Origin of the sequence: Pseudomonas neuropathica (genome assembly GCF_051174785.1) — a bacterium.
Taxonomy (GTDB): domain Bacteria; phylum Pseudomonadota; class Gammaproteobacteria; order Pseudomonadales; family Pseudomonadaceae; genus Aquipseudomonas; species Aquipseudomonas neuropathica_A.
In genome coordinates this window covers 6,254,703-6,312,373 of record NZ_CP195111.1, presented here as the reverse complement: position 1 = coordinate 6,312,373, position 57,671 = coordinate 6,254,703, and the positions used below count along the sequence as shown (strand labels likewise).

General features: G+C 57.7%; 41 protein-coding genes and 3 pseudogenes (1 of these 44 only partly in view). 26 read left to right on the top strand and 18 right to left on the bottom strand.

The features are described from left to right. Positions 1 to 207 precede the first annotated feature (207 nt). The 4 genes and pseudogenes from ACRRSD_RS28320 to ACRRSD_RS28305 form a co-directional block, all read right to left on the bottom strand. A pseudogene (locus ACRRSD_RS28320) lies at positions 208 to 744 on the bottom strand (methyl-accepting chemotaxis protein); the annotation flags it as partial. A gap of 327 nt (positions 745 to 1,071) precedes the next feature. Beyond that, a pseudogene (locus ACRRSD_RS28315) lies at positions 1,072 to 2,151 on the bottom strand (HAMP domain-containing protein); the annotation flags it as partial. Between the two features lie 168 nt (positions 2,152 to 2,319). Then, positions 2,320 to 2,529, bottom strand: a pseudogene (locus ACRRSD_RS28310) (hypothetical protein); the annotation flags it as partial. A 39-nt stretch (positions 2,530 to 2,568) separates the two neighbouring features. Next, entirely contained in the window at positions 2,569 to 3,819 is a 1,251-nt protein-coding gene (locus ACRRSD_RS28305) for an MFS transporter (protein WP_435036505.1), read from the bottom strand. A 102-nt stretch (positions 3,820 to 3,921) separates the two neighbouring features. Between ACRRSD_RS28305 and ACRRSD_RS28300 the strand changes: the two genes are divergently transcribed. Beyond that, the gene (locus ACRRSD_RS28300) at positions 3,922 to 4,890 is read left to right on the top strand and encodes an AraC family transcriptional regulator (protein WP_435036504.1); all 969 of its coding nucleotides are present in this window, start codon (positions 3,922 to 3,924) and stop codon (positions 4,888 to 4,890) included. A gap of 21 nt (positions 4,891 to 4,911) precedes the next feature. Here ACRRSD_RS28300 and ACRRSD_RS28295 read toward each other — a convergent pair whose 3' ends face one another. From ACRRSD_RS28295 to ACRRSD_RS28275, 5 genes are all read right to left on the bottom strand, one after another. After that, entirely contained in the window at positions 4,912 to 5,673 is a 762-nt protein-coding gene (locus ACRRSD_RS28295) for an SDR family oxidoreductase (RefSeq protein ID WP_435036503.1), read from the bottom strand. A gap of 29 nt (positions 5,674 to 5,702) precedes the next feature. Next, complete coding sequence (locus tag ACRRSD_RS28290; protein ID WP_435036502.1) at positions 5,703 to 6,530, bottom strand: EamA family transporter; 828 nt, start codon at positions 6,528 to 6,530, stop codon at positions 5,703 to 5,705. A gap of 74 nt (positions 6,531 to 6,604) precedes the next feature. After that, positions 6,605 to 7,510: a transcriptional regulator GcvA gene (gene gcvA / locus ACRRSD_RS28285; protein ID WP_435036501.1), complete on the bottom strand. Its 906-nt coding sequence runs from the start codon at positions 7,508 to 7,510 to the stop codon at positions 6,605 to 6,607. Between the two features lie 82 nt (positions 7,511 to 7,592). Next, positions 7,593 to 8,969, bottom strand: a complete 1,377-nt coding sequence (locus ACRRSD_RS28280; RefSeq protein WP_435036500.1) for an McrC family protein — start codon at positions 8,967 to 8,969, stop codon at positions 7,593 to 7,595. Next, complete coding sequence (locus tag ACRRSD_RS28275; protein ID WP_435036499.1) at positions 8,969 to 10,990, bottom strand: McrB family protein; 2,022 nt, start codon at positions 10,988 to 10,990, stop codon at positions 8,969 to 8,971. The genes ACRRSD_RS28280 and ACRRSD_RS28275 overlap by 1 nt, the downstream gene beginning before the upstream one ends. A 227-nt stretch (positions 10,991 to 11,217) precedes the next feature. Here ACRRSD_RS28275 and ACRRSD_RS28270 point away from each other — a divergent pair, with 227 nt between their 5' ends. From ACRRSD_RS28270 to ACRRSD_RS28255, 4 genes are all read left to right on the top strand, one after another. After that, the gene (locus tag ACRRSD_RS28270; RefSeq protein ID WP_435036498.1) at positions 11,218 to 12,957 is read left to right on the top strand and encodes a dipeptidase; all 1,740 of its coding nucleotides are present in this window, start codon (positions 11,218 to 11,220) and stop codon (positions 12,955 to 12,957) included. 272 nt (positions 12,958 to 13,229) lie between these two features. Further along, entirely contained in the window at positions 13,230 to 14,483 is a 1,254-nt protein-coding gene (gene mexE, locus ACRRSD_RS28265; RefSeq protein ID WP_435036497.1) for a multidrug efflux RND transporter periplasmic adaptor subunit MexE, read from the top strand. 15 nt (positions 14,484 to 14,498) lie between these two features. Next, a complete protein-coding gene (locus ACRRSD_RS28260) occupies positions 14,499 to 17,678 on the top strand; it encodes an efflux RND transporter permease subunit (RefSeq protein WP_122660530.1) in 3,180 nt (1,059 codons plus the stop codon). Further along, the gene (locus ACRRSD_RS28255) at positions 17,675 to 19,096 is read left to right on the top strand and encodes an efflux transporter outer membrane subunit (protein ID WP_435036496.1); all 1,422 of its coding nucleotides are present in this window, start codon (positions 17,675 to 17,677) and stop codon (positions 19,094 to 19,096) included. Before ACRRSD_RS28260 ends, ACRRSD_RS28255 begins: the two co-directional genes overlap by 4 nt. Positions 19,097 to 19,292: 196 nt before the next feature. Here the strand turns inward: ACRRSD_RS28255 and ACRRSD_RS28250 are convergent, their stop codons facing one another. From ACRRSD_RS28250 to ACRRSD_RS28240, 3 genes are read right to left on the bottom strand one after another with little or no spacing between them, the layout of a single operon-like run. Beyond that, positions 19,293 to 20,258 carry a biotin/lipoyl-binding protein gene (locus tag ACRRSD_RS28250; RefSeq protein WP_435036495.1) on the bottom strand — a complete coding sequence of 322 codons (966 nt, stop codon included), beginning with the start codon at positions 20,256 to 20,258 and terminating at the stop codon, positions 19,293 to 19,295. A 4-nt stretch (positions 20,259 to 20,262) separates the two neighbouring features. After that, positions 20,263 to 20,463 carry a DUF1656 domain-containing protein gene (locus ACRRSD_RS28245; RefSeq protein ID WP_435036494.1) on the bottom strand — a complete coding sequence of 67 codons (201 nt, stop codon included), beginning with the start codon at positions 20,461 to 20,463 and terminating at the stop codon, positions 20,263 to 20,265. Then, positions 20,453 to 22,588: an FUSC family protein gene (locus tag ACRRSD_RS28240; RefSeq protein WP_435036493.1), complete on the bottom strand. Its 2,136-nt coding sequence runs from the start codon at positions 22,586 to 22,588 to the stop codon at positions 20,453 to 20,455. Before ACRRSD_RS28240 ends, ACRRSD_RS28245 begins: the two co-directional genes overlap by 11 nt. Positions 22,589 to 22,759: 171 nt before the next feature. Here ACRRSD_RS28240 and ACRRSD_RS28235 point away from each other — a divergent pair, with 171 nt between their 5' ends. The 3 genes from ACRRSD_RS28235 (at position 22,760) to ACRRSD_RS28225 (ending at position 27,115) form a co-directional block, all read left to right on the top strand. Next, the gene (locus ACRRSD_RS28235) at positions 22,760 to 23,815 is read left to right on the top strand and encodes a tetratricopeptide repeat protein (protein WP_435036492.1); all 1,056 of its coding nucleotides are present in this window, start codon (positions 22,760 to 22,762) and stop codon (positions 23,813 to 23,815) included. A 130-nt stretch (positions 23,816 to 23,945) separates the two neighbouring features. Continuing rightward, on the top strand, positions 23,946 to 25,448 hold the full coding sequence (locus ACRRSD_RS28230; protein ID WP_435036491.1) for an ATPase domain-containing protein: 1,503 nt from the start codon (positions 23,946 to 23,948) through the stop codon (positions 25,446 to 25,448). Continuing rightward, positions 25,445 to 27,115 carry an ATP-binding protein gene (locus ACRRSD_RS28225; RefSeq protein WP_435036490.1) on the top strand — a complete coding sequence of 557 codons (1,671 nt, stop codon included), beginning with the start codon at positions 25,445 to 25,447 and terminating at the stop codon, positions 27,113 to 27,115. The genes ACRRSD_RS28230 and ACRRSD_RS28225 overlap by 4 nt, the downstream gene beginning before the upstream one ends. Positions 27,116 to 27,151: 36 nt before the next feature. On the opposite strand, the gene ACRRSD_RS28220 is transcribed toward ACRRSD_RS28225, so the two are convergent. The 5 genes from ACRRSD_RS28220 to ACRRSD_RS28200 are packed head-to-tail and all read right to left on the bottom strand — an operon-like array spanning position 27,152 to position 33,696. Further along, the gene (locus tag ACRRSD_RS28220) at positions 27,152 to 27,529 is read right to left on the bottom strand and encodes a response regulator (RefSeq protein ID WP_003225116.1); all 378 of its coding nucleotides are present in this window, start codon (positions 27,527 to 27,529) and stop codon (positions 27,152 to 27,154) included. A gap of 44 nt (positions 27,530 to 27,573) precedes the next feature. Next, positions 27,574 to 28,788, bottom strand: a complete 1,215-nt coding sequence (locus ACRRSD_RS28215; protein WP_435036489.1) for a hybrid sensor histidine kinase/response regulator — start codon at positions 28,786 to 28,788, stop codon at positions 27,574 to 27,576. Further along, the gene (locus ACRRSD_RS28210) at positions 28,782 to 29,375 is read right to left on the bottom strand and encodes a chemotaxis protein CheB (RefSeq protein WP_435036488.1); all 594 of its coding nucleotides are present in this window, start codon (positions 29,373 to 29,375) and stop codon (positions 28,782 to 28,784) included. The genes ACRRSD_RS28215 and ACRRSD_RS28210 overlap by 7 nt, the downstream gene beginning before the upstream one ends. Then, positions 29,372 to 30,205 carry a CheR family methyltransferase gene (locus ACRRSD_RS28205; protein WP_122600440.1) on the bottom strand — a complete coding sequence of 278 codons (834 nt, stop codon included), beginning with the start codon at positions 30,203 to 30,205 and terminating at the stop codon, positions 29,372 to 29,374. Before ACRRSD_RS28205 ends, ACRRSD_RS28210 begins: the two co-directional genes overlap by 4 nt. Further along, positions 30,205 to 33,696 (bottom strand): response regulator, encoded by a 3,492-nt coding sequence (locus ACRRSD_RS28200; protein WP_435036487.1) that lies wholly within the window; start codon positions 33,694 to 33,696, stop codon positions 30,205 to 30,207. The genes ACRRSD_RS28205 and ACRRSD_RS28200 overlap by 1 nt, the downstream gene beginning before the upstream one ends. Before the next feature lie 263 nt (positions 33,697 to 33,959). Between ACRRSD_RS28200 and ACRRSD_RS28195 the strand changes: the two genes are divergently transcribed. The 12 genes from ACRRSD_RS28195 (at position 33,960) to ACRRSD_RS28140 (ending at position 47,559) form a co-directional block, all read left to right on the top strand. Continuing rightward, positions 33,960 to 34,322, top strand: coding sequence for a response regulator (locus tag ACRRSD_RS28195; RefSeq protein ID WP_435036486.1), 363 nt, complete (start codon positions 33,960 to 33,962; stop codon positions 34,320 to 34,322). 303 nt (positions 34,323 to 34,625) lie between these two features. Continuing rightward, a complete protein-coding gene (locus ACRRSD_RS28190; protein ID WP_435036485.1) occupies positions 34,626 to 35,936 on the top strand; it encodes a glycosyltransferase in 1,311 nt (436 codons plus the stop codon). A 117-nt stretch (positions 35,937 to 36,053) separates the two neighbouring features. Then, positions 36,054 to 36,941 (top strand): phospholipase, encoded by an 888-nt coding sequence (locus tag ACRRSD_RS28185; protein WP_435036484.1) that lies wholly within the window; start codon positions 36,054 to 36,056, stop codon positions 36,939 to 36,941. A 67-nt stretch (positions 36,942 to 37,008) separates the two neighbouring features. After that, the gene (locus ACRRSD_RS28180) at positions 37,009 to 37,914 is read left to right on the top strand and encodes an AraC family transcriptional regulator (protein ID WP_077573033.1); all 906 of its coding nucleotides are present in this window, start codon (positions 37,009 to 37,011) and stop codon (positions 37,912 to 37,914) included. Between the two features lie 342 nt (positions 37,915 to 38,256). After that, complete coding sequence (locus tag ACRRSD_RS28175; RefSeq protein ID WP_435036483.1) at positions 38,257 to 39,567, top strand: ABC transporter substrate-binding protein; 1,311 nt, start codon at positions 38,257 to 38,259, stop codon at positions 39,565 to 39,567. 150 nt (positions 39,568 to 39,717) lie between these two features. Continuing rightward, entirely contained in the window at positions 39,718 to 40,644 is a 927-nt protein-coding gene (locus tag ACRRSD_RS28170; protein ID WP_038367588.1) for a carbohydrate ABC transporter permease, read from the top strand. An 8-nt stretch (positions 40,645 to 40,652) separates the two neighbouring features. Next, complete coding sequence (locus tag ACRRSD_RS28165; RefSeq protein WP_034154211.1) at positions 40,653 to 41,483, top strand: carbohydrate ABC transporter permease; 831 nt, start codon at positions 40,653 to 40,655, stop codon at positions 41,481 to 41,483. Between the two features lie 165 nt (positions 41,484 to 41,648). Next, positions 41,649 to 42,752: an ABC transporter ATP-binding protein gene (locus ACRRSD_RS28160; RefSeq protein WP_435036482.1), complete on the top strand. Its 1,104-nt coding sequence runs from the start codon at positions 41,649 to 41,651 to the stop codon at positions 42,750 to 42,752. 15 nt (positions 42,753 to 42,767) lie between these two features. Continuing rightward, positions 42,768 to 44,240 carry a mannitol dehydrogenase family protein gene (locus tag ACRRSD_RS28155; RefSeq protein WP_435036481.1) on the top strand — a complete coding sequence of 491 codons (1,473 nt, stop codon included), beginning with the start codon at positions 42,768 to 42,770 and terminating at the stop codon, positions 44,238 to 44,240. A 204-nt stretch (positions 44,241 to 44,444) separates the two neighbouring features. Then, positions 44,445 to 45,941: a xylulokinase gene (xylB, locus tag ACRRSD_RS28150; protein WP_435036480.1), complete on the top strand. Its 1,497-nt coding sequence runs from the start codon at positions 44,445 to 44,447 to the stop codon at positions 45,939 to 45,941. A 13-nt stretch (positions 45,942 to 45,954) separates the two neighbouring features. After that, positions 45,955 to 46,893: a carbohydrate kinase family protein gene (locus ACRRSD_RS28145; protein WP_435036479.1), complete on the top strand. Its 939-nt coding sequence runs from the start codon at positions 45,955 to 45,957 to the stop codon at positions 46,891 to 46,893. A 45-nt stretch (positions 46,894 to 46,938) separates the two neighbouring features. Continuing rightward, positions 46,939 to 47,559, top strand: coding sequence for a hypothetical protein (locus tag ACRRSD_RS28140; RefSeq protein WP_007912129.1), 621 nt, complete (start codon positions 46,939 to 46,941; stop codon positions 47,557 to 47,559). A 131-nt stretch (positions 47,560 to 47,690) separates the two neighbouring features. Here the strand turns inward: ACRRSD_RS28140 and ACRRSD_RS28135 are convergent, their stop codons facing one another. Then, a complete protein-coding gene (locus ACRRSD_RS28135) occupies positions 47,691 to 48,992 on the bottom strand; it encodes an OprD family porin (RefSeq protein WP_435036478.1) in 1,302 nt (433 codons plus the stop codon). A gap of 373 nt (positions 48,993 to 49,365) precedes the next feature. Between ACRRSD_RS28135 and ACRRSD_RS28130 the strand changes: the two genes are divergently transcribed. The 6 genes in view from ACRRSD_RS28130 to ACRRSD_RS28105 are tightly spaced (at most 32 nt apart) and all read left to right on the top strand, a layout consistent with a single transcriptional unit that may run on beyond the window. Then, the gene (locus tag ACRRSD_RS28130) at positions 49,366 to 51,420 is read left to right on the top strand and encodes a type VI secretion system tip protein VgrG (protein ID WP_435036477.1); all 2,055 of its coding nucleotides are present in this window, start codon (positions 49,366 to 49,368) and stop codon (positions 51,418 to 51,420) included. Next, positions 51,411 to 52,274, top strand: coding sequence for a DUF4123 domain-containing protein (locus ACRRSD_RS28125; RefSeq protein WP_110719225.1), 864 nt, complete (start codon positions 51,411 to 51,413; stop codon positions 52,272 to 52,274). Before ACRRSD_RS28130 ends, ACRRSD_RS28125 begins: the two co-directional genes overlap by 10 nt. 32 nt (positions 52,275 to 52,306) lie before the next feature. After that, positions 52,307 to 55,597 carry a hypothetical protein gene (locus tag ACRRSD_RS28120; protein ID WP_435036476.1) on the top strand — a complete coding sequence of 1,097 codons (3,291 nt, stop codon included), beginning with the start codon at positions 52,307 to 52,309 and terminating at the stop codon, positions 55,595 to 55,597. A 17-nt stretch (positions 55,598 to 55,614) separates the two neighbouring features. Further along, on the top strand, positions 55,615 to 56,583 hold the full coding sequence (locus ACRRSD_RS28115; RefSeq protein ID WP_435036475.1) for a tetratricopeptide repeat protein: 969 nt from the start codon (positions 55,615 to 55,617) through the stop codon (positions 56,581 to 56,583). A gap of 2 nt (positions 56,584 to 56,585) precedes the next feature. Continuing rightward, positions 56,586 to 57,617: a tetratricopeptide repeat protein gene (locus ACRRSD_RS28110; protein WP_435036474.1), complete on the top strand. Its 1,032-nt coding sequence runs from the start codon at positions 56,586 to 56,588 to the stop codon at positions 57,615 to 57,617. Positions 57,618 to 57,619: 2 nt separating this feature from the next. Then, on the top strand, positions 57,620 to 57,671 hold the 5' portion of the coding sequence (locus tag ACRRSD_RS28105; RefSeq protein WP_435036473.1) for a tetratricopeptide repeat protein. Its footprint extends 986 nt past the window's final position; 52 of the gene's 1,038 nt are visible here — the first part of the coding sequence; the start codon lies at positions 57,620 to 57,622; its stop codon lies off the right edge, out of view.

Sequence of the window (57,671 nt, the reverse complement as noted above, 5' to 3'; positions counted from 1 at the left end):
CGGCGCTTTTCGTTCAAATTAGCCATGCGCATGACAACCCTGCTGACAGATGCACCGGCTGGTACTGGGCAGGATTCCAGGTTGCGCGTGACGTCTCAAGGTGAGCCAGATGTTGCCACTGACCTAAACAGCACTCCGCATGCTGCAGGGTGAACGTAGCGCAGTCGGCAACTGCCGTAGATGCGGTCCGGCTTCCGGCTCGGGATACTAATATTTGAAACGACCCACCAGGCCTTTGAGCTGACCGGAAATGTCTATCAATCGACCCGAGCCAGCCTGTGACGACTGAGCAAAGCCTTCGACCAGTTGGGCATCGGCATGGATCTGCGCGATGTGGCGATTGATCTCTTCGGCCACTTGGTGCTGCTCCTCGGCGGCTGTGGCGATCTGGGTATTCTGGTCGCGAATCGAGTCCACCGAGCCTCGGATCTTGTCGAAGCTGTCACGCGCCTGCTGAATGCGTTCCACACTGGCGTGGGACACTTGCAGGCTGCCTTGCATCTGCTGCGTGACCTCCTGGGTGCGGCGGGCGAGATTTCCTAGCAAGCTGTCGATCTCGCCGGTGGAGTCGGCTGTCCTGCGAGCCAGGGCGCGGACTTCGTCGGCGACTACGGCGAAACCTCGGCCTTGATCACCGGCGCGCGCGGCTTCAATCGCCGCATTGAGCGCTAGCAAGTTGGTTTGCTCGGCAATCGAGCGGATGGTATCGAGAATGGTGTTGATGTTCTGGCTGTCCTGCTCCAGCAACTGCATGGTCTGGGTCGACTTTTGCAGGTCTTCGCTGAGCTTGAGCACGCTGCCGGTGGCTTCGCCGATGTGCTGCTGGCCGTCATGTACGTCGCGGTAGCCTTCGTCGGCACTCGACGCGGCAGCACTGCACGAACGTGCAACTTCGTTGGCAGTAGCGACCATTTCGTTGAACGCGGTGCTCACCAACTCCACGGCCTCACGCTGGCGACCTGCAGCCTGGTTCATATTGTTGGCCACTTCGCTAGTCTCGGCGGCCGCGGTCTGCAGGTCAGATGAGGCGCTGCCTATGCGTTGCACTAATTGTGCAATCATGCTCAGGAACTGGTTGAACCAGCCCGCCAGGCTGGCGGTTTCGTCCTTGCCCTGCACCTGGAGTTGGCGCGTCAGGTCGCCTTCTCCTTCGGCGATTTCTTGCAGGCCGTCGGCCACGCCGCGAATCGGACGCACGATGACGCTGGCAAAGCTGGCGCCTACTATCGCGAACACCAACGCCAATGCCGCTGCAATGGCGGCGATCAACCAGGTCAGCCGGCTGACGTCGGCCATCACTTCATCACGCTTGATCAGGCCGATAAAGCGCCAGCCCAGGTCTTTGGAACTGACCACGTTGGCCATGTAGGCTACGCCATCAATCTGGATTTGGGTCACGCCGTCGCCTCCCTTGGCTAGTTCGGCGTAGTTGGGACCCAGGTCGGCCAGAGGTTTGAAGTTATGCTTCGCGTCGCTGGCGTCTACCAGCACGTTACCGTTGTCTTCCACCAGCATCAGGTAGCCGCTATCGCCCAGCTTGATGTTGCGCACCAGTTCAGTCAGCTGTTTAAGCGACACGTCAAGGCCAACCACTCCCCGGATATTCCCGGCGGCGTCGGCGACAGTACGCACGGTGCCGATCAGCGTCACATCGTCCGGCGCCCAATAGTAGGCACCCGTGCGCACAGTGGCGCCTGGCGTGGCGATGGCCGCTTTATACCAGGGACGGACGCGCGGATCGTAGTTGTTCAGCTTGGTGTCGTCCGGCCAACTGGCGTATCCGCCGTCGCTCAGACCCAGGGACAGGTAAGCAGTACTCGGATGACTTTTGGCGAATTGCTCAAATATCGCCAGCAGCTCTTTGTTGGCCTGAGTAAGTGGAATTTGCGCGGCTTCGGCACCCGCGTAGCTCTTGAGGTCTTTCGCCGCGACAACGCGCGGGTCCTTGGCTATATAGTCGACGTTTTGGCTTATGCCGTCGAAAAACTGCTTCATGCCATTGTCGATCTGGCGGATCTCACGACCGCTGCTGTCGAGAAAATTGGCCTGAGCCCCCTCTCGCAAATTCAGCACTACCAAAACGGCGACCAAGATGACCGGGACGCACGCGATAGCTGCGAACGCCCAAGTCAGCTTCTGCTTGATATTCATGACTTCACCTGCGGATATTTATAGTTTTGGCAAGGGGAAACGCTAGCAGTGAACGTCGCATGTGTTGTTATGAGGAGATAGAGCCCATGCGTACTCTGAGTTATCGACCGCGACGGTGCGCACTTTAGAACGGCGAACATCGGCAAACTCAGCGCAATCTATCTGCGATTAAAGAAAGGCGTCCCTGCCTTGGAAAACCTTCCAAAACGTCGCATCGATTTTCCTGGCCGCCGCTTCACTGACCCAACCCTGCCAGATTTCGGGATCCGGCTTCTGCGCCAGTTGGACCCAGTCCAACTGGCGCAGAAGCGGTGTGGGTGTTCAGTAACAGAGCAGGATCGGTTCGCCCCGCCTGCAGCTCGATAACACGGTTGCGTCCCTGGTTACGGACGGATCGAGGCGGTTTGGCAAACCGGATCAAAGGTGTAACGCGGGTTTGGACTGGCGAACGCCATGGCGAGAAGGAACGCGGACACGCAGGGCAATCAGCAACGCGGCCAGCAGCATCAGCACGGCAGCCGCTACGAATACGCCTGCGCTGCCACCGAGACTGAACATTGCACCGCCGGCGGCAGCGCCAGTGGCGATGGCTGACTGCACAGAGGCCACTACCATGCCTCCGGCGCTTTCCGCCTGATCAGGTACCGCGCTGGCGACCCAGTTCGACCACGCCACCGGCACACCACCAAAGGCCATGCCCCAGACCGCCAGCAGTACCGCCTGCCCCGGCACCGAGGCCGGCAACAGCACCAACGCCAGCGCTGCAACGCCGACCAGCGCGGGCATCAGCACCAGAGTGGCCAGCGGGTGGCGCTCCAGCAGCCTGCCGGCCAACAGCGTGCCGACAAAGTTCGCCACACCGAACCCCAGCAGCATCAGTGACAGACCTTGCGCGCCGATGCCGGTAGTCCCTTCAAGGAATGGCCGAACATAGGTAAACATCGCGAAGTGCCCGCTGTGCACCAGCACACAACCGAACATCCCCATGGCGATGCCTGGGCGCTGCAACACCTCGAGTACAGTGCGCAGGCGTGCCGGCCGGCGCGGCGCAAGACGCGGCAGAGTGAACGACTGGAACGCCAGGGTCACCATGCCTACCGCCGCCGCGGCAAAGAACGCGCTGCGCCAGCCATACAACCCGCCCAGATAGCTCCCCAGCGGCACGGCAACGACCGTGCCGATGGCAATGCCGCTGAAAATGATCGACAGCGCTCGGGGCAACAAAGCACTCGGCACCAAGCGCATCGCAACCGCCGCCGCCATGCTCCAAAACCCGCCAAGGGCAATGCCCAGCAAGATGCGCATCAATAACAGCACCGCGAAGCTGGAGGAAACGGCGACCAACAGATTGGAGGCGACCATCAACGTGGAAAAACCCAACAACACCCAACGTCGGTCGATGCTTCGGGTCAGGCCTGGCACCAGCAAGCCTGCGAACAGCGCCACCACGGCTGTCACCGTTACCGCTTGGCCAGCCAGCGCTTCGGACACTCCCAGGTCGGTAGACATCAGGGTCAACAAACTGGCCGGAAGGTACTCAGCGGTCAGTAACCCGAACACACCCATTGCCAACGAAAATACTGCCATCCACGCGGGGGTTGCAGGTTCTACGTCCGCGCCGACGCCGCAATGGCGGTCGGACACGGTGTTACATACACATTCAGTCATTGCACGGATCTCCCGATCTTCATTTAGCGCCGAAGTCTAGGCGCCGAAATCCGGATGATCTATGATCCAAAGTCTCTACTTTTTGACCAAAACACCTGAACGATGCCTGCAGATCAATTTGCCCTTTCCTCGGACCTCATCAACGAACTGTTGCGCGGCATGCGTCTGCGTGGCGTTGAATACCGGCGTATTCAGGCGGGTCCTGCCTTTGGTTTGGGTTTCGCGGAAAAACCTGGGCATGCCTGGTTCCACTTCATGGCCGTCGGCAATGCGGTACTGCGAATGGAGGACGGCAGCACCTACGCGCTGTCTGCCGGCAACGCCGTGTTCATATCCCATGGCGCGGCCCATCAACTGACTTCCCATCAGGGCGCGCCTGTCCAGGACATCGATCGTCTAGACGGTGCGCCCTTGGGTGAGACCGTCAGTGCGGTGGATACCGGAACGGATGCCAGCGCCACTCCGAGCACTATTCTGTTCAGTGGTTGTATGGAGTTTGAGCTGGGCAGTATCCATGGCCTTGGCCGACTGATGCCGGGCCTGATGCTGATTGATGCCGGCGGCCAGCGTTACCCTGGGCTGGTGCCGATCCTGACCACCATGGAACGCGAGGTAAGCGCCGCACGCGTCGGTTACGCCGGCATCCTTGCGCGTTTGGCCGACGTGGTGGCTGCGATGGTCGTTCGCGGCTGGGTGGAGTGCGCCTGCGGCAATGCTTCTGGCCTGGTCGCCGCCTTGCGCGATCCACGCTTGGCCGGTGCACTGCTTGCGCTCCATCAACAACCGGGCCGCGACTGGACTGTTGCGCAGTTGGCAGAGCACTGCAACACCTCACGCTCGGTCTTCGCGGACCGCTTCCAGGCGACGATTGGCATGGCTCCGCTACGCTATGTCACCGAACTGCGAATGCGGCTTGCAAGCCAGTGGCTGACCCTCGAAAGGCTACCGATTGAAGAGGTAGCGCAGCGTTTGGGCTATACATCCCAGGCCGCGTTCAGTCGTGCATTCAAGCGCATTACGGGCAAGACGCCTGGATTGAGCCGCAAGGTGAGGCAAGCCGAATGCAGCTAGTCGATTATCCCTGCCACTGAATCATTTACCTCCCGTTACATCGAGGAATGTACCGGTAACGAATGATGCCTCCGCGCTCGCCAACCATAGAATCCCGCGAGCCACTTCCTCAGGCTGTCCGCCCCGCCCCATCGGGATCGAGTCCTTGACACGATCGACCCGCCCCGGCTCACCGCCACTGGCGTGCATTTCGGTATAGATATGTCCGGGGCGAATACAGTTAACGCGTATACCTTCCCGTGCGACCTCCTTTGCAAAGCCAATGGTGAACGTCTCCAAGGCTCCCTTTGACGCCGCATAGTCGACATATTCATTGGGGCTGCCAAGGCGCGCCGAGGCCGATGAGACATTGATCACCACGCCGCCCAGGCCGTTGTAGCGGTAAGACATGCGCTTCACCGCCTGTTGGGCACAGAGAATTGGGCCAATGGCATTGACCGCAAAGATGCGCTGCATTCGCTCGAAGCCGAGGTCCTCCAGGCGTGACTGCGGCGCCAGCATCCCGGCGTTATTGACCAGGACGTCGATGCGTCCGAACGAGTGGTCGATCGCCGCGAACAAATCGACCACCTGTTGGGGATCCGCACTGTCCGCGCGCACCGCCAACGCCCGCTGCCCCAATGCTTGCACATCCGCAACCACAGCCAGCGCTGCGGGTTCGTTGGCAACGTAGCTGATCGCCACGTCATAACCTCTTGCGGCGGCCAGCCGGGCAGTTGCTGCCCCTACTCCACGACTTCCGCCCGTAATCAGAATCAGCGGTGCCTGCGATACGTTGACCATGAAACTTAACTCCTGAGCCGTTGGCTGTATCAGCCGATGATGAGAGTGCCGCTGGCGATCACTACGCATGCCAGTATCCGGCGCGCGGTGAGCGTCTCGCCGAGAAACACATAGCCGATCAACGCCGCAAACAGCACGCTGGTTTCGCGCAATGCGGATACCGCGCCCAAGGGCGCTTCGTTCATGGCGTAGATGACCATTGCATAGGCGAGCAAAGAGACCAGCCCGCCGACCAGCGCGGTCACTGTTCCGGGCCGGACGGAGAACAAGCTGCGGGTATCGCGCAGGCCGATATAGACCATTGGCATCAGTACGCCCCACAGGGCACACATCCACACCGTGTAGGCTAGCGGCGCGCCCGAGAGCCTGGCGCCGATGCCGTCAACCACGCTGTAGGCCGCGATAAAGCCGCCCGTTCCCAGCGCATAAGGCAGGCTGGGAACCGACAGACTGCGCCCTCTGAAAGCCAGCGACATAATCCCGCCTGACACCAGCGCAATACCGAGTAACAAGTCAGGCGTGATGCTTTCTCCGGCAAACACGGCGGCCCCCAGAGTGATCAACACCGGCGATGATCCACGGGAAATCGGATAGATCTGCCCCAGGTCGCCGACCCGGTAACTGCGCACCAGAAACAGGTTGTAGCCGACATGCAGCAACCCTGAAAGCACCGCGTAGCGCCAGCTCTCAATCGCGGGGGGCACCATGAACGCTGCGGCGACGACACTGGTGATGGCGATGGCAATGCACATCACTGTCATCGACCACAACCGATCGGCACCGCTACGCAGCAGCGCATTCCAGCTGGCATGCAGGAGCGCGGCGAAAAGTACGAGGAAGATGAGATGGATAGGCATGCGCCACTTTAGGCAATGCGGCACCGGGACTAAAGCGAAGCCTCCTCATCACAACATGAGCAAATGCTCATGACTCACTCATCCGGCCGTTGGACTTTCAGTGCCTCGCCGACGAGCCATTGGCGAAAGCTGGCGATGTGCGGTTGCGATTCAATGCCCTTGGGGCAGACGAAGTAGTAAGCCAGCGGTGATGGGAATGGCACATCAAACAGCCGCACCAAACGGCCATCGCTGATTTCGTTCTCGACATGCCCGCTGCGCACTAATGCAACGCCCTGACCGAGCAAGGCTGCCTCGACCGTCATGTTGGTATCACCAAATCTGACGCTCTCCTTGAGCGGCAAATAGGCCAGCCCGACGGCTTGAAACCATACCGCCCATTTTGGTACCAGTTCGGCACCATCCCGCGTCAGCAGCGGAAACTGCAACAGTTCTGCGGGGTTCTGCGGAGTTCCGACGCGCCGCAACAGTTCGGGGCTGGCCACAGGAAATACCTGCTCCCCAAACAGGAACTCAGAATGCAGACCGGGGTAATCGCCCTTGCCGAGTCTGATCGCAACATCAGCCTGGCCGTGAGAGAAGTGGATTATTTTATCCGTGGTGTCCAGCGAGACCAGCAGCTCGGGGTGTTGACGAGCGAGACGCGGCAAGCGTGGCAGCAGCCATTTGAGCGCGAAGGAATAGGTGGTGCTGACGCTGAGTCGAACTCTGTCTTTTTGCTCGCGCAAATCACCCAAAGTGGCCTCCAGGCTGATGAAAAACTCCCGCACGATAGGCGCCAGCGCAGCCCCCGCTGCTGTGAGGCGTAACGCCTTGCCACGTTCAAACAACTGCACTCCCCAAAGGGCTTCAAGATGTTTGAGCTGATGACTGACCGCGCTTTGAGTCACGTGTAGCTCTTGTGCGGCCGACGTAAAGGTCAAGTGCCGGGTGGCAACTTCAAATGCGCGCAAGGTCGCGGTGGGCGGCAGGTCTCTCATGGGGCAGTATCCGGCGAATGATCAGAAAGGTGCGTGCATGAACGCTAGCTCATGATAATGCCGAACTCACTAGTGACGTCACTCAGGGAGCCATCAAATCCGCTTGAGCGGCCTCCACTCTTTCAGTTCCGCCTGGAATCGGTTCCCGCTCCAGGATTTCGCGAGTTTCACTGCCATAGAGACAACGACCCAAAGGTGATGTCTCGGGGAGTAACAACTTGCGGCTTTTAATACAAAACGGCACAACCCAAAGCTTCAATTCTTTCGAACTCGTGAAGTCGAATACAGGCAAAGGTTGAGTAAATGACTCCGTCCACGGGTAGATCAACACGACACTCCCCGAGCTCTTCAAATAGAGGTGTGCGTAGGCGTGCAATTGGTAGAAATCGCTCTGGCTGAGTTGATATTTCTCAACACTGTTTCCCTTGGCACTATCCAGAAGCTTCCATTTCGTATCGAGCACCAGGCAAGTTTGGCCGCCCTGTTCTATCAACAAATCCGGTATGAGGCGGAACCAGCCTTGCTGCTTGTGGCTCACTAAATGGTGCTTGCTGGTCTGGGTCCGCAGATTGAAACCCTGCCGGACCTGAGCGTCGAGGTGCTTCGCCACATAAGCTTCGAACACCGCCTCCATGGGAAACAACATGGAAGGTGCGTTGTGCTTGCCTGCACCTGTCACCGGGCTGTCGCCTTGCAGGATCAACCGCGCCCAGGCAAGCGCTGGTTCGTAATAGCTCATATCCCGATCCAGCCGGATACGCTTGAGGTCCTGAGCTACATCAGTGCACACAGGCACGTCGGCGAACACGAAACACAACTCGCGCGCCAGGCGCTGGTTACCCGGTACTTTGCACATACCCAGCGCTTTGCGCAGTGCTGCATGAATGAGCCTGTTTTCAGCGCGGTCCTGAATAAACTCGCCGTATTCGGTGAAAAACCGGTCACGACGCACCACATTCTGCGACAGATGAGCCGCTATCAACAATTTGCCACGCAGGCTCGACAGATTAGCCTGCCGAGTGCTGTAGTCACTTCGAACTCCTCGCTTTACCACATCCATTGCTGACGCTAGAAACTGCTGAAGAAATACCTCGAACAACGGCATCTGTTCCTTTTGAAGATCAGCATTGGATGTCTTGATATGACGAAAGCCTCGCAGACACTTGAGCATCTGTATCAACGTTTTGCGTGCGTCTTCCACAGTCGTATTGCGACCGATCTTGGGCAGAATCTCTATTTGATAACCACAGGGAGCACAGAGCACGCCCACATAGTTGGAGAACTGAATGGCGCGCCGCCCCCGACGACTTGTCAATTTCATCCGGACCGGCGCAAGTACGTCAGGGGTCAGGCATTGCTCTTCAAGCCAGGCAAATACTTTCGCGGGGACAGTGTTGCCAATTGCACCGTCAGCCTTGGGTACCAGCGTATCGAACTCGAAAATCTGTATGGACGTCATTAAGCAAGCGTCGCGTAGATTTCGATAAAGGCTTGCGGGTGATGCAGCGCATCCGCATTCAAACGGTACTGAGGCCGCAGCGAGTATTCATCCAGACCGTGATTGGCGCCAAACAGGTCCTTGGGCAGACTGTCGGTTTTCAACTCCTGGACAAACTGAAGCATGTCCGCCGATTTCTGGTTATCGCCCAGTACCAGTCGAATTTTTTGCCAATCCTCGAAAAAATACTCTTCCAGCAGCGGAATAATGCGTGTCTTGAAAATGCCGCCGAGAGCCTTGAAACGCTCCTCGGACGCGAGATTTTTTAATGACGTGAAATACGCGTGCCCAATGGCATGTTCACGGTCGTACAACGCCTCGATACGTCTGTTGAGTGCAGTCAGCAATTTATCGAGAAAGATCGTATGGCCGCCTTCGGAAACCGCGATTTCGGCCAACATAGACGGTTCTGGCATCAACTCGATGAATTCGAAACGGCGACGCAACGCCGTATCTACCAATGCCAGTGAGCGGTCAGCCGTGTTCATCGTCCCAATCACGTCAACATTTGAGGGAACGCTGAATGGATTGCTCGAGTAGGGCAACGTCAGGGTTACCTCATATTCGCCGCCCTTGCGCTTGTCGACTTCAATCAGTGTGATCAACTCGCCAAAAATCTTGCTGATGTTGCCGCGGTTGATTTCGTCAATCACCATCGCGTATTGCTGATCAGGATATTTCTGCGCCTCTTCGCACAGCCGTAAGAATGCACCTTTTTTGATCTCGTACCGGACATCCTTTGAAGAGTCTGCTTGTGTCTTTTCCAGAGTCAGGTCTTCGGGATCGACAAGCACCGGACGCAGACCTTCGACGAACTCTTCGTAGCCATACGATTGGTGGAAGGTGACAAATTCATAGCGTTTTATCCCATCGCCGGAGGTGTAGTCGTCGCGAAGCAACTCTTGCAGCTTGCGGGTTTTGCCAGTGCCCGGCGGGCCAAAATAAATTCGATTCCGTGGAGCGGTCGCTCCCTTGATCGATCCAAGGCTATCGGGATGTTCACCCTCCTCTGCGCCCACTTCCTCCTCGCTGCCGTAATCATCGGGCCATAAACCTCTGCGCCTGAAGGTCCGCCCTTGCTGGGGCCAGATACCGTTATTACGGGCATCTATCGCTTCGACCGATGCCACGAGTGCCTCACTCAGATCCTGGTTTTCCGAAATTGTATTCACACCGCCGAACGATACCCACCTGACCGACACACGATGCGTTTGCACGAACAATATGCCCGTGGATGATCCCCTCGTCGCACCCGGCTGCTTTCTGCCGAAGACCAACTGAGCGTTAGTCGACTTGGTAGACCACCAATCAAAACCCAGTTCATGTATTGCAACGGCCAGCCGGGTAAACAACTGTCTCGTCTCACGGCTCCATTTCGGCTGTCGCTCTCTAAAGTCTTTGCTGACCTGAAAATGGTTCAATATTTCCATCACATCAGTCGAGGTGGTCAAGCCAAGCTGTTTAGCCATGTCGTCGTATCCAATCACAAATTTTGAAATGGCCTCGACACTCCAGTCGACAATCCCCTGAAAGCCACGCGCCATGCCCTCTTCAGCCGGCAAGGTCGCAACAATAGGTGAGTACTGATAAGGGCCGCGCAGTTTGTCATAGCGGTCGCGCAACGCTTTATCGGCGTTTTTTGTATCGACCAGATCAAGTTTGACGACAAAGCCCCAAGTAGCATCAATACCTACGGTGTAGGCCAGACCTTGGGGAGCGTCAGCACGAGGATAGATTCGTGCCCAGTTGTAGCCCAAAAACGTCTTCTGCCATTGGCCAATTGGCCTGCGAATGACTCGAGGAGCAATGCTGTCTGGGAATACACGCCGTTGCAGTTCAATTGCCCACTGCTTGGTGATGTCGTAGGCCTCGCGCAACTGACTGTAGGCTTGCCGGTGTGCAATGTCGGTCTTGTCAAAGACCCTTTTCTGCCATGTACTCAAACAGTCGAATTGGTCGCGGGTAAAGAAGTTTGCCGCCACGTTTGTAGTCCCATCCTTGAAAGTAATTTCATAGTGCCACCACTCAGAAAGAACGGATAGAGCGACGTAAAATAGTTATTCATATCTGCGCCTCTTTTGCATTTTTGTGCGACAGATCCCCTTTCAGGACTCCCGCAAGGCTCTGGCACGGTGTTAGTTTGTAAGTGTATGTGTCTCAGCGTTGAGATACGCCTTACTCACTGCCCTGCAAAGGAATGCCCTTCGTAATGAATGTCCCTTTCAAAAAACTGGCTGCCACCACCTTGATGCTGGCTGGTCTTTCCGCGTTCGCTGCACCTGCGCAAGCCAATATCACCCCGCAACAGAGCGCTGAAATCCTCAAGACCTACAGCGCCGACAAAGCCACGGACTTCCGCCAGTTCCTCGGCAATCTGGGCAAGAGCGATCTGGCGAAAACTGCCGACATCGGTCCGGCCATTGCTGCTTACCTCGACAACAAGACGTTGAATGCCGATCAGCAGAATGAAATCTATCGTCTGCTGGGTATCTACACGCGCGCGAAGTACAGCGCAGCCGCCACCGAAACCCTGCGCGAACTGGTCGAGATCCCGACCTATCGCAAGGACGGCGTCGAACAGCACGCCAACCCGGAATTCATCAAGATCGCGGCGAAGATCAAGAGCCTTGCCGAGTCGTTCAATCTGAAATTCCGCAATATCGACAATCGCGTCTACGAGATTTCCCTCGACGGTAGCGGCGATGAAGTGGTCGGCATTCATGCGCACGCCGACGTGGTACCGGTGACGCCGGAAAACTGGGTGCTCAAGGATGGCACCCGCCTCGACCCGTTCAAGATCACCCTGATCGGCGATCGCATGTATGGTCGCGGCACCGAGGATGACAAGAACGGCATCGTGGTCACGCTGTATGCCATGAAAGTCATCAAGGAAGAAAAGCTGCCGTTGGTGCGCAACTTCAAGCTGTTGGTCGACACCACTGAAGAAACCACGGGCGATGCGATCCCTTACTACTTCGAACGCAATCCGACGCCGAACTACAACCTCGCGCTGGACGGCGGTTATCCGGTGGTGATTGCCGAGAAAGGCTACGGCACCGTCATGGCTAACTTTGCCAAGCGCAAAGGTGAAGGCAAAGGGGCGGAAATCATCTCGATGACCGGCGGCCTGGCGACCAACCAGATTCCGTCGGCGTCGGTCGCTACGCTGGTCACCGATAAACCTGCGGAACTGGCTGCCAGTCTGCAGAAGGCCGGTGACGAGTTTGCCAAGCGCAATGGCGGCGATTTTCAGGTGAGCGCCAAGGTCGACGGCAAAGACGTCAAACTCACCGTGACCGGCGTATCTGCGCACTCCTCCGAGCCAGAGTCTGGGGTCAACCCGGTCGCGCGGTTGCTGGTCTTCATCAATAGCCTTGATGGCAAAGTCGCGTTCAAGCACAACCACATCACCGATGCCGCGCGTTACGCTGCCGATAACTGGGGTCTGGATTACCTGGGCAACAAGCTGAGTGTCGGCTTCTCCGATGCCTTCATGGGGCCGCTGACAACGTCGCTGACCTACGTCGGAATGGATGACAAAGCCTTCAAACTCGCGGTCAACCTGCGCGTGCCGAAGGGCAAGTCGCCGGAGAAGCTCAAGGCTGAAATCGCTGAGAAACTGGCTGCCTGGAGCAAGAAAAGCCACGTAGCCGTTGCCTTCGACTATTCGATTGCCGAGCCGATGTACCGCAATCCTGAGGGTGAGTGGGTCAAGGCGCTGTTGGCAGTGTCGACTGAAAACCTCGGCATGAAACATGAGTTCGGCACCTCCGCTGGCGCCACCTCGGTGCATGAACTGCCGAATGGCGTGCAATTCGGTCTGGCCATGCCGAACGTGAAGTACACCGGTCACACAGATGGCGAGTTCAAAACCGTCGAGCAATTCCAGCTGGACCTGCAGGTCGTGACGGAAATGATCGGCCGCATCGGCCAGTTACCGAAACTCTGACCGTGTCGCCGAACCCGCCACCATGGCGGGTTCGGCATTTTTAATCCCCGCGTAATCCTCGCCGCGCAGCCTCGGCCCTGATTTTTGCACGACCGGCAACAGAGAATTGCCATCAACCCGATTGATAGCCACCTAACGAAAGGTGCATGCTAGAGGGCTCGTTCGGCTCTTATATCATTCCGAATGATAGTTACCTTTGCTTCATTCGATTCGTGCCATCACACCTCGCCGAGCATCATCCGCCCATCTTCAATACATTGGCGGATGCATCCATGGAACAGTCACTCAAACATTTGCGCTTCCCGTTGGCCATGTTGGCCGTACTGGTGATGAGCGCCTGCGGCAAGACTCCGGAGACTGCCGCCACTATGCCCGCAGCGAAAGTCAGCGTGGCCAAGGTGCTGGAACAACCGGTCAACGAGTGGGACGAATTCACCGGGCGCCTCGAAGCACCGGAAACCGTTGAAATACGTCCACGGGTCTCCGGCCAGATCGACGACGTCGCTTTCACTGAGGGCGCGCTGGTCAAGAAAGGCGACCTGCTGTTCCAGATCGACCCGCGTCCGTTCCAGGCTGAGGTGCGCCGCCTCGAAGCACTGGTCGCCCAGTCCCGCGCCAATGCCACCCGCAGTGAAAACGAAGCCGGTCGTGGTGAACGCCTGCGTGCCAGCAACGCCATTTCCGCCGAACTGGCCGACTCGCGCACCAGCGCTGCACAAGAAGCCCGCGCCGCCGTCGGTGCCCTGCAAGCGCAACTGGACCTGGCCAAACTGAACCTCAGCTTCACCCGCGTCACCGCGCCGATCAGTGGCCGCGTCAGCCGTGCCGAGATCACCGCCGGCAACCTGGTGACCGCCGACACCACGCCGCTGACCAGTGTGGTCTCTACTGACCGCGTTTATGCCTACTTCGACGCCGACGAGCGTGTATTCCTCAAGTACACCCAACTGGCCCGTAACGGTCAGCGCGGCGCAACCACCCCGGTGTACATGGGGCTGTCCAACGAAGACGGCAACCCGCACCTCGGCCAGATGAACTTCGTCGACAACCAGGTCAACCCGAAAACCGGCACCATCCGTGGTCGCGCGGTATTCGATAACCGCGACGGCACCTACACCCCGGGCCTGTATGCACGGTTGAAACTGGTCGGCAGCGGCACCTACAACGCCATGCTGATCAACGACGAAGCCGTTGGTACCGACCTCGGCAAGAAGTTCGTACTGGTGATGGATGCAGACAACAAAACGGTCTACCGCGCCGTCGAACTCGGTCCGAAAATCGAAGGCCTGCGCATCGTCCGTACCGGCCTGAACAAGGACGACACGATCATCGTCAAGGGTCTGCAACGGGTTCGTCCTGGCTCACCGGTCACTCCTGAAGTGGTGCCGATGGCCAGCGAACAGACCATCGCGGCACTCGCTCAACAACGTCAAGCGCTGGAAGCCAGCAACCTGCCCAAAGTCGCCCCTGCCAAAGGCGCGTCCGGTGCGGTTGTGAAGCTGGCTGCTACGACCCCACGCGGTTAAGGGACGACAACTCCGATGAATTTTTCCCAATTCTTCATTTCACGGCCGATCTTCGCAGCGGTGCTGTCGCTGTTGATCCTGATCGCCGGTGCGATCTCGCTGTTCCAGCTACCGATCAGCGAATACCCGGAAGTCGTGCCGCCAACCGTGGTGGTACGTGCCAACTTCCCCGGCGCCAACCCTAAAGTCATCGGTGAAACCGTGGCCGCTCCGCTGGAGCAAGCCATCACCGGCGTCGAGAACATGTTGTACATGTCCTCGCAGTCGACCGCCGACGGCAAGATCACCCTGACCATCACCTTCGCCCTGGGCACTGACCTGGACAATGCGCAGGTGCAGGTGCAAAACCGGGTGACCCGTACCGAGCCGAAACTTCCCGAGGAAGTGACGCGCATCGGTATCACCGTCGACAAGGCATCGCCCGACCTGACCATGGTTGTGCACTTGACCTCACCGGACAAGCGCTACGACATGCTCTATCTGTCCAACTACGCGATCCTCAACATCAAGGATGAGCTGGCTCGTCTGAACGGTGTCGGTGACGTGCAGCTGTTCGGTATGGGCGATTACTCGCTGCGTGTCTGGCTCGATCCGAACAAGACCGCTTCGCGCAATCTGACTGCAACCGACGTGGTCACCGCCATTCGTGAACAGAACCGTCAGGTCGCGGCCGGTCAATTGGGTGCGCCCCCTGCCCCGAATGCCCAGAGCTTCCAGCTGTCGGTGAACACGCAAGGGCGTCTGGTCAGCGAAGAAGAGTTCGAGAACATCGTCATTCGCGCAGGCGACAACGGTGAAATCACTCGCCTCAAGGACATCGCTCGCGTTGAGCTGGGTTCCAGCCAATACGCGCTGCGTTCGTTGCTGGACAACCAGCCGGCGGTGGCCATCCCGATCTTCCAGCGTCCAGGCTCCAATGCCATCGACATCTCTAACGATGTTCGCGGCAAGATGGACGAGCTGAAGAAAAACTTCCCGCAAGGCATGGACTACAGCATCGTCTATGACCCGACGATCTTCGTGCGCGGCTCGATCGAAGCGGTGGTTCACACCCTCTTCGAAGCACTGATCCTCGTGGTACTGGTGGTGATCCTGTTCCTGCAAACCTGGCGCGCCTCGATCATTCCGTTGGTGGCGGTGCCGGTATCGTTGATCGGTACGTTTGCGGTGATGCACCTGTTCGGCTTCTCGCTGAATGCGCTGTCGCTGTTCGGCCTGGTACTGGCGATCGGTATCGTGGTCGACGACGCCATCGTAGTGGTAGAGAACGTTGAGCGGAACATCGAACTCGGATTGAACCCGGTCGAAGCCACTAAACGGGCGATGCGTGAAGTGACTGGCCCGATCGTTGCCACGGCGCTGGTGCTGTGTGCGGTGTTTGTTCCGGCGGCGTTCATTTCCGGCCTCACCGGGCAGTTCTACAAACAGTTCGCACTGACCATCGCGATCTCGACCGTGATCTCGGCGTTCAACTCGCTGACCCTGTCGCCAGCACTGGCCGCTGTGTTGCTGAAAAGCCATGATGCACCGAAAGACCGCTTCTCCAAGGTGCTCGACAAGATCTTCGGTGGCTGGCTGTTCCGTCCGTTCAACCGCTTCTTCGACCGTGCCAGCCATGGTTACGTCGGCACCGTGCGCCGGGTTATCCGTGGCAGCGGCATCGCCCTTCTTTTGTACGCAGGTCTGATGGTGCTGACGTTTTTCGGTTTCTCCAGCACGCCGACCGGTTTCGTACCGGGCCAGGACAAGCAATACCTGGTGGCTTTCGCGCAACTGCCCGATGCTTCGAGCCTGGATCGCACCGAAGAAGTCATCAAGCGCATGTCCGACATGGCACTGAAACAGCCAGGCGTGGAAAGCGCCGTAGCGTTCCCGGGTCTGTCGATCAACGGCTTCACCAACAGCCCGAACGCCGGCATCGTCTTCGTGACCCTGAAACCGTTCGACGAGCGTAAAGACCCGAGCATGTCCGCCGGTGCAATTGCCGGTGCCTTGAACGGCCAGTACGCAAACATTCAAGAGGCGTACATGGCGATCTTCCCGCCACCGCCGGTACAAGGTCTGGGCACCATTGGTGGCTTCCGTCTGCAAATCGAAGACCGGGGCAACCTGGGCTACGACGAGCTGTACAAAGAAACCATGAACATCATCAACAAGAGCCATAGCGTGCCGGAACTGGCCGGTCTGTTCACCAGTTACACGGTGAACGTGCCACAGGTCGATGCTGCCATCGACCGTGAAAAAGCCAAGACCCACGGCGTGGCCGTCAGCGACATCTTCGACACCCTGCAGATCTACCTGGGTTCGCTGTATGCCAACGACTTCAACCGCTTCGGGCGCACCTATCAGGTCAACGTTCAGGCCGAACAACAGTTCCGCCTTGAATCCGATCAGATCGGCCAGCTGAAAGTACGCAACAACAAAGGCGAAATGATCCCGTTGGCGACCTTCATCAAGGTCAGCGACACCTCGGGCCCGGATCGCGTGATGCACTACAACGGCTTCATCACCGCAGAAATCAACGGCGCGGCTGCCCCGGGCTACAGCTCCGGCCAGGCGGAAAAAGCCATCGAGAAACTGCTGAAAGATGAACTGCCGAACGGCATGACCTACGAGTGGACCGACCTGACCTACCAGCAGATCCTGTCCGGCAACACCGCGCTGTTCGTGTTCCCGCTCTGCGTACTGCTGGCGTTCCTCGTGCTCGCCGCTCAATACGAAAGCTGGAGCCTGCCACTGGCGGTGATCCTGATCGTACCGATGACCCTGCTGTCGGCCATCACCGGTGTGATCATCTCCGGCGGCGACAACAACATCTTCACCCAGATCGGTTTAATCGTACTGGTGGGACTGGCGTGTAAGAACGCGATTCTGATCGTCGAGTTCGCCAAGGACAAACAGGAAGAAGGCCTCGACCCGCTCGCGGCGGTACTCGAAGCTTGCCGTCTGCGTTTGCGGCCGATCCTGATGACATCCTTCGCCTTCATCATGGGTGTGGTGCCACTGGTGTTCTCCAGCGGTGCCGGTGCCGAGATGCGTCACGCCATGGGTGTGGCGGTGTTCTCCGGGATGCTCGGGGTGACCTTCTTCGGTCTGTTGCTGACGCCAGTGTTCTACGTACTGATCCGTAATTTTGTCGAACGCGGCGAAGCCCGCAAAGCGGCCAAAGCTCTGAAACTGGAGGCGCAACAATGAGTCTGAAAGCCTTCCTGCCGAGTCTGCTGGTGCTGGCCCTCACTGCCTGCGCCGTCGGCCCCGACTACAAGACCCCAGCCACGGAGGCGGCCAATATCACGGCCGTCACCGACGGCGCCGCCGGGCAAAAGAACTTCGACCGTTCGAAATTCGAAGGCATCTGGTGGCAGCAATTCGACGATCCGACCCTCAACCAGTTGGTGACCCAATCGCTGCAAGGCAACCGTGAACTGCGCGTGGCATTCGCCCGCTGGAAAGCCGCCCGGGCGATCCGCGACGACGCCAGCAACGATGCGATGCCGACCATCACCAGCCGCGCCAGCAGTGACCTGGCCAAGGGCCAAATCCCTGGCCAGACCACCAACCGGGTCAACAGCGAACGCTATGACCTCGGTCTGGACATGGCTTGGGAGCTTGATCTGTTCGGTCGCATCCAGCGCAATCTGGAAGCCAGCGACGCCGACCAGCAAGCGGCCGAAGCCGATCTGTATCAACTGCAAGTCACCATGATTGCCGAACTCGTGGACGCTTACGGTCAACTGCGCGGCGCGCAACTGCGCGAAAAGATCGCCGTGGCCAACCTGAACAATCAGGTGGAATCGCGCAAGATCACCATCAGCCTGCGAGACGCTGGTGTCGGTGATCAGCTCGATGTCGAGCGCGCCGATGCGCGTCTGGCCAACGTTGAAGCCACCGTGCCGCAGTTGCAGGCGGAACAGGTTCGGCAGAAAAACCGCATCGCCACCCTGCTCGGAGAGCGTCCGGACAAGCTGACCGTCGATCTGAGTCCAAAAGACTTGCCAGCGATTGCCAAAGCCTTGCCGATCGGTGACCCGGGCGAACTGCTGCAACGTCGTCCGGACATCCTCAGCGCGGAACGCAACCTGGCTTCGGCCACAGCGCGCATCGGCGTCGCGAAAGCCGATCTGTTCCCACGTGTCAGCCTCAGCGGCTTCCTCGGTTGGACGGCCGGGCGGGGTTCGCAGATCGGTTCCTCTGCGGCCAACGCCTGGGCACTCGGCCCGAGCATCACGTGGGCGGCGTTCGATCTTGGCAGCGTACGCGCCCGTTTGCGTGGCGCCGATGCTGAAGCCGAAGGCGCACTGGCGACCTACGAACAGCAAGTGCTGCTGGCCCTGGAAGAGTCGGAAAACGCCTTCAGCGATTACGGCAAGCGTCAGCAACGCCTGATCTCGCTGATCCGTCAGAGTGAATCAAGCCGCAAGGCTGCCGACCTGGCTGAAATCCGCTATCGCGAAGGCACGACGGACTTCCTCGTGCTGCTCGACGCGCAGCGTGAGCGGCTGAATGCCGAAGACAGTCAGGCCCAGGCCGAAGTTGACCTGTATCGCGGCATTGTCGCGATCTACAAGGCCCTTGGCGGCGGCTGGCAACCGGAGACGGTTGCCAGCAAGTAATCGATTGTTAAAGAGCTCCTTTGGTTGGCCGCAACCAACCAAATTTTTTGCCCCGCGTATCATTCGGTCGCGGGGCTTTTTTTGATTTTTGATCAATGAAATCTTGTGGTAGCGAGCCTGCTCGCGAATGCAGTGTGTCAGGCGACACCATCGGGGCTGATCCAATGCTTTCGCGAGCAGGCTCGCTCCCACAGGGTTAACGGTGTTCTTCAGATTGGGGGTTTTCCAGCACGGTAACGGTCGCTGTGGTGCCCGCACGCAGACGGTTTTTGCCGGCGTAATCGCCGTCGATATCAATCCGCACCGGCACCCGCTGCGCGAGTTTCACCCAGGTGTAACTCGGATTGATATTGGCCAGCAGCCGACTGCCCGGCGCGTTTTCTCGGTCAGCAATGGCGAAGGCAATGCTCTGCACCGTGCCGCCGAAGGTCTCCCCGCTCATCAATTGCACCCGCACCCGATCGCCCTCGCCGATGCGCGGCAGTTTGGTTTCTTCGAAATAACCACTGATGTAGAACGAGTCACTGTCGACCAGCGCCATCAAAGCGCCGCCGCTTACCGCGTAGTCACCCTCCCGAGTCAGGAGGTTGGTCACGTAACCGCTGACTGGCGACTCGACGCGGGTACGCTGCAAGTCCAGTTCTGCCTGGGTCAATGCGGCAATCGCCAACTGCACATTGGCCTCAGCCAGACCGAGATTGGCCTGATTGCGCAGCAGGTCTGCCTGAGCCACCGCCACATCGGTGCTGGATTTCTCCCACTCTTCCCCGGAAATCGCAAACCCCTGCTTGAGCGTACGCCGCCGGCGCTCTTCGCTCTGCCGCTGCTTGAGCAAGGCTTCACTGGCTACAATTGCCGCTTGCGACTGGCCCAGCGTTGCCTTCGCCACTTCCACCGAACGCCGCGAGTGCTCCACAGCGAGGCGGTAGCGCGCCGGGTCGATCTCCATCAACAGCTGCCCCTTCTCCACATGCTGGTTGTCCTGCACCGCCAGACTGACAATGCGCCCCGAGACATCCGCCGACAGTGTTACCACATCGGCCCTGACTCGGGCATCGCGAGTCCACGGCGCGCGGGTGTAATGCTCCCAGGCAAACCAGCCGAGCACGATCGCCAACAACACCACTGCCAACGTGATCAATCGCGTGAATAACACTTTCAAGGCATCAGGCTCCCATCAGCAAAATCAGCGTGGCACAGACACAGGCATATAAGGCGCCTTCGAAAAGCGCTTCATGCCAGACCAGACGCAGCACGCCCAGGCGCCGCAATCCCCAGTCCAGCATCACGAAGATCGGTACGGCCAACAGTAACGCCTGGGCAATGGGCGGCAAGTAAACACCGCCGATCTCGAAATCAATGGGCAAGGGCTGCTTCTCCTTCCGGGACGGAACGCTGGATGGCGTCACCGTGGCGCTGCAGAAATGACACGACGATCAACAGCGCCACGCGCATACGAAACAGCGACCAGACATGCTCATGGCTGGCGACGTGCAGTTCATCCAGCTCATCGCCCAATGTATGCAGGGTGGCCAACAATGGCGCCAGTTGCACATCCTGCCGCCCGGCGACAAAACGCCCGGTCTCGCGCACGGCCGAAGCCAGACGCTGAGTGAAGGCGTCCGTCAGCAGCGCATTGTTGTGTGCCTGCTGCCGCAGTTGGTGCATTGCCACACCCAGTGCCACGCACGCCAGACTGATTTCATAGAGTTGCTGCATGGCCCGGTTGTTCACCGCTGGCAGCAGGCCAAGCATGCTGGTCAGGCGATCGACCATGCGGCTTTCAAAGGCAAACTGTTGTTCATCGGTCGCCGGGATTTTGCTCAGCGCATACACCTGCTCGCGCGCTTCGTTGTACAAGCGGCGAAGCCGCCATGCCGGGCGAAACGGGAAAATCCACGCGTAAACGATCAGGGCGAGCATGGCTGCACTGACGTAGGCTCCGGCGAATTCGAACCATTGAATCGCCGTATTCTGCCCGGTACCGACATTCTGTGGGCCAAGCATGAGAAAACTCGACAACCCCAGCCCCATGCCGATTCCTGCCGTGGCCGGGCTGGCCAGACCTATCGCGATCACGTACAGCAGCGGCGCCAGCAACAACGCCAACAGCTCGAAATCACTGATCGCCGGCACCAGCATGAACTGATAGAACGCCGACACCACCAGCGCCAACCCCAAGCCGCGGGCGTAACTTTGCGCGGCCATCAGCGGACGCGGAAACGTGGCCATCAGCGAACAGAGGATGCCCACCAGAATCATCCCGCCCCGCGCGCCGTCCCACGCCGTTTCGATCCAGATCAATCCGGCCACCAGTAACGCGGTGAAGGCGCGGATCGCATTCATCGACGCCAGGGTGAAATCCAGATGCAGAGGGCTGACCTGGCCACGATAGAGACAGCTGGCCTCGCGCCCTTCCTGAATGGCATCGCTCAACTCAAGAATCTGCTCCAGTTGCTGCAACAGCCGCGCCTGCTCCCAGCGCAACGCCCAGGCCAGTGAGCGCAAGGTGGCGCTCATGTCTTCGGTCAACTGCTCAGCCTGATAAGCCAGCGCCTCGAACTGTTGCTGCAAAGCAACGAACTGGTGACGTGTGTGCGCAGGCAGTGACCGACCCTGCTCTGCCAACTGATCGAGCAGCGCCAGCTCAGCGGCGCGCAAACGTTGAATATCCAGCGGCAATTCACCCTCCCAGCGTTCGGTGAGCAGTTCGCGCTGATGACGTAACGCGGTCAATCGAGAGGTCAGCAGCATCAATTGGTTGCCCAACAGCAGCACCAGATGGTTGGCACTGCGTAAGCGTGGCGCATCGAAATACAGGTGCCGACGCAGGCCTTCAAGGGCACTGAGCTCGCCGAGCAGTTGCATCTGTCGGCGCTGGAAATCGGCTTCGCTTTCTTCCGTACGAAGCACCGCCGCAGCATGGCTGGCGGCCAGTTTGATCACCTGATCGACTTTGGCGAAATAGCCCTTGGCCACGGCTTGCGGGCGTGCCGTCAGCAGGCTGACCACACATACGCACGCCACGGCCAGCAAGGTTTCGGTAACGCGGGTCACGGCCAATAAAAAGGTCCCGTCCTGATCCGGAATCGCCAGCAACGCCACCACCACCGCGGTATAACCGCTGAGTACGAACGCTTGCGAACTGGTGTAGCGCAGCAACGTGCCGCCCGCCGTACACAGCGCCAGCCACAGGGCCAGGGTAGTGATGAATGGCAGCGGTGCCTGAGGAAAAATGGCCATGATCAACACCGCCACCACCGCGCCGAGGGTCGTGCCGATCACCTGGCCGAAACTGCGCGCCAGTGCCATCCCGGCCAATGGCTGGCTGACAATCACCACCGCCATGATCGACCACTTGGGCTGATCAAGATCGAACAGAAACGCCAGATACAGCGTCAACAATCCCGCCGCAATGGTTCGCAGGGCAAACAGCAGAACGGCCTGACCTGGATGAATCACCGCCTTGAAGTAAATGAACAGGGCTTGCATGGGCACACTCAACGAAACGACTTCTGCAAGCGTAGACACTGCATCGAAAGCCTGACGGGTAACTGAGTCGACGCAACTTGTAGGGCGATTCGCATGCACAGGGTTTGACTCGTGGCCCGAGCTGACCGAAGCTTGCCGCTCTGCTCAAGTACGCCTGTTTCGGAAACCTGCATGCCTCAGTCTCGCCGCTACCTGCTTATCAGCCTGGGCCTTGTGCTTGTCGTGGTCGTAGCCTGGTTGTCGCTGCGCAGCACCGTCCCGGTCATACCCGATGCGATCAAGCACGGTTATAGCGAAGCGCTGGATGCTGCCCGCAAGGGGCAACCGGGCGCGGCGCGTCAGTTGTATCAGCAACTGGGCCGGCCAGACATTTCGGTCAAACGTCGTGTGTGGCTGCACGGTGAGCTGCCCAACTACCCAAGCCCGCAAGCGTTGAAACTGGCCGACACCGACCTGCAAAACGAAGCCCCCGCCGTGCGGCTGGCGGCGATCAAAAGCGTGGTGGGACTGGTGCCGGGCGGGCAACGCAGCCTGTTGCTCGGACCGATGCTCGAGGATGAAGATCAAACCGTACGCTTTGCCGCGATCAACGCCCTCCTCGGCTTGACTCCGGATGAACTGGGCCTGTATTTCGCTCCGCTGCAACAAGCGATCGACGGTTGGGAGCAAGCGCTCAAGGCGCAGCCGGAAAGCGCTACGAACTACGCGCAACTGGCACGACTGCATATACACAACGCCGAATTCAAAGAGGCGCAGGTCGCGCTCGACAATACCCTGCGCATGGAACCCGGCAATCTGCCCGCGCTGGTGATGCAGATCGATGTGCTTGACCGCCAGGGGCAAAGCGATGCAGCTCGGCAACTGCTGGTCAAGCAGCTCAAAGCACAACCCGATTCTGCTTACCTGCAACATGCTCTCGGTCTCTGGCTGTTGCATCACGATCAGCGCGAATACGCCCTGCTCGGTTTGTCCAAAGCCGTCGAGCTGGAACCCGACAACAAGGATTACCGCTACGACCTCGCCACCACCCTGCACAGCGCCGAAGAACTGGAAGCAGCGCAAAAGCAGTTGCAGGAAATCGTTCAGCGCCACCCCGCTGACCGCAAGGCGCGGGTCTTGCTGATCAACTACTGGAAAGAAAGCGGCCAGTTGCAGAATGTGCAGATTCTGTTGGCACAACTGGAGCAGTTGAACCCGGATGATCCGGCTCTGCAGCAGGGTCTCTGAGCCATTTTCGACAGCTTGTTCGAACTTCCGGCAAGGAAGTTCGGAACTGCCATCACGGCGCAAGGTCAAGTTATTCAGGCCGCTCGATTAGTTGGCGGCCTCGCTTCCCTTAGTCATGAGAGGGCATTTTTTGTCTACTTCTAACGAGTTGATCAGTGTGAAAGCCGCTACCGGCATTGTGGGTCTGGATGACATCCTGGCCGGTGGCTTGTCTCGCGGTCATGTTTTCCTGCTGGAGGGTGAGCCCGGAACCGGCAAAACCACGGTCGCTTTGCATTTTCTCCTGGCCGGCGCGAAAGCCGGCGAACGCTCGTTGTACATAACGCTCTCGGAAACCGAGCGCGAACTAAGGCAGGGTGCGCTGTCGCACGGCTGGACGCTGGATGACAACATCAAGATTTTCGAGCTGACGCCCCCGGAAAGCCTGCTCAATGCCGAGCACCAACAGAGCCTGCTGTATTCCTCCGACCTGGAACTGGGCGAAGCCACCAAGCAGATTTTCGAAGCAGTCGAACGCTTCAAGCCCACGCGTGTAGTGCTCGACAGCCTGTCGGAGATCCGTTTGCTGGCGCAGAGTTCTTTGCGTTATCGCCGGCAGATTCTGGCCATCAAGCATTACTTCGTGCGCTACAACGCCACTGTGCTGCTGCTCGACGACCTGACCACCGAGTCCCTCGACAAAACCGTGCACAGTGTCGCTCACGGGGTGATTCGCCTTGAAGAACTGACACCCAACTACGGCGCCGAGCGCCGACGCGTGCGGGTGGTCAAATACCGGGGCCAGAAGTATCGCGGCGGTTTCCACGACTTCACCATCATGGGTGACGGCGTGCATGTGTTCCCCCGCTTGGTGGCGGCAGAACACCGCGGCGACTATGCGCGCCTGCAACTGTCCAGCGCTATCCCGGAGATGGACGCCCTGCTCGGCGGCGGTATCGAGACCGGTTCAAGTACGCTGATTCTCGGCCCTGCCGGTACCGGCAAGTCGCTGATCTCGATGATTTTCGCCGCTGCTGCGGTTGGACGTGGTGAAAAGGCCGCGCTGTTTATCTTCGATGAAGAACTCGGCCTGCTGTTCGAGCGGATGAACAACATCGGCATCGACCTCAAGGCGCTGCAAGCCACCGGTAATCTGCTGATCGAACAAGTCGACGCCGCTGAACTGTCGCCGGGCGAGTTCTCCCATCGCGTGCGCCGCTGTGTCGATGAAGGTCAAATCAAAACCGTGGTCATCGACAGCATCAACGGCTATCAGGCGGCGATGCCGGAAGAAAACGCGCTGGTGCTGCACATGCACGAACTGTTGCTGTACCTGAACCGCAAAGGCGCGGCGACCTTCATGACCGTCGCCCAACATGGTCTGGTTGGCGACATGCAAGCGCCGGTCGACATTACTTATCTGGCTGACACGGTGATTCTGTTGCGCTACTTCGAAGCACTGGGCAAAGTCCGCCGCGCGATCTCGATCATCAAGAAACGCACCGGCAGCCACGAATCGACCATTCGTGAATACCGTATTTCCACGCAAGGCATGACCATCGGCGAACCGCTGGAAGCCTTTCAGGGCGTACTGCGTGGCGTCCCCACCTACCTCGGCGCGAGTAATCCGCTGTTGCAGGAAGAACACTTGTGACGGTTCGAGTGCCGCTGGCCGAACGGGCGCTGATTCTGGCGCCTGTGGGTCGCGACAGCCAGATTGCGCTGATGATCCTCAACGAGGCCGGTTACGAAGGGCTGGTCACCCCCGATCTGGGATCGCTGTGTATCGAACTGGAATTGGGTGCCGGTCTGGTGCTGGTCGCTGCCGAAGCGTTGCGCGGGCCGGAGCTGGAAGCGTTGTTCCTGCACCTGGAGCAGCAGCCAGCGTGGTCGGATCTGCCCATTGTGCTGTTGACCCATCACGGTGGTCAGGAACAAGGCCCGTCCTCGCGTCTGAGCGATCTGCTGGGCAACGTGACCTTCCTTGAGCGACCGTTTCATCCGGCGACACTGGTCAGTATGGTTTCTGCCGCATTGCGCGGCCGACGACGACAATACGAAGCCCGCGACCGGCTGATCGACTTGAGCGAAAGTGAACGGCGTCTGCAATCGACCCTTGAAACCCTTGAGCAACAGGTCGAAGAGCGTACCGCGCAACTACGCCACAACGAAGAAGCGCTACGCCAATCGCAGAAGATGGAAGCGGTCGGCCAGCTCACCGGCGGTATCGCCCACGACTTCAACAACATGCTCACCGGCATCATCGGTAGCCTGGAATTGCTGCGTCGGCGTCTGGCCCGTGGGCGCACGGAGGACCTCGATAGCCTGATCGATCTGGGCGTGACCTCGGCCAATCGCGCCGCCGGTCTGACCCATCGTCTGTTGGCGTTTTCACGCCGCCAGTCGCTCGATTCCAAAGCCGTGCAGATGAACACGCTGGTGCTGTCCATGGGTGAGCTGCTGCAACGCAGCCTCAACGAAAGCATTCAATTGGACATGCGCCTCAACGACAAGCTGTGGGTCGCGGAGGCGGATCCCAATCAACTGGAAAGCGCCCTGCTCAACCTGGTGATCAATGCCCGCGATGCCATGCCTGACGGCGGCAAACTGGTGGTCGAGACCAGCAATCAGGTGCTCACACGCGAATTCACGGAAGCCTACAGCAACCTCGAACCCGGTGATTACGTGATGCTCAGTGTCACCGACAACGGCAGCGGCATGCCGCAGAGTGTTGTCAGTCGCGCGTTCGATCCATTTTTCACCACCAAACCGATTGGCCAGGGCACCGGGCTGGGCCTGTCGATGATCTACGGTTTCAGCAAGCAGTCTCGGGGCCACGTCTCGATCGACAGTGAAATCGATGAGGGCACCACCGTCAGGCTCTACCTGCCACGTTTTCGCGGTGAAGAGCTGGAAAGCCCCGACGCCGACATTCAACAGGCACCGGATGCGCTGGACGGCGAAACCGTGCTGATCGTCGAAGATGACCCGGCCGTGCGCGTGCTGGTCTGCGCGGTGCTCGGTGAGTTGGGCTACGCCTTTGTCGAAGCCTGGGATGCCGACAGCGCCATGCCGATTCTGAACTCGACGCAGCGCATTGATCTGCTGATCAGTGATGTCGGCCTGCCGGGCATGAACGGCCGGCAACTGGCGGAAGTCGGCCGACAATATCGGCCAGGTCTGAAGGTGCTGTTTATCACCGGATACGCCGAGCACGCGGCGGTGCGTGGCGGGTTCCTCGATTCGGGGATGCAGATGATCACCAAACCGTTCACTTTCGATCTGTTGACCGCGAAGGTGCGGGAGATGATCAAAAGCTGATTGGGAGAATACGGCCTGCTGAAGCAGGCCGGGTGATCAGGCAAGCAATTCCTGAATCTTTTCCTGCAACACATCCAGGTCGAACGGCTTTTCCAGAATCGGTGCCTTGCGCGTGATCGGGCTGCCGGTTTCGCGGATTTCCTGCGGGTAACCGCTGATGAAAATCACCTTCAGGTCCGGGCGCAGCTTGACGGCGGGTTCGGCGATCTGCACGCCGGAGATACCGCCCGGCAAGCGGAAGTCGGTGATCAACATGTCCAGATGTGGCTTGCTCGCAAGAATCTCGAACGCCTGCTCGCCGTTTTCGGCCTGCAACACGCGATACCCCTGCCCCGACAGGTAATCCGTCAGGACCATCAAGATAACCGGTTCGTCCTCGACGACGAGTACTACATCTTGTGCATCTACGCTCATGGGAAGCCTTTGTTCGGTCAATAGCTGCTGATACGACCGTACGGTCAATCAGAGGTTGCGTCGGATGTGCCGTTTTCCTGAATTGGCAGACAAACGCGAAACTGGGCGCCTTCGTTGATTTCACTCTCGACGACGATGGAGCCGCCATGGGCGGCGACGATCTGCTCGGAAATGAACAGACCCAGCCCGAGCCCGGCGACTACCGTCTTGGCGGAAACCCGTTCGAACTGTTGGAAAATACGCTTCTGGTTCTCCTGGCTGATACCGATGCCACGATCCTGCACCTCGACCCGCGCCTCATCACCTTCACGGTAAACCCGCACCTGAATCGGACTCCGACCGCCATAGCGCAGGGCATTGGTCAGCAAGTTGGTGACCACCTGCTCGATACGGAACTCGTCCCAATGGCCTTCCACCGGCGCTGGTGCGGTAAACGACACTTCGGTTTCCGCAGCCTCGATCTGTGGCCCGAAGTTTTGCAGCAGATTGCTCACCAGTTGCACCAGATCGAAACGGCTCGGCCGGATCGACAACTTGCCGGTGCGAATGCGCGACACGTCGAGCATGTCTTCGATCAGGCGGATCAGGCTTTTGATCTGCCGCTCATCGCGGTCGACCATGGCGTGCATCTTGTCGAGGGTGAACGCTGCGGCATTGTCGCGGGCCAGGTGCATCTTGCGCAGCTGGGTTTCCAGAATCAGACCGTTGAGCGGCGTGCGTACTTCGTGGGCGACGATGGACATGAAGTCATCGCGCATGCGCACCGCTTGCTCCAGCTCCAGCTGGGTGTTTTGCAGTTGCTGCAACAGCGCTTCCTGTTCGCGACGGGCCTGCTCCAGCGCTTCGAGCTGTTGCTTGAGCGCTTTGCTCTGGCGATACAGATCAACGAAGACGTTGACCTTGCTCTTCACCGCATGGATATCCAGCGGTTTATGCAGAAAGTCCACCGCCCCGCTTTCGTAGCCCTTGAACGCGTAGTTCAGTTCACGGCCGGCGGCGCTGACGAAAATGATCGGGATGTTCTTGGTTTTCTCGGTGCCGCGCATCAACTCGGCGAGTTCGAAGCCGTTCATGCCCGGCATCTGTACGTCGAGAATGGCCATGGCAAATTCGTGTTGCAGCAGCAACGACAGCGCTTCATCCGCCGATAACGCTTTGTAGACGGTACGGTCTTCACGCTTGATCAGCGCTTCGAGTGCCAGCAGATTCTCCGGCAGATCGTCGACGATCAGCAGTTTGGCTTGGATATTACTCAGCATGCGATTCGTTCCAGCTCGACAAGCAGACGGCCGATGCCGTGAATGGGTAGGACATGATCAGGCTGCTGAATCTTCAGTGCAGCCAGAGGCATGGTGGCGACTTGCGCCTCTTGCGGGTCCTGAACAATGGTCAAGCCTCCGCGCTTTTTGACTTGCGCCAGCCCGCACGCGCCATCGTGATTGGCGCCGGTCAGCAGTACAGCGGCCAGAGATGAACCATAGGCGTCAGCGGCCGATTCAAACAGATAGTCGATCGAAGGCCGGGAATAATGCACGCGGTCCTCAAGACTCAACGAAAGGCTGCGATCCTGCTCCACCGACAAGTGATAACCCGGTGTGGCGAAATAAACCGTGCCGGGGGCGATGTCCTGCTTGTCCGTCGCCTCTTCCACCGGCAGCATCAGGCGCCGGGCAAACACCTCAGCCAATTGACTGCGGCGCTCTTCAGGCAGGTGCAGCACGACGATGATCGGCAGCACGAAGCCTTGGCGCAGCGGCCCGAGCAGCGCGAGCAAGGCCTCAACGCCACCGGCGGAAGCACCGACCACTATCGCCTCGACGCGAGGTAAATCCACAGCCTCGTTCATGTTTTGCGGTAGATCCGTTCTTGTTTCACCAGCGCTTCGAACTGGTTGGCATAACTGGAAAAATCCAGCGTCTCTTTACTGCCGAGTACCAGAAAGCCGCGATGGCAAAGCGATTCATGAAACAGGCCGAACGCCCGATCCTGAAGCTTCTTGTTGAAGTAGATCAAAACGTTACGGCAGGAAATCAATTGAGTTTCGGAGAACACGCTGTCGGTCGCCAGACTGTGGTCGGCAAAAGTCACGTTCTCGCACAGGCTCTTGTCAAAAATCGCGTAACCGTACGCTGCCGTGTAGTAGTCGGCAAACGAGCGCTGACCACCGGCCTGCTGATAGTTGGCCGTGTACGCGCGAACATTCTCCATCGAGAAAATCCCCTGCTTGGCCTTGTCCAGCGAGCGCGGGTTGATGTCGGTGGCATAGATGATCGTACGATCGAGCAGGCCTTCTTCGCGCAGCAGAATCGCCATCGAATAGACCTCCTCGCCCGTGCTGCACCCGGCGATCCAGATCTTGATCGACGGATAGGTGCGCAGCAACGGCACCACTTCCCGGCGGATCGCGAGAAAGTGCGACGGATCACGAAACATCTCGCTGACCGGTATCGTCAGCAATTGCAGCAACTGCATGAACGCCGTTGGGTCATGCAGGACCTTTTCCTGCAATGCCGAAATGGTCGCGCACTCGAACTGGCTCAATGCGTGCTGCACCCGGCGCTTGATCGAAGCGCCGGAATAATCGCGAAAATCGTAGCTGTACTTGAGGTAAATCGCCTCGATCAACAAGCGCAGTTCGATTTCACTGTTTCGTTCGGCTGGCGTACTGCGTTCCACTAAATGCGTTCCATCTTCGGTAACCACACGCGAATCAGCGAGAACAGGCGATCCAGGTCGATGGGTTTGGCCAGGTAATCATTGGCGCCCGCCTGCAGGCAGCGCTCCTGATCGTCCTTCATGGCCTTGGCCGTCACCGCGATGATCGGCAGCTTGCGCCAGCGCGGATCCTTGCGGATTTCAATGGTCGCTTCAAAACCATCCATTTCCGGCATCATCACGTCCATCAACACCAGATCGATATCCTCGACTTCATTGAGTCTTTCAATCGCCTCACGACCGTTCCGGCCGATGACCACGACTGCGCCTTTGGTCTCCAGAGCGCTGGTGAGGGCGAAAATGTTGCGCACATCGTCGTCCACCAGCAGCACCTTGCGACCCTCGAAGACCTTGTCGCGGCTGCGCGCGGTCTTGAGCATCTTCTGCCGTTCATGGGACAACTGCGATTCGACTTTGTGCAGAAAGAGTGTGACCTCGTCGAGCAAACGTTCCGGCGAACGTGCGCCCTTGATGATGATCGAGCGCGAATACTTGCGCAGTTCGGCCTCTTCATCACGGGTCAGGTTGCGCCCGGTGTAGACAATGACCGGTGGGAACGAGCAGATATCTTCGGTGGACATGCGCTTGAGCAAGTCATTGCCGAGCATGTCCGGCAGCTTCAAGTCGATGACCATGCAGTCGTAGATCGTCGTGCGCAACAGCTCCAAAGCGTCCTGCGCAAGGCCGACGGCGGTGATTTCGATGTCTTCGTCGCCGATCAGTCGCGCAATGCTTTCGCGCTGCAAATCATCGTCCTCGACCAGCAGCACGCGTTTGACCTTCTGGGTCAGCTTGGCTTCGAGACGGGCAAACACGTCCTTGAGTTCTTCGCGGGTGGTCGGTTTGACGGCATAACCGATGGCGCCCATGTGCATGGCCGCTTCGACGCGGTCTTCGACGGAAATCACATGCACCGGGATGTGCCGGGTTTCGGCGTGCTCTTTCAGGCGTTGCAGCACCGTCAGGCCAGAGTGATCCGGCAGGCGCATGTCGAGCAGGATCGCATCCGGGACGAACTCTTTCGCCAGGTCATAACCCTCGTCCGCGCCATGGGCCACCAGACACTGATAGCCGAGTTCGTGCGCGAGATCGTAAAGGATGTGCGCAAAGTTCGGCTCGTCCTCCACCACCAGAATGCAACGCGTAGCGAATGGCGCCTTGTTGCGGTCATCGGCGAAGCGCGGAATGTGCACCGGTGCCAACGGCGAAACCACCGGCGCCAGCGGTGTGCTGACCATTGTGGCGGGCGGCGTAAAGGTCGATGGCGCGAACGGGACTTCGTTGGACTCGTTGTATTGCTGCGGCAACACCAGCGTGAACACGCTGCCCTGCCCCGGCGTGCTGCTGACGCTGATCGAACCACCGAGCAATGTCGCCAGATCCCGCGAAATCGATAGGCCCAGCCCCGTACCGCCGTACTTGCGATTGGTGGTGCCGTCGGCCTGGCGGAAGGCTTCGAAAATGCTCTCCTGCTGATCGGCGGCAATGCCGATACCCGAGTCGCGCACGATGAATGCGATTCGATCGTCAGGCTGGCCAGCAATGGTCAGACTGACAGTGCCTTTCTCGGTGAACTTCACGGCGTTGGACAGCAGGTTCTTGATCACCTGCTCCAGACGCTGGCGGTCGGTATACAACATGCCCGGCGCACCGGGCTGCAGATCGACACTGAAGGTCAGTTGCTTGTCTGCCGCCAACGGTTCGAACACGCTGCGCAAACCATCGGCCAGACGCGCAACACTGGTGTTCTCCGGAATCACTTCGAGCTTGCCCGCCTCGACCTTGGAGATATCCAGAATGTCGTTGATCAGGTTGAGCAGATCGTTGCCGGCGGAATAGATCGACTCGGCAAACTTGACCTGTTCGGCGCTGAGGTTGTCCTGCGGGTTCTCCGCCAGCAACTTGGCCAGAATCAGCGAACTGTTCAGCGGCGTGCGCAGTTCGTGGGACATGTTGGCGAGGAATTCGGACTTGTACTTGCTTGAGCGCTGCAATTCTTCGGCGCGTTCTTCGAGTTGCACCTGGGCCTGATTGAGTTCGGTGTTCTTCAGGTCCATGGCGTCGCGCTGCTCGGCCAGGGTCTGCGCCTGTTCGGCAAGCTGCTCGTTGGTCTGCTCCAGCTCGACTTGCTGGGTTTCCAGATGCGCCTGGGACTCCTTGAGAATCCGCGACTGCTCTTCGAGTTCTTCGTTGGCGGTTTTCAGCTCTTCCTGCTGCACCTGCAACTCTTCGTTGAGCTGCTGGGTTTCGGCCAGCACTTCCTGCAAGCGCTGGCGATAGCGCGCGGCTTCGATGGACGTACCGATGTTGCCGGCAATCAGCTCCAGCAGTTCGATATCGCGATCATTGAGCGGCCGCAGGAAACCCAGCTCGATCACACCGTTGACCCGATCGTCATCGCTGGTGGGCACCACCAGCACGCTGTGCGGCAAACCTTCGCCAAGCCCGGAGCTGACTTTGAAGTAGTCCGACGGCACCGAATCGAGACGGATCAGCCGCGCCTGTTGCGCCACCTGACCGACAATACCCTCGCCGCTGTAGATCGACTGGTCCTGCTCTTCCTGCTCGCGAGAGAAACCGTAAGTGGCCACCCGCTTGAGGCCACCGTGCTCTTCACGCACATACAGCGCCGCCACGGCACTGCCCAGGTATTGCGCGCAAAACTGCAGAATATTGCGCCCCAACAAATTCAACGTCAGTTGCCCCAGCACCTGCTCGGCAAGTTCAGTCTGGCCATTGCGCAACCACGCTTGCTGCTCCAGACGCTCGGCACTGGCTTGTTGAGCGTCGAGCGTGGCGCTGTAGCTGTCGGAAAGATTGACCAGATCACGTCGGCCGATATAGGCCAGCAAACCACTGATCCCGGCGATGAATATGAGGTAGAGGCTGATGCTCCAGATCGTAGTGCGGCGCACTTCTTCATTGCGCGTGGTGCGCAAGACCTGTTCGGTCTCGATAACGTCTTCGAATTGGCTGCGGATTTCGTCCGTCAGACGCTTGCCACGCCCGGCCTTGACCGCGCCCCGGTAATCGCCGCTTGAGCGCTGCAGATCGATCATCGATTGCGCGTAATTGGCCCACTCGGTCTGCAAGGCCTGCAGACGGCGCAGACGATCGGTTTGCACCGGGTTATCGGCCGTCAGTTCGAGCAACGTGTTGAGCGCCACGGTAATGCGCGGCTTGGCCGTTTCGTACGGGTCGAGGAAGTGCTCGTCGCCGCTGAGCAGAAAACCACGCATGCCGGTTTCCAGGTCCACGGTGAGTTTCACCGCTTCATTGGCGTTATTGATCACCCGGTCGGTGTGCTCCACCCACTGGATAACCGACAGCAGATAAGTGATCAGCGACACGAAGAACACGGCACTGAGCACACCGACGCCCAAGGGCAGACTGATGTTGCGACTCAGGAGTTTGCGAAACCGTTGCTCATCAACCGTAGACGGAGAGGACATGGGGCAGCCTTGTCGAACTGTTGAAAAACAGGCAGTTTGCCCCAAAACGACGGCATGGATCCATTTTTCTCACACCTTTCGCCGCAAATTCCTACGTACGCCGGCACGTTTGTACCCCTGAACAGTTATCCTTGCCGCCCCGTCAGCAGCTATGCTTTTTTTGTTGCAGGCAGGGAACTTGTGGCACTGCGCCACTTACTGATGCAAGAGCCCGGCACTTTTGATCGACCGGCGACCCTGAACTGACTTTCGAGAGCCTTATTATGTCTGCCAACGCCTCCACCATCCTTGTCGTAGAAGATGACGACATCGTGCGCATGCTGATTGTCGATGTGCTGGAGGAGCTGGAGTTCAAGGTGCTCGAAGCTGACGGTGGCGAACAGGCTCTGGAGATTCTGGGAAATTCGAGTCAGCACATTGACCTGATGATGACCGACTTCGGCCTGCCGGGCATGGATGGCCACGAACTGGCAACCAAAGCACGCAATCTGCGCCCCACCCTGCCCATTCTGTTTGCCAGTGGTTACGCTGAAACCATCGATGCGCCAGCAGACATGCATGTAATCGGCAAACCGTTCTCAATTGATCAGTTGCGCGACAAGGTAAAAGGCATATTGAACGGTTAAATGCCGAACTAACGACCGAAGCAACTTGTTATATCCAAGCACAATTTGCAACATACCCACGCTGTAATCACGCATCACCGCAGTTCTATCCTGAGTCAACTCTTTAGTCTCTGGCGGCTGATAATTCAGCGCTATCGCTAAGGCACTTGATACTCCATCGACTCAGGATAGAAGGCATGCGCCCCGCCGTAATCAATAACACCCCATTCGTGATCCCTTTACCGGATGGAGGGCGCCCCCGAGCTTTATGGCTGTGGTTTAATTGCGCCCTTTTTTCTCACCTGTTTTAAAGGATCTGCACCCATGACCCAACCCGATAACACCAAAGTCCTGGTCATCGGCTACGTCTGGCCCGAGCCGCGCTCTTCTGCGGCCAGCGGTCATGTGATGCAAATCCTCGAAACCTTTCTGCAACAAGGCTGGGACATCACCTTCAGCAGCCCGGCCGGCCCCGGCGAGCACAAGGCAGATCTTGCCGCTCTCGGCATTCGCGAAGTCGCCATCGAACTCAACAACAGCAGCTTCGATGCGTTCATCAGCGAACTGGCACCGGACATCGTGCTGTTCGACCAATTCATGATGGAAGAACAGTTCGGCTGGCGAGTTGAAAAACACTGCCCGCAGGCGCTGCGCGTGCTGGAAACATCGGACTTGCAAAGTCTGCGGCATGCGCGTCACCAACGGCTCAAGTCTCGTCTCAAGGTCAATTCTGACCTGAATGATTTCAGTGATGTCTTTGCTCCAGACCTGCGCGACGAGTTCGGACTGATGGCCGAGACCGATCTGGCCAAACGTGAAATCGCTGCACTGTACCGTTGCGATCTGAACCTGATGATCTCCGAAGTGGAAATCCAATTGTTGATCGAACAGTTCGGCCTGCCTCAGCAGTTGCTGCACTGGTGTCCGTTAATGATCGATCCGCCTGCGGCCGCACCTGCCTCATTTGCAGACAGGGCGAACTTCTTGAGCATCGGCAACTTCCGTCATGCGCCCAACTGGGATGCCGTACTGTGGATGAAAACCACGATCTGGCCACTGATTCGCCAACAATTGCCCCGGGCACAACTGCACATCTACGGCGCCTACACGCCGCCGAAAGCCACTGCGCTGCATAACGCCAGCGAAGGTTTCCACATCATGAACTGGGCCGAAGATGCGTTGCAGGTCATGTCTGCCGCGCGCGTGTGCCTGGCACCTTTGCGCTTTGGTGCCGGCATCAAAGGCAAACTGGTCGATGCCATGCTGTGCGGCACGCCCAGCGTCACCACACCGGTTGGCGCCGAGGGCATGCACGGCGATCAGCCCTGGCCGGGCTTTGTGACGAGCAGCGCAGTCGAGTTCGCCATCAATGCCGTTGCGCTTTACCAGGAGGAGACGCGTTGGCAGGAGGCACGTCTGGCGGGATATACGCTGCTGAATCAACGCTTCTCACAGTCAGTACATGGTTTGGCATTGATTGAAAAACTGCGATATTGCCAACAAGACTTACACAACCTCAGAGCCAAAAACTTCATTGGCAGCATGCTTCGTCATCATTCGCACAAAAGCACTCAATACATGGCTCAATGGATCGAAGTTAAAAATCGAAGCACACAACAAGTGCCAGACATATAACCAAACCCTTCTACACGACTTGCATTAAAAGCCAACTTTGCGGACCACCCGGCACCCGTTATAAACATCCTGCGCGCAACTTCAATAACTTTAATTTTCAAACGCAGGATGTACAAAATGAACAATCTTGACAAGTTTCAAACTTACCAGTGGATGGCTGATTCGCCGCAAATCGACAACTTGTCGCTTTTCGAACTGAGTTTGCCGGGCGCCCATAACGCGGGCTGTGACTGGGAAGCGAGGTATGCACTGATACCCGGTAAAAACTGGCTCGCCTGCCAGGATGTATCCTTTTATTCACAATTGAATCGTGGCGCTCGAGCACTCGACGTACGCCTGACTTGCGATAACAAAGCGCAAGGCCTGGCAAAGTTCCGCTTCCACCACGACGGATACCTTTCTTCCCGTACGCTTGAAGATCTTGTGCGTGACGTAAAAGCTTTTTATGAAAGAAACATCAATGAATTCATCATTCTCGACTTCCATGAATTGGGAAGCGGCAAGGACGCATTCGATCATTCAGAGTTTCAAACGTTGATACTGGAACACTTGGGCGAACGAATGATCCCGACCCGCAATCTGCACCTGACACTTGGCCAGCTCAAAGCGATCAGCCCATTGCAGCGAATCATGGTGGCAGCCCCCATGACCTGGGAAACCGAGGACTACCGTATTTATGGAAAAATCCAGCACAAGTGGATCGGAAAGCAGCTTGTCAGTTCTCTCGATCTGCAGGGATACATCGAACAAATATTGAGTTCCCCCAACAGCACACTTCGTCCATGGTCGCTGTCGGCAACCAGTTTTTCGATTGGCGGCCCTCAGCGAATTCTGGATGATCTCGACTACTGGTTTGACCCGGCCAGATCGGACTGGGCCAAGAAGTGCAACATCATCAATTTCGACTTTATTAAAAATTCGAACATTGTGCTTTTCTGCCAACAGGCCAATCTGGAAAAAGCCATCGAGAAGTCGCGAAGCACTGTCCGTGAACAGGCCGTTTGAGTGAAGCTGGCGAAAGCCACGAGAAACGAGGCATGATCGGCAGGCGATAATAAAAAAGTAGCTCACCATGACCCGAACAGCTCGCGTGACCGATCCCTCGTATGAGTTGATGGATGACCATAACGGGTTATCCATCATCTACCGCCAGCATGGTTTTCCGTGCCCACTGGTGCGCTGGCATTTTCACAAGGAATACGAACTGCACCTGATCGTGGCCAGCTCCGGCAAGGTGTTCATCGGTGACTACATAGGCAATTTTTATCCCGAAACCCTGTTCCTCACTGGCCCCAACCTGCCGCATAACTGGATCAGCCAGGTGGCCGAAGACGAAGTCGTGGAAAAGCGCGACATGCTGGTCAACTTCACTGACGAACTGTTCGAAAGCGGCCACCAGGTGTTTGCCGAACTGAAAACCCTGGCGCCGCTGCTGGAGCGTGCGCAGTACGGCATCGAGTTCCGTTGCAAGCGCACCATCCGCCAGGCCATGACGCTGATGCAGCGCATCGCCGACAGCAAGGGCATCACCCGCCTTGGGCATTTTTTCATCCTGATGGAGCTGCTCGCGGCGAGCGATGACTTCCAGTTATTGTCCGGCGCCACCACACCGCAACTGGCCGATGAGCACAACATCGATCGCACCAACCGCGCGGTCGATTACATCTTCAGTCACTACGCCCGCGACATTTCCCTGGAGGAAGTCGCCGAGCATCTGGGCATGACGCCGACCTATTTCAGCCGCGTGTTCAAACAGGCCACCGGGCGCAACTTCATCGAGTTCGTCAACCGCCTGCGCATCAGCAAATCCTGCGAGCTGCTGGCCGACGGCGACAAACCGGTGACCGAGGTGTGCTTTGAATCCGGCTTCAACAATATTTCAAATTTCAATCGGCGCTTTCAGCAGCTCAAGGGCATGACGCCGTCACACTATCGACGGCTCGCGGTGCAGCGCCTGACCGAGCAGAACCACCACTGACAACGCAATTCTCCTGTAGGAGTGAGCCTGCTCGCGATAGCGGTGTATCAGCTAACAAAATCGCAGGCTGACTCTCCGCTATCGCGAGCAGGCTCACTCCTACACGTTGCGATGCCACTCCGGAAACCTGTACGCATTCGATAGCGCCTCCCCGCTGCAAACCCCTTCCCTGCGTTCACCCCACAAAAGCCCAGTGCAAAAAAGTATCGATAAAAGTGCTAGGGATGATTTGTCAGCCCCGCGATTGAAGGCTGTAATCAGCGCACATTCTTCCTCCACAGGAAGACACAAAAACAATAACTGTCCTTCTGTAACCCTCTGGGTGCAGAAAAGGAGTGCACGATGCAACCCACTGCAAAAGCTCTGCTTGCCCTCACTTGCATGACCCTCAGCAGCGTCAGCCTTGGCGCTCAGACGCTGACCATCGCCACCGTCAACAACAGCGACATGATCCGCATGCAAAAACTCTCGAAAACTTTCGAGACCGAGCATCCGGACATCAAGCTCAATTGGGTCGTGCTCGAAGAAAACGTCCTGCGCCAACGCCTGACCACCGACATCGCCACTCAGGGCGGTCAGTTCGACGTGTTGACCATCGGCATGTACGAAGCGGCACTGTGGGGCGCCAAAGGCTGGCTGGAACCGATGAAGGATCTGCCGGCCAGTTACGCCCTCGACGATGTGTTCCCGTCGGTGCGTGAAGGCCTGTCGGTCAAGGGTTCGCTGTACGCCCTGCCGTTTTACGCGGAAAGCTCGATCACCTATTACCGCACCGACCTGTTCAAGGATGCCGGGCTGACCATGCCGGAGCGTCCGACCTGGGAGCAGATCGCCGGTTTCGCCGAAAAACTCACCCACAAAGACAAAGAGCAGTACGGCATCTGCCTGCGCGGCAAGGCCGGTTGGGGCGAGAACATGGCGCTGATCACCACGGTTGCCAACGCCTACGGCGCGCGCTGGTTCGATGAGCAGTGGAAGCCGGAATTCACCGGGCCCGAGTGGAAAAACGCGCTGAACTTCTACGTCGACACCATGAAGAAATCCGGCCCGCCGGGCGCCTCCAGCAACGGTTTCAACGAGAACCTCGCGCTGTTCAACAGTGGCAAATGCGCAATGTGGGTCGATGCCAGCGTCGCCGGTTCGTTCGTCACCGACAAGACCCAGAGCAAGGTTGCTGATCACGTTGGCTTTACCTTCGCGCCGCATCAAGTGACCGACAAAGGCTCGGCGTGGCTGTATTCGTGGGCGCTGGCGATTCCGACCAGCTCCAAAGCCAAGGACGCCGCCAAAGAGTTCAGCGCCTGGGCGACCTCCAAAGAATACGGCGAACTGGTGGCCAAGACTGACGGCATTGCCAACGTTCCGCCGGGTACTCGCGCTTCAACCTACAGCGACGCTTACATGAGCGCCGCGCCGTTCGCCAAGGTCACGCTGGAATCGCTGAAAGCGGCCGATCCGGGCAAACCAACGCTGAAACCGGTGCCATACATCGGCATTCAACTGGTGACCATTCCTGAGTTCCAGGCCGTGGGTACGCAGGTCGGCAAGCTGTTCTCGGCGGCGCTGATCGGCCAGACCACGGTGGATCAAGCCTTGACCGCCGCGCAGCAAACCACTGAACGCGAGATGAAGCGCGCCGGTTATCCCAAGTAACCCGCAAAGCTTGCTCCTGCCTTTTGTAGGAGTGAGCCTGCTCGCGATGGCAGCTTCCCATTCAACACATTGGGTGACTGATACACCGCTATCGCGAGCAGGCTCACTCCTACAGGGGATCTTCATTCGCCTGTCGAATCGGTTACTGCCATGAATACTTCAACTGCCAAAGCACACCTCGACCTGTCGCAACCTGCGCGCAAGGTCCGTGTACGCAATCCCGGCTGGTTTCTGGTCAGCCCTTCGGTGGCCCTGTTGCTGCTGTGGATGATCGTGCCGTTGGGCATGACCATCTATTTCTCGATGATCCGCTACAACCTGCTCTACCCCGGTGAGAACGAGTTCGTCGGACTGGAAAACTTCACTTACTTTCTGACCGACTCGGGCTTTATGCCGGGCGCGACCAACACGCTGTTGCTGGTCGGTAGCGTGTTGCTGATCAGTGTGGTGTTGGGCGTACTGATCAGTGCGTTGCTGGAGGCCAGCGAATTCCTCGGTCGCGGCATCGTGCGGGTCATGCTGATTTCGCCGTTCTTCATCATGCCCACGGTCGGTGCGCTGATCTGGAAGAACCTGATTTTCCATCCAGTCTCGGGGATCCTCGCTTACATCTGGAAGCTGTTCGGCGCGCAACCGGTGGACTGGCTCGCCCACTACCCGCTGCTGTCGATCATCATCATTGTCTCGTGGCAGTGGCTGCCCTTCGCGATCCTGATTCTGATGACCGCCATGCAGTCCCTCGACCAGGAACAGAAAGAGGCTGCACGCCTCGACGGCGCCGGGCCGATCGCGATCTTCTGGCACCTGACCCTGCCGCATCTGGCGCGGCCGATTGCCGTGGTGGTGATGATTGAAACGATCTTCCTGCTGTCGGTGTTCGCCGAGATTTTCACCACCACCAACGGCGGCCCCGGCTACGCCTCGACCAACCTCGCCTACCTGATCTACAACCAGGCGCTGGTGCAGTTCGACGTCGGCATGGCCTCGGCGGGCGGTTTGATTGCCGTGGTCATCGCCAATATCGCCGCGATCATTCTGGTGCGGATGATCGGCAAAAACCTGACTGACAAAGCCTGAGGCCTGCCATGACTCTCCAACAATCCCGCCGGCTGCAAAGCCTGCTGCTCGGCACCCTCGCCTGGGCCATCGCGATCGTGATTTTCTTCCCGATCTTCTGGATGGTGATGACCAGTTTCAAGACCGAGATCGATGCGTTCGCCACGCCGCCGCAATTCATCTTCACGCCAACGCTGGAGAACTACCTGCACATCAATGAGCGCAGTGACTACTTCAGTTTCGCCTGGAACTCGGTAGTGATTTCCTTCAGCGCCACGGCCCTGTGCCTGTTGATCGCAGTGCCGGCGGCGTACTCGATGGCGTTCTACGAAACCCAGCGCACCAAAGGCACGCTGCTGTGGATGCTCTCGACCAAGATGCTGCCACCGGTCGGCGTGCTGATGCCGATCTACCTGCTGGCGAAGAGCTTCGGCCTGCTCGATACGCGCATCGCGCTGATCGTGATCTACACGCTGATCAACCTGCCGATCGTGGTCTGGATGGTTTACACCTACTTCAAGGACATCCCCAAAGACATCCTCGAAGCCGCCCGCCTCGACGGCGCCACGCTGTGGCAGGAAATGGTCCGCGTGCTGCTGCCGATCGCCAAGGGTGGCCTAGCCTCGACTGTGTTGCTGTCGCTGATCCTGTGCTGGAACGAGGCGTTCTGGTCGCTGAACCTGACCTCGTCGAAAGCTGCGCCGCTGACTGCGTTGATCGCTTCGTATTCGAGTCCGGAAGGCTTGTTCTGGGCCAAGTTGTCGGCGGTGTCGACCCTGGCGTGTGCGCCGATTCTGATCTTCGGCTGGATCAGCCAGAAGCAACTGGTGCGCGGCCTCTCGTTCGGCGCCGTGAAATGAATATCCCGAACCCAACCCTATCCCCTGTGGGAGCGAGCCTGCTCGCGAAAGCGGTGTGTCATCCAACCCTGATGGCGACTGACACGGCCCCTTCGCGAGCAGGCTCGCTCCCACAGAAAAGCCGATCTGGTTTAACCCAATAATAAATTGCGGAGGCCCATCCTCATGGCCAACCTGAAAATCAAGAATCTGCAAAAAGGCTTCGAAGGCTTCTCCATCATCAAAGGCATCGACCTGGAAGTGAACGACAAGGAATTCGTGGTTTTCGTCGGCCCGTCGGGCTGCGGTAAATCCACCCTGCTGCGGTTGATTGCTGGTCTGGAAGAAGTCAGCGACGGCACCATCGAACTGGATGGCCGCGACATCACCGAAGTCAGCCCGGCCAAGCGCGATCTGGCGATGGTGTTTCAGACCTACGCGCTGTATCCGCACATGACAGTGAAGAAAAACATGTCCTTCGCCCTCGATCTGGCCGGCGTGCCAAAAGCCGAAGTCGAGAAAAAGGTCGGCGAAGCAGCGCGGATTCTCGAACTCGGGCCGATGCTTGAGCGCAAGCCGAAACAGCTCTCCGGTGGCCAGCGCCAACGCGTTGCGATCGGCCGCGCCATCGTGCGCAATCCGAAAATCTTCCTCTTCGACGAACCCCTCTCCAACCTCGACGCCGCGCTGCGCGTGCAGATGCGTCTGGAGCTGCTGCGTCTGCACAAAGACCTGCAAGCGACGATGATCTACGTCACCCACGATCAGGTCGAAGCGATGACCATGGCCGACAAAGTCGTGGTGCTCAATGGCGGCAAGATCGAACAGGTCGGCTCGCCGCTGGATCTGTATCACAACCCGGCGAACCTCTTCGTCGCGGGGTTCCTCGGCACGCCGAAAATGGGCTTCCTCAAAGGCAAGATTGCCCGCGTCGACGGCCAGAGCTGCGAAGTCTCGCTGGACGCCGGGACGCGCATCACCCTGCCCTTCAACACTGCCAATCTGAGTGTCGGCAGCGCCGTGACCCTGGGCATTCGCCCGGAGCATCTGGAACTGGCGCAACCTGGTGATTGCAGCCTGCAAGTCACCGCCGACGTCAGCGAACGCCTGGGTAGCGATACTTTCTGCCACGTCACCACCAACGCCGGCGAAGCCCTGACCATGCGCGTGCGCGGGGATCTAGCCAGCCGTTACGGCGAACAACTGAGCCTGCACCTCGATTCTGCTCACTGCCATTTATTCGATGCCGAAGGTGTCGCGCTGACCCGTCCGCTGCGCGCTGCGGCCTGACTTCGAGAACTCCCGATGAAACTCAATCAACAGAATCTCCATCGTCTGGCCAGCGAAGTGCAATTGCCGGCCTACAGCCTTAGCGACACGCGCCAAGGCATCGCGCACATCGGCGTCGGCGGTTTCCACCGCGCGCACCAGGCGTATTACACCGACGCCTTGATGAACACCGGCGAAGCCCTCGACTGGGCGATTTGCGGCGTCGGCCTGCGCGCCGAAGACCGCCGCGCCCGCGACGATCTCAAGGAGCAGGATTACCTGTTTACCCTGTTCGAACTCGGCGACAGCGACGACACCGAAGTGCGCGTGATCGGTGCGATTCGCGACATGCTGCTGGCCGAGGACGGCGCTCAGGCGTTGATCGATAAACTCGCCGACCCGCAGATTCGTATCGTCTCGCTGACCATCACCGAGGGCGGTTATTGCATCGACGACAGCAACGGCGAATTCATGGCGCACCTGCCGCAGATCCAATATGATCTGGCCCATCCCGAGTCACCGAAAACCGTGTTCGGCTTTTTGTGTGCTGCACTGGAAAAACGCCGCGCGGCAGGCATCCCGGCGTTTACTGTGATGTCTTGCGATAACCTGCCGCACAACGGCGCCGTGACGCGCAAGGCGCTGCTGGCGTTTGCCACCCTGCGCAACAGCAATCTGTGCAGCTGGATCGACGCCAACGTCAGTTTCCCCAACGCCATGGTCGATCGCATCACGCCGATGACCAGCACTGCGCATCGCCTGCAATTGGCCGACAAACACGGCGTCGACGATGCCTGGCCGGTGGTCTGCGAGCCGTTTGTGCAATGGGTGCTGGAAGACAAATTCGTCAACGGTCGCCCGGCTTGGGAAAAGGTTGGCGTGCAGTTCACCGACGACGTTTCGCCCTACGAAGAGATGAAGATCAAACTGCTCAACGGCAGCCACCTGGCACTGACGTATCTGGGCTTTCTGAAGGGCTACCGGTTTGTGCACGAAACCATGAACGACCCGCTGTTCGTGCGTTATATGCGCGCTTATATGGACCTGGACGTGACCCCGCAGCTGGCGCCGGTGCCCGGTATTGATCTGACGGATTACAAAAACACATTGGTGGCGCGGTTTTCCAATCAGGCGATTGCCGATCAACTTGAGCGGGTGTGTTCGGACGGCTCGTCGAAGTTTCCCAAGTTCACCATTCCTACCATCAACCGGTTGATTGCCGATGGGCAGGAGACCAAGCGTGCGGCGTTGGTGGTGGCGGCGTGGGCGTTGTATTTGAAGGGGATGGATGAGAATGGTGATACCTATTTGATCCCGGATCCGCGCGCGGCGTTTTGTCAGGCGTTGGTGGCGGACGATGCTTTAATTACCCAGCGGTTGCTGGCGGTCGAGGAGATTTTCGGCACGGCGATACCGCGTTCGGCGGAGTTTGTCGCGGCGTTTGAGTGGTGCTGTAACAGTTTGAGCGAGGATGGTGTGACGCGGACTTTGCAGCGGATTCTGGATTGAAAAGCCCCTCACCCTAGCCCTCTCCCAGAGGGAGAGGGGACTGACCGAGTTGTTTTTACAAGTTACATCGACCTGAAAATGCAGAGTCGAACTCAGGATTTGAATATCCCCCGATCAGCTCCCTTTCCCCCTCGCCCCCTTGGGGGAGAGGGCTGGGGTGAGGGGGTAAGCTCTTGATCTTCACCACACCCGAGTGGTCCACACATGACAACACAACAACTGTTCCTAGGCATCGACTGCGGCACCCAAGGCACCAAAGCCATCATCCTCGACGTCATCAGCGGTCAAGTCCTCGGCCAAGGCGCCGCCGCCCACACGATGATCAGCGGCGCCAACGGCCGCCGCGAACAAGACACCCAACAATGGCTGGAAGCCTTCACCCTCGCCACCCGCCAGGCATTACTGGCGGCGAATGTCGATGGCCAGTCGATCCTCGGCATCGGCGTCTCCGGCCAGCAACACGGTCTGGTCCTGCTCGATGATCAAGGTGAAGTCCTGCGCCCGGCCAAGCTCTGGTGCGACACCGAAACCAGCGCCGAAAATGACCGTCTGCTCACTCATCTGGGCGGCGAAAAAGGCTCGCTGGAACGCCTCGGCGTAGTCATCGCGCCGGGCTACACGGTGTCAAAACTGCTTTGGACCAAAGAACAGCACCCCGTGGTGTTCTCGCGCATCGCACGCATTCTGTTGCCCCACGACTACCTGAACTTCTGGCTCACCGGCCGCGCCTGCAGCGAATACGGCGACGCCTCCGGCACCGGGTATTTCAACGTGCGCACCCGCCAATGGGACTTGCAACTGCTGCGCGACATCGACGCCAGCGGACGCCTGCAAGCCGCATTGCCTGAACTGATCGATGCACATCAATCGGTCGGCACCATCCTCCCGGCCATCGCCGAACACCTCGGCATCAACCCTAATGCGCTGGTCTCCAGCGGCGGCGGCGACAACATGATGGGCGCCATCGGCACTGGCAATATTCAGCCCGGCGCGATCACCATGAGCCTCGGCTCTTCCGGCACGGTTTACGCCTATTCCGAAGTACCAAAAGTCAGCCCGGACTACTCGGTCGCGACGTTCTGCTCGTCCAGCGGCGGATGGTTGCCGCTGATCTGCACCATGAACCTGACCAACGCCACCGGCGCGATTCGCGAACTGTTCGACCTCGATCTGCAGCAGTTCAACGACCTCGTCGCCCAAGCTCCCATCGGCGCCGACGGCGTGAGCATGCTGCCGTTCCTCAACGGTGAACGGGTGCCCGCCCTGCCCCACGCCACCGGCAGCCTGCACGGTTTGACGCTGGATAATCTGACCCAGGCCAACCTCTGCCGCGCCGCCGTCGAAGGCACCACCTTCGGTTTGCGCTACGGGCTGGATTTGCTCCGCCAGAATGGTTTACAAAGCCGCAGCATTTGCCTGATCGGCGGCGGATCGAAAAGTGCGGTGTGGCGGCAGATCGTCGCCGACATCATGAACACCCCGGTGATCTGCACCGAACAAAGCGAAGCCGCCGCCCTCGGCGCAGCGATTCAAGCGGCGTGGTGCAAATCCTGGTCGAATGGCCACGAAGACACCCTCGCCGATCTGTGCCAGCGCTGCGTGAAACTCGATTCCAGCAGTGAAACCCTGCCAATCGCCGCCAATGTCGCAGCGTTCCAGCAGGCCTATGAACGCTATCAACAGCATGTCGCAACCCTATAAAGAGCAAACAATTATGTATTTGGTGTGTGGCGAAGCCCTGTTTGATTTTTTCAGCGAAGACGACGCCAGCGGTCTGGCCTCGAAAGTGAATTTCAAGGCGATTGCCGGCGGCTCGCCGTTCAACGTCGCCGTCGGTTTGCGCCGCTTGGGCGTGGACTCGGCCCTGTTTGGCGGGCTGTCCACCGACTACCTCGGCCACCGCTTGCAGCGAGTGCTGCAGGACGAAGGTGTGCGCCCGGACTACCTGGTGGATTTCGCCGCACCGACCACGCTGGCCATGGTCGCCGTCGATGCCAATGGCTCGCCGCATTACAGCTTTCGCGGTGATGGCTGCGCGGACCGACAGTTGAGTCTGGCGCATCTGCCGACGCTGGGTCCTGAAGTGCGCGGCTTGCACATTGGCTCGTTCTCGCTGGTGGTGCAGCCGATCGGCGACACCTTGCTGACCCTGGTACAGCGTGAAAGCGGCAAACGCCTGATCACCCTCGACCCGAACGTGCGCCTCAATCCCGAGCCGAACATCGACCTGTGGCGCGAGCGCATCGCGACGCTGGTGCCACTGGCCGATCTGATCAAGGTCAGCGACGAAGACTTGAGCCTGCTCTACCCCGAACAGGACCCGCAGCGGGTGATCGAAGGCTGGCTCGAACACCGCTGCCAGATCGTCTTCCTGACCCGGGGCGGCGATGGCGCTACTGTGTTCAGCCGCCAACACGGCACCTGGTCAGTCCCGGCAGCCTCGATAAAGATCGCCGACACCGTTGGCGCGGGCGACACCTTCCAGGCCGCACTGATCACCTGGCTGACCGAGCACGGTCTGGATTCGGTCGAAGGCGTGCAGCAACTCGCTCGCGAGCAGATCGACGCCATGCTCAAGTTCGCCGTGCAAGCTGCGGCGCTGACCTGCAGCAAGACCGGCCCGGATCTGCCCTATCGTCATCAATTGAGCTGAGCGCGTAGACTGTCGGCCTTTTTGCGCACGACGGGATAACCGCTTTTGAATTACAGGCAGACGCTCGGACTACTGACACTGGCAACGCTACTGAGCGGGTGCGGCACCTCGCCGCCCCGTTCGCCGGAAGACATCTGTGAAATCTTCCGCGAAAAAAGCGACTGGTACGACGCAGCGCAAGTCACGCAAAAACGCTGGGGCGTGCCGATTCAGGTGCCCTTCGCGATCATGTATCAGGAATCCGGCTACCGCTACGACGCCAAGACCCCGCGCAAATACCTGCTGTGGGTGATCCCGTGGGGCCGCGTCTCGACCGCTTCAGGGTATGCGCAAGCCAAAGATGAAGTCTGGGCCGATTACCAGAAAAGCACCGGCCGCAGCGGAGCCGACCGCGAAGACTTCGACGACGCCATCGACTTTGTCGGCTGGTACATGGACAAGACCTACTCGATCAATGGCGTCTACAAGTACGACGCCTATAACCAATACCTCAACTACCACGAAGGCTGGGGCGGCTTCCGCAACAAGACCTACGCGAGCAAAGCCTGGCTGATGCCGACGGCGCGCAAAGTGCAGAATCGTTCGGATGTGTATGCGCGGCAATATGCAGGGTGCAAGGAGGATTTGAATCGGGGGTTCTGGAGCCGGTTCTGGCATTGGTTGTAAGGACGCCTTCGCGAGCAGGCTCGCTCCCACAATAGATCTTCAGTGAACACAGATGCTGTGTCCGACATTGAACCCATGTGGGAGCGAGCCTGCTCGCGAAAGCAATCGATCAGACGCTACAACTCCACGCCTTACAACACCGAAAAGCTATAACTCACAATCAACCGTGTCTCATCCACATCCCGGGCAAACTTCTCGTAGTTGGTGCGATACGTAGCATTCCTCAAACGCAAACTCACATCCTTGAACGCGCCCGTCTGAATCACATACTTCAACTCGCTGTCGCGTTCCCACTCCTTCCCTTCCTGATCACTGCCCAACACCTTGATGTGATCACCGTTCACATAACGGGTCAGGAAGCTCAAACCATTAATGCCGATGGCTTTGAAGTCATAGTCATAACGCAACTGCCAAGAACGTTCCTGCGCAGCGGCGAAGTCGTTGACCTGCACGTAGTTGACCAGATACGGGTTGCTGCCATCGAGGTACGGCATCGAGTTGTCGCCGTTCATGCGCTGCCAACCAGCGCTGAACGTGTGACCGCTGTGCGCATACGACAACATGCCGCTCAACGCACGGTTATCGATGGAACCGGCGTTGGCATCACCGCTGTCGGCACTTTTCAGCACGCGCAGATCCGCTTTAAGTACACCGCCAGCTAACGGTTGATTACCCAGCAGCCCGACAAAGTGCTGACTATAAATGTCTTCCAGTTCGGCGTAGTGATACTGCGCAGTCAGACGATCGTTGATCTTGTAGTCGAAGCCGTACATGTCGAAATGGTCGGCGGTGGTGTTGCACGCGTAGCGCTTGTTCTTGCAGTGCACGCGGATGTCTTGCGAATCGGTGGAATCCCGCGCGGTGTACTTGTCCAGACGCGCGGCTATGAAGGTCAGGTCTTTCACCTCTTTAGAGGTGAGCATGGCGCCGTTGAACATCGTCGGCAGCAAACGTCCGTCGTTATATTTCAGCAGCGGCAGATCCGGCAACAGCGCACCGTACTTCAGCACCGTGTCCGAGACCTTGACCTTAGCGGTCAGGCCCATTTTCGCGTACTGACCTTTCGAGCCGCGCGGGTCGTTGCCGCTGGAGGGCAGCAAGCCGCTGTTGCTGCGGTTCGGGCTGGAATCGAGTTGAAAGCCGAGCATGCCCAGCGCATCGATACCAAAACCCACGGTACCGTCGGTGTAGCCCGATTGCAGGTTGAGAATAAAGCCCTGTGCCGCCTCTTCACGCTTGGACGCGCCCTGATCGTTCGTGGTGTGCCCATCACGGAAATCGCGGTTGAAGTACACCGTGCGCGACTCGATTTTCGCCGTGGTGTCTTCAAAGAATCCGCTGGCCTGAACCTGTGCGGTAAAACCTGCGCACAGCACAAAGGCTCCGAAGCCAAACGACTGGCGCGGGGTGATGAGGGGAAATGGGGGACGCATGAAAAACTCCAACAATGCAGCGTTTGCGCAAGCGCGCAACAAGCCAGAAAAATAGCTCCCGTCCCGGGTCGAATTGAACCAGGAGAAAGTGAACACGCAGGGTGAGCGGCAATGATGGCAGATGGCTTTGACGTGCTACAGGCGACTTTAGTCTGAATCTGACTGAGGATTCTTCAACCCCGGGTCGTGGGAAAAGTTGCCGGCAATCAACGCTAATTCGCACGAAACGCCCGGTTTCACTGGGCCAAACACCTCATCTAAGGGTTTTCCCTATACCGCAAACCTGCCAGACCTACGGCTTTTGTGCCTTGAACGAGGCGGCTGAATCCTCCATCATCCGTCACCTGCTTATTCAACGGACGGAATTCAAGGCATGCTGGACGCCAACGCAACCCACATTACCCTCACGCTTGAAGGCGCCAACGCCGACCTGCAAGTCCTCAGCTTCACCGGTCGCGAAGCCCTCAACGAACCGTTCCGTTTCGACCTCGAACTCGTCAGCGCCCGCCCCGACCTCAAGCTTGAAGAGCTGCTGCACAAGCCCGGCGTCCTGACTTTCGGCCCGACCGGCGAAGGCAAAATCCACGGTCTGGTCTATCGCATCGAGCAAGGCGACTCCGGCAAGACCCTGACCCGTTACAGCCTCAGCCTGGTGCCACAACTGGCCTACCTGCGGCACAACCACGATCAGCAGATCTTCCAGCAACTGACCGTGCCGAAAATCATCGCCCAGGTGCTGGAAGATCGCGGCATCCTCGCCGACGCCTACAGTTTCCAGCTCAACGCCGAATACCCGGAGCGTGAGTACTGCGTGCAGTACGACGAATCCGATCTGCATTTCATCCAGCGCTTGTGCGAAGAAGAAGGCATTCACTTCCACTTCCAGCACAGCAGCAGCGGCCACAAACTGGTATTCGGCGACGACCAGACCGTGTTCCGCAAGCTGAAAGCGGTGAGCTACCAGCAAGACTCCGGCATGGCCGCCGACAAACCGGTGATCAAACGCTTCAACCTGCGTCTGGAAACCCGCACCACCCGCGTCAGCCGCCGCGACTACGACTTCGAAAAACCGCAGATCCTCCCCGAAGGCACCGCGAAAAGCACCTTTGCCCCGGACCTCGAGGACTACGACTACCCCGGCCGCTTCACCACCCGCGAGCGCGGCAAGTTCCTTTCCACCCGCGCGCTGGAACGCCATCGCAGCGACTACAAACTCGCCGAAGGCAAAGGTGACGAACCGACGCTGACCAGCGGCCATTTCCTCACGCTCGCCGAACACCCGCGCGCCGAATGGAACGACCTGTGGCTGCTGCTGGAAGTCTTCCACGAAGGCAAACAACCGCAAGTCCTCGGCGAAAACGTCACCAGCGACGTCACCGACAACAAAAGCGATTTCCACCAGGGCTACCGCAACAGCTTCCTCGCCACCCCGTGGGACGCGCACTACCGCCCTGCCCTTGAACACCCGAAACCAAAAGTCCTCGGCAGCCAGACCGCCGTCGTCACCGGCCCGGCAGGCGAAGAAATCCACTGCGACCAGTACGGCCGCATCAAAGTGCAATTCCACTGGGACCGCAACGGCCAGTCCAACGACAAAACCACCTGCTGGATGCGCGTCGCCAGCGGCTGGGCCGGCGCCGCCTACGGCGGCATCGCCATCCCGCGCATCGGCATGGAAGTCCTCGTCACCTTCCTCGAAGGCGATCCCGACCAGCCCTTGGTCACCGGTTGCCTGTACCACAAGGAAAACGTCGTCCCCTACGACCTGCCGGCAAACAAGACCCGCAGCACCTTCAAAACCCTCAGCTCACCGGGCGGCAAGGGCTACAACGAGTTCCGCATCGAAGACAAGAAAGGCGTCGAGCAGATCTACATCCACGCCCAACGCGACTGGGACGAGAACATTGAGCACGATCAGAAGATCCGCGTCGGTAACGAACGGCACGACACCGTCGAAGCCAACACGCTGAGCGAGTTCAAGGTTGAAGAGCACCGGATTACGCATCTGGATCGCATCAGCGAGATGCGTGCGGATGATCACCTGACCGTGGGTGTCACCCAGCACCTGAAGGTCGGGACTGCGCAGTTTGTCGAGGCCGGGTCAGAAATCCATTACTACGCCGGCCAGAAAGTGGTGGTCGAAGGTGCGATGGAACTCACAGCCAAGGCTGGCGGGAGTTTCGTCAAGGTTGACGCGGGTGGCGTGACCATCAGCGGTGCCGAAGTGAAGGTCAACACTGGCGGCTCGCCTGGGGTCGGGACGCCTGCGGCACCATTGCTGCCGGGACCGATGAAAGTGGCGGATGCGGATAAGGCCGGAAAAGTACTCATCCCGCTTCCAAAGCGTCTGAACGAGTCAGGTATCACGCCGTTGTGCGGAAAACAAAGCAACGGCGCCTGCAGCCGTAAGGATTGCACATGCATGTAAAAGCGCTGACCGCCCTCCTCGAAGCGCCACGCCATGGGTTCGAGGAATTGCCGAGAGAAAGCTCCGACCTGACCCTGTGTTTCATCATTGATCGCGTCCGTCAGCCGGAAGCCATGAGCCGCCTGTACCGTGTCGGCGAGCCCGTAGACACCCAAGGTCTGTTTCTCAACACCGACTTCGCTGAAATTGCCGCTGACGGTCCTCTCTGGCTGGTCGCCCCGTGGGGCAGTCGACTCGCAGCCGAAGCGGCAAAGCTCTGCGAAGAAAATTTCTCCGGCATTGCCCTCTCCACAACAGATCCAGCCAAGGCACTGGCACATGCCCGCTGGCTCCTGCGTGCCAACGATGGCTCAGGTGGCCAAAGCCTGTTGAGCTATCACAAGCCAAGCCTGTGGGCCGCGCTGGCCTACACCGCTGGTGAAAGTTCGCATCAACTTTTCGGCCCTTGGCAACACGTTTACAGCCCGGCACCGGTCCACTTCGGGCGTAATCGCGGTCGCTGGCTCAGTTGGCGCCCCGTTTCGGAACTTGAATGGCTGGGCGACGTCTCAGCGTTCAACCTGCCGCCAACAGCGCCAAAGGTTCAGGAGCATCTGGGTTGGGTTTATTGGGCAGATGAGCAATACGCTGCCTACGGTGAACCCACCGACGAACAACTGCCCAACCTCGTGGAAAACCTGAACGTGCTGGTTGCCCACAACATTTACGAAGGTCGTCATTTACTGAAACTGGGCCAAATCACCAACGGCCCGCTGCTCGAGACGCAGCCTCAGGCAATGGCCATCCTGCAATCCAGGGAAGAGTCGTTCATCAAAGTGCAACAGTTGCAGCAACTGACTACCAGCGCTGCTTGATGACCCGTCCGTAAAGAATGAATGGAAGCGAAATGGAAACTGATATCTCGGAAGCACCCAAGGTAGATTTCAACAAACCAGCTGCGAACCCATCGACTTCAGCGGTACCGGTCGAGAGCAAGCCTGCCCTGGAACTTGATCCCCAGCCTGAAGCGCCTGACAGTTGTTCCAACGCGTTCGACCAGGTAAAGACGGCCTGCTCGACGGAATATGGCGAAGTGATCTACGCCACCAAAGAAAAAATGTTTTACCTATTGCCTAAACGTGCGGCCAGCTCGATCAAAGAGGCGATGAATGAACTCGAGCAACATATCAGCGCCAGCAAGTCTCCAGAAGAACGACTCAAGGGGATGAACACCGCGGGGCTTCTGGAATACTTCCTGGAGCCGAAGCTGAGTAATTTCCTGCAAGGCGAGCAAAAAAGCCGAATGCTCGAAATCGAGGCTCAGGAACCCGATATCGCGCAGCCCACGATGGCTATGCGATTGAAGGCTGTCAGCCGAGAGGCTCGAAACTCCGCAGCGCTGGACAAACTGCCGGACCAAAGCGAATACGCTCGCAATCGGGAGCTTGCCAATCAACAGCAAGCGAGCCTGCTTGAAGCCAACTCTGATGGGCAGAAACTGCAGCGCCTCTACAACGAATGGAAAAAGCTGAAAGCGGTTGCAGTCGCACAGGCAAAAACTGCTGGCTACACCTACGAAAGCGGCAACCTGTTTTCCCCAGGGGCGATCGAAGCAAGAAATCGCGTGCAGACTTACTTGAAGGCCCGCGCTGCGCTCACCAAGAGTGGCAAGTTGACGACTCTGAAAGAGGCAGACCTTCAGAAAAACAAAAAGGCCTATCTGGACGCCACAAACTGCGTCATCGATGGTAAAGCCCGGATGTGCGGTTATTTAAAGGAAGTCGCCAACGAGCGCGAAAAAGTCGAAAAAGACTTTGCCGCTTATATCGATGCGATTTTGAAAGTTGCCGACTATGGGCTGGCCCTACCGGAATTTGCGCTAATTCCTGACACTGGCGACATCAGCGCAGGTATCGAGAAATTCAAGGCATATCTCGAGATGGAGCAGCGGCAGATCAAGCTCACGGAGCAGATCCGCACGAAATATAAAGCCTGGATTGACGCCAGCGGGCAAAACGTCGCGGCACCTGCAGGTATCGTGGAGGCGGAACGGGCAGAATGGCAGCGCATTCAGCAAGATCGCCTGCAACTTCGCGATGACGCAGAGGCTGCAGTGGCCGCAGCCCTGCCGCTGCGACATCTGCTGTGGGAGCCCGAGCAATTTCAGCCGAAACCGGAAGAACGCTTGGTCAAAGCAGGCTTTCCTTTGCGCGAAGTAGCACTTTTAAATAGCCCCAACAGTCCTGTCAAACACCTGAGCCTGCTCAATCTCGAGGGCATCACAAAGGTATTGAAAAAGGACGCGAGTGAAATCGGCGCCAAGGCAAGTAAAGACTTGCAGAAACTTCCGGGGAACAGCACCGGGAAAGCAACGTCGGACACTGACGACAATCCTTTCCATGAGTGGCTGCGGCTTGAAGGTGCACTCGCCATCAAAGATCAACAGAGTGACTGGTTTGATGAGAAAGGCTGGTTTGATGTGGAAATGTTCCACTCTTACCTGAAATCGAAGAACTACAAGGTCGAAACCTTTGAGGATGCCGGAGCCCGCAAGGATTGGGGACTTCGTCTTCGTCAGTTGCTGTTCAAGGAAGAAGTCAGAAGCTCCTTGCGCCTGTTCGACAATAGTCCTCAAGCTCAACTCGTGCGTTGCCTCACACCGCCACAGCCATCAATCCACACCGGCGCCAAAATAACCGGCCCGACATTCAGTGTGGCGGATAACTTCAAAGCCTCCGCGAAGGCTGAAGTGAGTCTGGGCATTGACCTCGCCCGTGGCGAAGTTGAATTGATGAAAATGGATCTCCCGGGCAGAGATCAGGCCAAAGACATCCTGATCCCTTACCTCGACTATGAGAAAAACCGCAAAAACCTGAATCTAGGTCGGTTCTCGATCCACTTGGGCGCTAGAGCCTGGGGATACACCGGCGCCACACTCCTCCTTTCCTCCAGCGTGCAGTTGGGACGTGCAAACGTACAAGGCGGCCTGAACCTACCGGAAATCACCGACGCAAAACGACCGGATACGACACATGCAACCGCTGCAACCGCGAGAAGCGAACCGGTGCTGGAAGGTAACGCGGCAAAAGTTCGAGTAGAGGACGGCGCCAAAGCCCAGTTCAACCTCTTTGCGGGAGTGCAGGCAGGGATCCTACTGACAGGCGCCTTGAACTGGGCGCCGCCAAAAGAAATCGCAGCATTGCGCACCGCGCCTTCACCAGGAATGGCCAATAGCGTCAACAGCACCAAAGCCAGTCAATGGTCGAGTCTAGCGCGACTGACCGCCGGTTTCACCGCCGCATACGGCCTCGGAGCATCAGCAGACATCGGTATTTCCTTGCACGAAGGCCGCTTCATCATGCGGTTCAAGGCATCCGTCATCGTCGGTGCCGGAGCCGGCGGCGAATTCCAGTTCGAAGTTGGTTATGACGGTGTCACTGACCTGATTAACATCCTGCGCCGTGAGATGCACAAAAATCAGGATAAATCGCTGATTTTTGTAACCGATGATGCAGCTAATTACATAGACAAACTTAACTTCCTCGGCGCTGCAGGCATGGAAGTAGCGATATTTTATATGCAAGGTGTGGATATGGTGATGTCTTTATATGAGGCGTTAACTGGCGGAGGTAGAGGAGCCATCATTGCCCACACGATTATGACTTATCGCAATCAGAATGAGTTGGAGCAGTGGTTTTTGAATGCTACACCCAATGCGCTCGGCCCTATGCTAATGACATTAACTTCAGCAGCTGAAAGTTTTAACATCACGGGTGTTTCAGCAGATAGTGCTTCTCGAGAGAAGAAATATACTTACGACAGATCGCAGACCCACCTTATTCAACAACAAGCAGTTGAAAGGATATTGGGTTGGATTCTGAATAACGCAAAAAAAACAAATACCTTGACGCAAGCTCAAGCACAATTTGAAGAAGCGTGCATCAGCATGAATAGATTCGGCACCAAAGGTCTCGACAAAGGCCAAATTTATTGCGAGCAACGCCTAGCCATGGATAACTTCATGTCCGAGGCGATACTCCGCTTAGTTGACCAGAGAAACGACCAAATGAGGGCCAGATACAAAAAACATGTTGAGGAGCTTGGCGCGAGACTAGACGGATTTTGTCAACGATTTACGCATTATGGCCGTACATATCTTCCTGGCGGAAGAGCAACATATAACGGCCCAGAAGAATAAATGAGTAAAACACAATCATGACAATACTTAAAGCAATTGCCGTAGCGATAATCATCGCACTACCAACATGCGTTTCTGCAACGCTTAGCTCTCAGCAGCAATCAGCGAAAGAACGCGGAATAATACTATTCAAACAGTATAAGACTGCCGAACCCGAATTACGAATAGCGGCAGAAGCAGGAGATGCTGAAGCGCAGTTTTTCTTAGCAGAGGAAATACGCCAAAACAAACAATACATCACTGATGAAGCTTATAAATGGTATGAGGCGGCAGCCACCCAAGGCGACCTTTATTCGATGATTCGAATCGGCCGAACCGATAATGACCTATGTTTGACAATGAAGAATTGTCCAATAGGAAAAAAAGAACCAAAAGAATGGTTGGCTGAAGCAACGAGAATCGCGAAAGACAAATCCGATCGCGGTGATGCGGAAGCTCTTTACATAATGTATGAGTTGACCGCAGAGAGAGAGTGGTTAAAGAAATCAGCACTCGCAGGAGATGCAATCGCCCAATATCGAATGGCTATTGGTGATCGTCAAGGAGAAGGCTTTATTCTTCCATGGAAGCGCCAAGAGATAGTCGAACATTGGTTTTTACTTTCTGCGAAAGCAGGAAACCCTAAAGCAATGATGCAACTTTTTGGTATATATAGAGAAAAAGGCGAACTGGAACAAGCCCGCTATTGGGTAGAAAAAGCGGCGTCGATTGGATATGAGGCCGGCGTCTATAACTATGGATACTTTTTAGCCGTCGACCCTAAAGCACTCGGATTTACGGAAGATAAAATCAAAGGGTATGCATTAATTTCTCTGCTGAAAGAGCTAGACGGCGGCGGAGCAGCACAAACAGATGTTGAGGAGACACTTCCACAAATTTCAGAAAAAATGACCCCGACGCAGATTCAGGAAGCAGAAGACTTTGCTACCAAGTGGAAGACTACACACCCCCCTCTGTCTTTCTTCCCTGAAAAAATAGGCTTTTAATCTTGCATCAGCCTCTACAATTAAAACCAAGCTCAACTGCGAAACAAAGTTACTTTGAGCCACTCAAAATTTTGACTCTAAGCTTGGCGTTTGCATGCATACTGTTTAGCAAACATGCACATTCCGAGCTCTCCACCCAACAACAAAAATCAAAAAACGAGGGGATAAAACTCTACAACCAATACAAAGCTGCTGAGATGCAGTTACGTATCGCTGCGGAAGCTGGAGATGCAGAGGCCCAATTTTACCTAGCGGAAGAACTTCGCAAAAAGAAGCGCTATAGTAATAAAGAAGAAAAAAAATGGTATGAGGCTTCAGCCTCCCAGGGCGATTACTATGCAATGTTCAAACTTGCAACGACTTCAGGAGATCTTTGCTCCGTCATCAATCAATGTCCTCCAGGAAGCAAAGAACCGAGTGAATGGTTAGACCTATTGATAAAAACCGCAACTCCTCGCGCCGTAAGTGGAGATGGCGAAGCAATGGCGATTTTGTACAATGCAACTGCAGAGTTAAAGTGGTTGGAGAAGTCAGCGGCAGCTGGATATGCACCTTCACAGTGGTTACTCGCCAATCGTTATGCCGAGGGCGAAGGCACATTTTTACTTCCTTGGAAGAGGAAGAATGCTGAGGAGGAGTTGCTAAAATCCGCCTCAGAAGGTGGCTACCCCCCAGCGATGATTGAATATATATCGATCCTTTTCCAACGGAACGATTTAGAAAGTGTTCGATATTGGTGGGAAGTGGCGGCAAAAACCGGTTACCAAGCCGCCGTTGCAAGTTATGGTGCGTATCTATCCCATACTCCCGACAAGGTTGGCTACTCCATAGATCTAGTTAAAGGCTACGCACTTGTATCCTTGCTTAAAGAACTGGATGGCGGTGGAAATATTCAAGCTTATGTCGAAGGTAAGTTACCTCAAATAGCGGAGAAAATGACGCCCGCTCAAATTGAGGAAGCAAAAAAATATGCGATTGAATGGAAGGCTACTCACCCGCCTCTTTCTTTCTTCCCTGAAAAAATAGGCTTTTAATCTTGCATCAGTCTCTACAATTAAAAACAAGCTTAATTGCGAGACCAAGTTACT

Coding starts and splice junctions, on each gene's coding strand:
- ACRRSD_RS28195 (WP_435036486.1), top strand. CDS start 33,960: ATGTCTGCCAACGCCTCCACCATCCTTGTCGTAGAAGATGACGACATC.
- ACRRSD_RS28300 (WP_435036504.1), top strand. CDS start 3,922: ATGCCTGCAGATCAATTTGCCCTTTCCTCGGACCTCATCAACGAACTG.
- ACRRSD_RS28145 (WP_435036479.1), top strand. CDS start 45,955: ATGTATTTGGTGTGTGGCGAAGCCCTGTTTGATTTTTTCAGCGAAGAC.
- mexE (WP_435036497.1), top strand. CDS start 13,230: ATGGAACAGTCACTCAAACATTTGCGCTTCCCGTTGGCCATGTTGGCC.
- ACRRSD_RS28215 (WP_435036489.1), bottom strand. CDS start 28,788: ATGCTGAGTAATATCCAAGCCAAACTGCTGATCGTCGACGATCTGCCG.
- ACRRSD_RS28235 (WP_435036492.1), top strand. CDS start 22,760: ATGCCTCAGTCTCGCCGCTACCTGCTTATCAGCCTGGGCCTTGTGCTT.
- ACRRSD_RS28295 (WP_435036503.1), bottom strand. CDS start 5,673: ATGGTCAACGTATCGCAGGCACCGCTGATTCTGATTACGGGCGGAAGT.
- ACRRSD_RS28305 (WP_435036505.1), bottom strand. CDS start 3,819: ATGACTGAATGTGTATGTAACACCGTGTCCGACCGCCATTGCGGCGTC.
- ACRRSD_RS28115 (WP_435036475.1), top strand. CDS start 55,615: ATGACAATACTTAAAGCAATTGCCGTAGCGATAATCATCGCACTACCA.
- ACRRSD_RS28125 (WP_110719225.1), top strand. CDS start 51,411: ATGCATGTAAAAGCGCTGACCGCCCTCCTCGAAGCGCCACGCCATGGG.
- ACRRSD_RS28290 (WP_435036502.1), bottom strand. CDS start 6,530: ATGCCTATCCATCTCATCTTCCTCGTACTTTTCGCCGCGCTCCTGCAT.
- ACRRSD_RS28240 (WP_435036493.1), bottom strand. CDS start 22,588: ATGCAAGCCCTGTTCATTTACTTCAAGGCGGTGATTCATCCAGGTCAG.
- ACRRSD_RS28160 (WP_435036482.1), top strand. CDS start 41,649: ATGGCCAACCTGAAAATCAAGAATCTGCAAAAAGGCTTCGAAGGCTTC.
- ACRRSD_RS28155 (WP_435036481.1), top strand. CDS start 42,768: ATGAAACTCAATCAACAGAATCTCCATCGTCTGGCCAGCGAAGTGCAA.
- ACRRSD_RS28260 (WP_122660530.1), top strand. CDS start 14,499: ATGAATTTTTCCCAATTCTTCATTTCACGGCCGATCTTCGCAGCGGTG.
- ACRRSD_RS28255 (WP_435036496.1), top strand. CDS start 17,675: ATGAGTCTGAAAGCCTTCCTGCCGAGTCTGCTGGTGCTGGCCCTCACT.
- ACRRSD_RS28170 (WP_038367588.1), top strand. CDS start 39,718: ATGAATACTTCAACTGCCAAAGCACACCTCGACCTGTCGCAACCTGCG.
- ACRRSD_RS28200 (WP_435036487.1), bottom strand. CDS start 33,696: ATGTCCTCTCCGTCTACGGTTGATGAGCAACGGTTTCGCAAACTCCTG.
- ACRRSD_RS28120 (WP_435036476.1), top strand. CDS start 52,307: ATGGAAACTGATATCTCGGAAGCACCCAAGGTAGATTTCAACAAACCA.
- ACRRSD_RS28210 (WP_435036488.1), bottom strand. CDS start 29,375: ATGAACGAGGCTGTGGATTTACCTCGCGTCGAGGCGATAGTGGTCGGT.
- ACRRSD_RS28175 (WP_435036483.1), top strand. CDS start 38,257: ATGCAACCCACTGCAAAAGCTCTGCTTGCCCTCACTTGCATGACCCTC.
- ACRRSD_RS28130 (WP_435036477.1), top strand. CDS start 49,366: ATGCTGGACGCCAACGCAACCCACATTACCCTCACGCTTGAAGGCGCC.
- ACRRSD_RS28135 (WP_435036478.1), bottom strand. CDS start 48,992: ATGCGTCCCCCATTTCCCCTCATCACCCCGCGCCAGTCGTTTGGCTTC.
- ACRRSD_RS28190 (WP_435036485.1), top strand. CDS start 34,626: ATGACCCAACCCGATAACACCAAAGTCCTGGTCATCGGCTACGTCTGG.
- ACRRSD_RS28220 (WP_003225116.1), bottom strand. CDS start 27,529: ATGAGCGTAGATGCACAAGATGTAGTACTCGTCGTCGAGGACGAACCG.
- ACRRSD_RS28185 (WP_435036484.1), top strand. CDS start 36,054: ATGAACAATCTTGACAAGTTTCAAACTTACCAGTGGATGGCTGATTCG.
- xylB (WP_435036480.1), top strand. CDS start 44,445: ATGACAACACAACAACTGTTCCTAGGCATCGACTGCGGCACCCAAGGC.
- ACRRSD_RS28270 (WP_435036498.1), top strand. CDS start 11,218: ATGAATGTCCCTTTCAAAAAACTGGCTGCCACCACCTTGATGCTGGCT.
- ACRRSD_RS28280 (WP_435036500.1), bottom strand. CDS start 8,969: ATGACGTCCATACAGATTTTCGAGTTCGATACGCTGGTACCCAAGGCT.
- gcvA (WP_435036501.1), bottom strand. CDS start 7,510: ATGAGAGACCTGCCGCCCACCGCGACCTTGCGCGCATTTGAAGTTGCC.
- ACRRSD_RS28165 (WP_034154211.1), top strand. CDS start 40,653: ATGACTCTCCAACAATCCCGCCGGCTGCAAAGCCTGCTGCTCGGCACC.
- ACRRSD_RS28180 (WP_077573033.1), top strand. CDS start 37,009: ATGACCCGAACAGCTCGCGTGACCGATCCCTCGTATGAGTTGATGGAT.